The organism is Myroides indicus, from assembly GCF_004364575.1.
Classification (GTDB): Bacteria; Bacteroidota; Bacteroidia; order Flavobacteriales; family Flavobacteriaceae; genus Flavobacterium; species Flavobacterium indicum_A.
In genome coordinates this window covers 1-57,671 of record NZ_SOAG01000017.1, presented here as the reverse complement: position 1 = coordinate 57,671, position 57,671 = coordinate 1, and the positions used below count along the sequence as shown (strand labels likewise).

42 protein-coding genes and 1 tRNA gene (1 of these 43 running past the window's edge) are annotated in these 57,671 nt (G+C 36.1%); 30 read left to right on the top strand and 13 right to left on the bottom strand.

Annotated elements, in window-relative coordinates:
- A protein-coding gene (locus tag C8P70_RS08360) for a DUF4296 domain-containing protein (RefSeq protein ID WP_133712885.1) crosses the window boundary here: on the top strand, positions 1 to 401 show its 3' portion. The gene continues 178 nt to the left of window position 1, outside the view; 401 of the gene's 579 nt are visible here — the last part of the coding sequence; its start codon lies off the left edge, out of view; the stop codon is at positions 399 to 401.
- Here the strand turns inward: C8P70_RS08360 and C8P70_RS08355 are convergent.
- Positions 331 to 1,332 carry an NAD-dependent epimerase/dehydratase family protein gene (locus C8P70_RS08355; protein ID WP_133712884.1) on the bottom strand — a complete coding sequence of 334 codons (1,002 nt, stop codon included), beginning with the start codon at positions 1,330 to 1,332 and terminating at the stop codon, positions 331 to 333. The two genes, C8P70_RS08360 and C8P70_RS08355, sit on opposite strands and share 71 nt — an antisense overlap.
- A gap of 126 nt (positions 1,333 to 1,458) precedes the next feature.
- Here C8P70_RS08355 and tyrS point away from each other — a divergent pair, with 126 nt between their 5' ends.
- The 11 genes from tyrS to C8P70_RS08300 all read left to right on the top strand — a co-directional run bounded on the left by tyrS (position 1,459) and on the right by C8P70_RS08300 (position 26,072).
- Positions 1,459 to 2,751 (top strand): tyrosine--tRNA ligase, encoded by a 1,293-nt coding sequence (gene tyrS / locus C8P70_RS08350; protein WP_133712883.1) that lies wholly within the window; start codon positions 1,459 to 1,461, stop codon positions 2,749 to 2,751.
- Positions 2,752 to 3,224: 473 nt separating this feature from the next.
- Positions 3,225 to 5,006: a T9SS type A sorting domain-containing protein gene (locus C8P70_RS08345; protein ID WP_133712882.1), complete on the top strand. Its 1,782-nt coding sequence runs from the start codon at positions 3,225 to 3,227 to the stop codon at positions 5,004 to 5,006.
- Positions 5,007 to 5,018: 12 nt separating this feature from the next.
- Positions 5,019 to 15,710, top strand: coding sequence for an RHS repeat-associated core domain-containing protein (locus C8P70_RS08340; protein WP_133712881.1), 10,692 nt, complete (start codon positions 5,019 to 5,021; stop codon positions 15,708 to 15,710).
- 13 nt (positions 15,711 to 15,723) lie between these two features.
- On the top strand, positions 15,724 to 16,224 hold the full coding sequence (locus C8P70_RS08335; RefSeq protein WP_133712880.1) for a hypothetical protein: 501 nt from the start codon (positions 15,724 to 15,726) through the stop codon (positions 16,222 to 16,224).
- Between the two features lie 36 nt (positions 16,225 to 16,260).
- The gene (locus tag C8P70_RS08330) at positions 16,261 to 17,154 is read left to right on the top strand and encodes an RHS repeat domain-containing protein (RefSeq protein ID WP_133712879.1); all 894 of its coding nucleotides are present in this window, start codon (positions 16,261 to 16,263) and stop codon (positions 17,152 to 17,154) included.
- Between the two features lie 4 nt (positions 17,155 to 17,158).
- On the top strand, positions 17,159 to 17,755 hold the full coding sequence (locus C8P70_RS08325; RefSeq protein WP_133712878.1) for a hypothetical protein: 597 nt from the start codon (positions 17,159 to 17,161) through the stop codon (positions 17,753 to 17,755).
- Between the two features lie 112 nt (positions 17,756 to 17,867).
- Entirely contained in the window at positions 17,868 to 18,959 is a 1,092-nt protein-coding gene (locus C8P70_RS08320; protein WP_133712877.1) for an RHS repeat domain-containing protein, read from the top strand.
- Positions 18,960 to 19,643: 684 nt separating this feature from the next.
- On the top strand, positions 19,644 to 22,739 hold the full coding sequence (locus C8P70_RS08315) for a SusC/RagA family TonB-linked outer membrane protein (RefSeq protein ID WP_133712876.1): 3,096 nt from the start codon (positions 19,644 to 19,646) through the stop codon (positions 22,737 to 22,739).
- Positions 22,740 to 22,743: 4 nt separating this feature from the next.
- Positions 22,744 to 24,249 carry a RagB/SusD family nutrient uptake outer membrane protein gene (locus tag C8P70_RS08310; protein ID WP_133712875.1) on the top strand — a complete coding sequence of 502 codons (1,506 nt, stop codon included), beginning with the start codon at positions 22,744 to 22,746 and terminating at the stop codon, positions 24,247 to 24,249.
- 153 nt (positions 24,250 to 24,402) lie between these two features.
- A complete protein-coding gene (locus C8P70_RS08305) occupies positions 24,403 to 25,059 on the top strand; it encodes a helix-turn-helix transcriptional regulator (protein WP_133712874.1) in 657 nt (218 codons plus the stop codon).
- Between the two features lie 104 nt (positions 25,060 to 25,163).
- Positions 25,164 to 26,072 (top strand): patatin-like phospholipase family protein, encoded by a 909-nt coding sequence (locus tag C8P70_RS08300; protein ID WP_133712873.1) that lies wholly within the window; start codon positions 25,164 to 25,166, stop codon positions 26,070 to 26,072.
- Positions 26,073 to 26,107: 35 nt separating this feature from the next.
- Here the strand turns inward: C8P70_RS08300 and C8P70_RS14245 are convergent, their stop codons facing one another.
- The 3 genes from C8P70_RS14245 to C8P70_RS08285 all read right to left on the bottom strand — a co-directional run bounded on the left by C8P70_RS14245 (position 26,108) and on the right by C8P70_RS08285 (position 29,478).
- On the bottom strand, positions 26,108 to 28,108 hold the full coding sequence (locus tag C8P70_RS14245) for a tetratricopeptide repeat-containing sensor histidine kinase (RefSeq protein ID WP_133712872.1): 2,001 nt from the start codon (positions 28,106 to 28,108) through the stop codon (positions 26,108 to 26,110).
- A 76-nt stretch (positions 28,109 to 28,184) separates the two neighbouring features.
- Complete coding sequence (locus tag C8P70_RS08290) at positions 28,185 to 28,403, bottom strand: hypothetical protein (protein WP_133712871.1); 219 nt, start codon at positions 28,401 to 28,403, stop codon at positions 28,185 to 28,187.
- A gap of 367 nt (positions 28,404 to 28,770) precedes the next feature.
- Positions 28,771 to 29,478: a LytR/AlgR family response regulator transcription factor gene (locus C8P70_RS08285; RefSeq protein ID WP_133712870.1), complete on the bottom strand. Its 708-nt coding sequence runs from the start codon at positions 29,476 to 29,478 to the stop codon at positions 28,771 to 28,773.
- Positions 29,479 to 29,640: 162 nt separating this feature from the next.
- On the opposite strand from C8P70_RS08285, the gene C8P70_RS08280 reads away from it, so the two are divergent.
- A complete protein-coding gene (locus C8P70_RS08280; protein WP_133712869.1) occupies positions 29,641 to 30,270 on the top strand; it encodes a response regulator in 630 nt (209 codons plus the stop codon).
- Between the two features lie 150 nt (positions 30,271 to 30,420).
- Positions 30,421 to 30,591: a lmo0937 family membrane protein gene (locus tag C8P70_RS08275; RefSeq protein WP_133712868.1), complete on the top strand. Its 171-nt coding sequence runs from the start codon at positions 30,421 to 30,423 to the stop codon at positions 30,589 to 30,591.
- Between the two features lie 117 nt (positions 30,592 to 30,708).
- On the opposite strand, the gene yihA is transcribed toward C8P70_RS08275, so the two are convergent.
- Together yihA and C8P70_RS08265 are read right to left on the bottom strand one after the other, a co-directional pair.
- Positions 30,709 to 31,329 (bottom strand): ribosome biogenesis GTP-binding protein YihA/YsxC, encoded by a 621-nt coding sequence (gene yihA, locus C8P70_RS08270; RefSeq protein ID WP_133712867.1) that lies wholly within the window; start codon positions 31,327 to 31,329, stop codon positions 30,709 to 30,711.
- Between the two features lie 4 nt (positions 31,330 to 31,333).
- Positions 31,334 to 32,098, bottom strand: a complete 765-nt coding sequence (locus tag C8P70_RS08265; protein WP_133712866.1) for an alpha/beta fold hydrolase — start codon at positions 32,096 to 32,098, stop codon at positions 31,334 to 31,336.
- A gap of 349 nt (positions 32,099 to 32,447) precedes the next feature.
- Here C8P70_RS08265 and mraZ point away from each other — a divergent pair, with 349 nt between their 5' ends.
- The 15 genes from mraZ to C8P70_RS08190 all read left to right on the top strand — a co-directional run bounded on the left by mraZ (position 32,448) and on the right by C8P70_RS08190 (position 48,792).
- Positions 32,448 to 32,906, top strand: a complete 459-nt coding sequence (gene mraZ / locus C8P70_RS08260; protein WP_166666201.1) for a division/cell wall cluster transcriptional repressor MraZ — start codon at positions 32,448 to 32,450, stop codon at positions 32,904 to 32,906.
- A complete protein-coding gene (gene rsmH / locus C8P70_RS08255) occupies positions 32,899 to 33,810 on the top strand; it encodes a 16S rRNA (cytosine(1402)-N(4))-methyltransferase RsmH (protein ID WP_133712865.1) in 912 nt (303 codons plus the stop codon). The genes mraZ and rsmH overlap by 8 nt, the downstream gene beginning before the upstream one ends.
- Positions 33,807 to 34,166 (top strand): FtsL-like putative cell division protein, encoded by a 360-nt coding sequence (locus C8P70_RS08250; protein WP_133712864.1) that lies wholly within the window; start codon positions 33,807 to 33,809, stop codon positions 34,164 to 34,166. Before rsmH ends, C8P70_RS08250 begins: the two co-directional genes overlap by 4 nt.
- A complete protein-coding gene (locus C8P70_RS08245; protein WP_133712863.1) occupies positions 34,157 to 36,163 on the top strand; it encodes a penicillin-binding protein in 2,007 nt (668 codons plus the stop codon). The genes C8P70_RS08250 and C8P70_RS08245 overlap by 10 nt, the downstream gene beginning before the upstream one ends.
- Positions 36,160 to 37,614, top strand: a complete 1,455-nt coding sequence (locus C8P70_RS08240) for a UDP-N-acetylmuramoyl-L-alanyl-D-glutamate--2,6-diaminopimelate ligase (protein ID WP_133712862.1) — start codon at positions 36,160 to 36,162, stop codon at positions 37,612 to 37,614. Before C8P70_RS08245 ends, C8P70_RS08240 begins: the two co-directional genes overlap by 4 nt.
- A gap of 18 nt (positions 37,615 to 37,632) precedes the next feature.
- Positions 37,633 to 38,841, top strand: a complete 1,209-nt coding sequence (gene mraY, locus C8P70_RS08235) for a phospho-N-acetylmuramoyl-pentapeptide-transferase (protein WP_133712861.1) — start codon at positions 37,633 to 37,635, stop codon at positions 38,839 to 38,841.
- Between the two features lie 4 nt (positions 38,842 to 38,845).
- Positions 38,846 to 40,177, top strand: coding sequence for a UDP-N-acetylmuramoyl-L-alanine--D-glutamate ligase (gene murD, locus C8P70_RS08230; protein WP_133712860.1), 1,332 nt, complete (start codon positions 38,846 to 38,848; stop codon positions 40,175 to 40,177).
- A gap of 10 nt (positions 40,178 to 40,187) precedes the next feature.
- Complete coding sequence (locus tag C8P70_RS08225) at positions 40,188 to 41,435, top strand: FtsW/RodA/SpoVE family cell cycle protein (RefSeq protein ID WP_133712859.1); 1,248 nt, start codon at positions 40,188 to 40,190, stop codon at positions 41,433 to 41,435.
- Positions 41,436 to 41,452: 17 nt separating this feature from the next.
- Positions 41,453 to 42,541 (top strand): undecaprenyldiphospho-muramoylpentapeptide beta-N-acetylglucosaminyltransferase, encoded by a 1,089-nt coding sequence (gene murG, locus C8P70_RS08220; protein WP_133712858.1) that lies wholly within the window; start codon positions 41,453 to 41,455, stop codon positions 42,539 to 42,541.
- 3 nt (positions 42,542 to 42,544) lie between these two features.
- Positions 42,545 to 43,894, top strand: coding sequence for a UDP-N-acetylmuramate--L-alanine ligase (gene murC, locus C8P70_RS08215; protein ID WP_133712857.1), 1,350 nt, complete (start codon positions 42,545 to 42,547; stop codon positions 43,892 to 43,894).
- Between the two features lie 9 nt (positions 43,895 to 43,903).
- Positions 43,904 to 44,641, top strand: a complete 738-nt coding sequence (locus C8P70_RS08210; protein ID WP_133712856.1) for a cell division protein FtsQ/DivIB — start codon at positions 43,904 to 43,906, stop codon at positions 44,639 to 44,641.
- A 9-nt stretch (positions 44,642 to 44,650) separates the two neighbouring features.
- A complete protein-coding gene (gene ftsA / locus C8P70_RS08205; protein WP_133712855.1) occupies positions 44,651 to 46,087 on the top strand; it encodes a cell division protein FtsA in 1,437 nt (478 codons plus the stop codon).
- Between the two features lie 23 nt (positions 46,088 to 46,110).
- Positions 46,111 to 48,153 (top strand): cell division protein FtsZ, encoded by a 2,043-nt coding sequence (gene ftsZ / locus C8P70_RS08200; protein WP_133712854.1) that lies wholly within the window; start codon positions 46,111 to 46,113, stop codon positions 48,151 to 48,153.
- Between the two features lie 83 nt (positions 48,154 to 48,236).
- Positions 48,237 to 48,689 (top strand): GatB/YqeY domain-containing protein, encoded by a 453-nt coding sequence (locus tag C8P70_RS08195; RefSeq protein ID WP_133712853.1) that lies wholly within the window; start codon positions 48,237 to 48,239, stop codon positions 48,687 to 48,689.
- 29 nt (positions 48,690 to 48,718) lie between these two features.
- Positions 48,719 to 48,792, top strand: a tRNA-Arg gene (locus C8P70_RS08190).
- A gap of 116 nt (positions 48,793 to 48,908) precedes the next feature.
- Here C8P70_RS08190 and hisIE read toward each other — a convergent pair.
- Genes hisIE through hisG form a run of 7 tightly spaced genes read right to left on the bottom strand, consistent with a single transcriptional unit; the run spans position 48,909 to position 55,250 of the window.
- Entirely contained in the window at positions 48,909 to 49,514 is a 606-nt protein-coding gene (gene hisIE / locus C8P70_RS08185) for a bifunctional phosphoribosyl-AMP cyclohydrolase/phosphoribosyl-ATP diphosphatase HisIE (protein WP_133712852.1), read from the bottom strand.
- Positions 49,495 to 50,253 carry an imidazole glycerol phosphate synthase subunit HisF gene (gene hisF / locus C8P70_RS08180; RefSeq protein WP_133712851.1) on the bottom strand — a complete coding sequence of 253 codons (759 nt, stop codon included), beginning with the start codon at positions 50,251 to 50,253 and terminating at the stop codon, positions 49,495 to 49,497. The genes hisIE and hisF overlap by 20 nt, the downstream gene beginning before the upstream one ends.
- Entirely contained in the window at positions 50,247 to 50,960 is a 714-nt protein-coding gene (gene hisA, locus C8P70_RS08175) for a 1-(5-phosphoribosyl)-5-[(5-phosphoribosylamino)methylideneamino]imidazole-4-carboxamide isomerase (RefSeq protein ID WP_133712850.1), read from the bottom strand. The genes hisF and hisA overlap by 7 nt, the downstream gene beginning before the upstream one ends.
- Before the next feature lie 19 nt (positions 50,961 to 50,979).
- Entirely contained in the window at positions 50,980 to 52,071 is a 1,092-nt protein-coding gene (gene hisB / locus C8P70_RS08170; RefSeq protein WP_133712849.1) for a bifunctional histidinol-phosphatase/imidazoleglycerol-phosphate dehydratase HisB, read from the bottom strand.
- The gene (hisC, locus tag C8P70_RS08165; RefSeq protein WP_133712848.1) at positions 52,064 to 53,101 is read right to left on the bottom strand and encodes a histidinol-phosphate transaminase; all 1,038 of its coding nucleotides are present in this window, start codon (positions 53,099 to 53,101) and stop codon (positions 52,064 to 52,066) included. The genes hisB and hisC overlap by 8 nt, the downstream gene beginning before the upstream one ends.
- On the bottom strand, positions 53,091 to 54,383 hold the full coding sequence (gene hisD, locus C8P70_RS08160; RefSeq protein ID WP_133712847.1) for a histidinol dehydrogenase: 1,293 nt from the start codon (positions 54,381 to 54,383) through the stop codon (positions 53,091 to 53,093). Before hisD ends, hisC begins: the two co-directional genes overlap by 11 nt.
- 9 nt (positions 54,384 to 54,392) lie before the next feature.
- Positions 54,393 to 55,250 (bottom strand): ATP phosphoribosyltransferase, encoded by an 858-nt coding sequence (hisG, locus tag C8P70_RS08155; protein WP_133712846.1) that lies wholly within the window; start codon positions 55,248 to 55,250, stop codon positions 54,393 to 54,395.
- Positions 55,251 to 55,686: 436 nt separating this feature from the next.
- On the opposite strand from hisG, the gene C8P70_RS08150 reads away from it, so the two are divergent.
- Positions 55,687 to 57,492, top strand: a complete 1,806-nt coding sequence (locus C8P70_RS08150) for a hypothetical protein (RefSeq protein ID WP_133712845.1) — start codon at positions 55,687 to 55,689, stop codon at positions 57,490 to 57,492.
- Positions 57,493 to 57,671 lie beyond the last annotated feature (179 nt).

Sequence of the window (57,671 nt, the reverse complement as noted above, 5' to 3'; positions counted from 1 at the left end):
TGAACGGCATATTGAGCAAATACGGTGTAGACAGCTTAACTTTTGCGGAAAACAACCGATATTACGTCGAGTTGAAAAAGGGTGTGTATTACGATATGCAAAAGAGAATTATCCAGCGGCTTGAAACAGTAAAAACAGAAATCGATTCTTTAGTTGGTAAGGACGAAGAAAAAGATCTTAAACTGGAGAAAGTGGAAATTACTGATTCGGTTTTAGAAGCTGTACCTATAAAAGAATCGGAAAAAGTTATGGAAAAAGAAACAAAGAAAAAGAAGCCTGACCTGAAAGACGGACAGAGAAATCAATTATTGAGACAAAGGGTGTTAAAACTCAAAGAAGCAAAAGAGAAGAAAGAACTTTTGGAAGAAAAACCTGATGAGACTCAAATTCAAAGCCAATAGTTTCTTTAATCTTGGCGTTGCTGTAAATATAATTAGAATGAGAAGCTTTTGCCATAGCGCGCGTAAAGCTTCTTTTTTTTCCGGTGCAAGCGGAAATAGCACAGTCTAGACGCCAGGCTAAAGAACAGCTGAAAGGAGAAGCATAAATATGCGGTTGCCGCTTGTTTAGTAGTTGAGCGCAAAAGTTCATTATCCGGAGATAAGGCAGGTTTTCTGAAACTAAGGTAAACCGTTCGTTTTCAATATTGCTATCCATTAATAAAACCATGGCTTTTACAACATCGGAAGCAGAAACCACACCTGTTGTTCCATTGGTATAAAAAGGAAAGTTTTTTAGAGCTTTTGCAAAGAATTCTCCACTACCTTCAAAGCCAAAACCTTTTCCGAAAATAACCCCCGGATTAACCACAACTACCTTTAAACCTTCTTGTGTTCCCCGCCATACCTCCATTTCGCCCCCGTATTTAGAAATAGCATAATCACTGTGGAAAAGCTCGGGGTCCCAATCCGATTTTTCGCTAATTATTCTATCGTGAGACAGCGTTTCACCCAAAGCAGCAACAGAGCTTACATAGCAAAATTTTTTGATGCCAAAATCAATGGAGAGATTGATCATATTAGCTGTTCCCTCAATATTTACTTTGCGAAGAGCAGAAGTATCTTTAGCATCAAAAGAAATAACCGCAGCACAGTGATAAACACAGTCAATACCTTCAAAAGCATTTTCTAAAGCAGGAATGTCGGTAATGTCAGCTTTGATCCATTCAATCTTATAAAAAATGTCGGCGTATCCGCAAAGGTCAAACAAATGCTTTGTCCTTTGGATTCTTTTTTTGTTGCGATAAATTGCTCTTACAGGTCTTTCTGATTTAGTGAGATGCAGCAATAAATGCGCTCCCACCATGCCTGTTCCACCGGTAATCAATATCATATCTCATACAAAAATAGACGATATTTTTATATAGTGTCTTTTTGAAGGTGAATAAAAGCGATATGAAAGGCAAAAAATATTCCAAAAGCGGGGCAATTGAACTATCTTTGCCGAAAATACGATTAAATGAAAAATTTTATTGAGGAAGTGACTTGGAGAGGAATGCTCCACGACGTTATGCCAGGCACTGAAGAACATTTGTTGGAGCAGATGCGTGCGGCGTATGTGGGAATAGATCCAACAGCCGATTCATTGCATATTGGACATTTAGTAAGTGTAATGCTGTTAAAACATTTTCAGCTGGCAGGACATAAGCCCTTTGCATTGATCGGAGGGGCAACGGGAATGGTAGGCGATCCGTCAGGAAAATCTAACGAACGGAATTTGCTGGATGAAGAAACGCTTCGCCACAATCAAAATGCTATTAAAACACAATTGGAGCGTTTTCTGGACTTTAATTCAGGAGCGGAAAATGCGGCTGTATTAGTCAATAACTACGATTGGATGAAGGAATTTTCTTTTTTGGACTTTATCAGAAATGTAGGAAAACACATTACTGTTAATTATATGATGGCAAAAGATTCTGTCAAAAAGAGACTGAACGGAGAATTTCAGGAGGGAATGTCGTTTACAGAATTTTCATATCAGTTATTGCAGGGGTATGACTTTTTGCACTTGTATAAAGATAAAAGCGTATCACTTCAAATGGGGGGGTCGGATCAATGGGGAAACATTACAACGGGAACAGAGCTTATTCGCAGAACGCTGGGAGAAAAAGCTTATGCGTTGACTTGCCCTTTGATAACCAAAGCAGACGGAACAAAATTCGGAAAAAGTGAAGGGGGCAATATCTGGCTTTCTGCCGACTATACCTCGCCTTATAAATTTTACCAGTATTGGGTAAACGTTTCGGATGTCGATGCCGAAAAATACATCAAAATATTTACTTTTATCTCTCGTGAAGAAATAGAAGCACTAATCGCAGAACACAGTCAAGCGCCACATTTGCGCGTATTGCAAAAGCGTTTGGCAGCTGAGGTAACCACAATGGTGCACAGCAAAGAAGATTTGGACAACGCCATTAAAGCTTCAGGGATTTTGTTTGGAAACTCTACTTCAGCAGATTTGAAGCAATTGGACGCAAAAACATTTTTAGAGGTATTTGACGGTGTTCCTCGAGCTGAGATAAGCAAAGTTGATGTTGAAACCGGACTAAATATTGTGGATGCATTGGCAGGAAAATCGGGTTTTTTACCATCCAACGGAGAGGCAAGACGTTCGTTACAGGCAAATTCAATTTCTGTTAACCGTGAAAAGGTTGCAGAAGAGTATGTTATAACCCAAGCCGATTTGATAAACAATCAGTTTGTATTACTTCAAAAAGGGAAAAAGAATTATTTTGTTCTGAGCGTAAAATAAGAATTACAGAAATGACATCAAAAAAGAGAAGCCCCTGCTTCTCTTTTTTTGTTCAATGAATAGTAATTAAAAAATAGAAATAAACAATCTGTTTTTATTTCTTATGCTGTTGTGGTCAATTAAATTTTTTATTGTAGACTGTCTATTCTGTATGTTTCTTTAACAATCAGGGTAGTGTAGCTGCCTTTATTGTTAAATGTTGATATGCAGTGTGTTATTCTTATTTTTTTTGAGTTAAGTTTGATACAAAAATTTACATAAAAAATACACTTCGCCTATAGTTTTATTTTAAATAACTTCTCATTACCGAGGTTTTTTATCAGTTCAAATCCCTGTTTTATTCGATTATCTAAAAAACAGAGAAGCCTTGAAAAGTAAACAAAAACTAATCTGTTAAATAAAATAATCTTTAGCGCAGTTTAATTCATTTTTTGTGAGTTTATCTCAAAACTGTTTGTTGTAAAAATAAGATTATGGTACAAAAAATCTTCTTCGCCTCGCTGTCTTTACTAACGTTTTTTTGTTCTGTTCCTGTAAGGGGGCAAAAAAACTTTAAAGATTCGCACAAAGTAATTTGGATTAAGAATATCGGCACTACTGCCGATCAGGATAAGGGATTAAATTTTCACAGACCCATACAGTTTAGCGGAGATTTTGTAACGTTAAACAAAAAATACACCTCTTCGGTTTACAGCTACGTTTACTATGTTTTAAAAAGCGATAAAGCCGAGGAAAAAATCTTTTCCTTGTATTACAGCGGAGAACTGCACAGTTTTTATACCGATAAAATCAGTTCCACATTAGAACGACCTTTGGATTTAAATCTATTGTCTCAGGGAGCGATGGTAAATTTCAACTTTTACAATAAAAACTATAAAAAAGACAAAAAAGAGGGAATTCTTTACCTGGAAAACAGCTATGACAAATCCCTTACAGAACTGTATGAAGTTCTGGTGTGCAGCAGTTGTGCAGATCAGGAGCTTAGAAATAAGATCGAAACCTATTTAGCCATCAAGTACGGCATCACGCTGGAGCAAAAGCAAAAATATACAGGCAGCGATGACAGAAAAGTCTGGGATGCAAAACACAACAGAGATTTTAATAACCGCATTATCGGAATAGCCCGGGACGATTACTTTGGATTAGAACAAACGGCTGGTTTTAGCAATACAGAAGATTTTTTTATTGTCAAAAGAACAGAGACAGAAGAAAAAATAAAAGACAAAACCTATGTGTTGGTCGGAGATAACGCAGGCGATAAAACTTTTGACAAAAATACGGGAAAATACAAACGCAGATGGCTGGTACAGAATCACGGAGACAGTGATGAGCGCATAGATGTAGATATTTTGATTCAGCCCGATGGCGAGTCAAGATATTTTTTGCATACAAGTGACGGAGCAGAAATAGAAAACCATCTTGCAGATACTTTAAAACTCAGTTTTTCCGACATAGCTATCGGCAAAGGACAGTTTCAGTATTTGACTTTAGAAAAGAGAAAAGAATTCAACTTCAGCATTGAGGAAAACACCCGGGGCATCAATAAAAATCACATATTGGGAGTAAATGAGGCAGGAACGGCGCCGTTTTATATCACGGCTACTGATTTGGAGACCCGAGAGCAGTATTTTTTTGTAAGTGAAAACACAGAATTTGAACTCGAAGACCTGCCCAGTGCACGCTATGCTTTTTCCGTAAAAGACGCCGAAGAAAAAGAAGCAGAACTCAAAGAAATCTATCTGGATTTTTCTCAGAACAAACTCATCAGTCTGGCGTCAAACTGGTATTTGCAGGGCAATAAGATGATGGAGATTAAGCCCTCATTGCAAGGCGGTAAAAAAGACTTGGAGTACCGGTGGTATTTTGGCGACAAACTAGTTTCCAAAACCTCGACTCTATTTGTGAATTATGCCGGAGATTTCAGCCTTGAGGTTTTTGACAGAAAAGGCAGAAAAGAACAGTTTAAATTCAGCGTCAGTACGGAACACGACAAGCAAATAGACAGCGAATCACAGTGGATCGTCAGTCCCAATCCGGTTAATGCCGGCGACGAATTTACGGTGACTTACCATTTCGAATCACCTAAAAAAGTAGATTTCTACATTTACACGCTGGAGGGCAAGTTTGTGCTCCGGGATCAATTGGGCATCATAGAAGGAGGAAGTTACTCCTACACCCTTCACGGAAAAACCACTTACCTGCTCATTCCGATAATCAATACCAAAGTTTCCACCGAAAAATTAATTGTAAAATAAACCTTGCTGATAATGAAGATTTTTAAGAAATACGGAAAGGAATTTTCTACTGTTATATTGCTGTCCTTTTTACAGGGATTTGTTTTTGAATTTTTTATAGCTTATGCTCAGCCGGCGGCGTATAATCCGGTATTTGCGGATTATGTTTATTACGGCAATGCATCGGCAGAGTACGACCAGCCGCTGGAACAGAGTACGGGCTTTGAAGAATATACCGCAGAGGCAGAAGAAGTTCTGTCTGCTGAACCTGTGGTTAAGGAAGAAGCAAAAGCAGTTCCTCAGTCAGTTGGGGAAAAAGATCAGTCCATTGAAAATCTCCGTTCAGAAACGGAAGAATCAAGCCGGGCTGAATCTACGGTGCTGTATCCGGCAGATTTGGCTTTTGGAATTATAGGAAGCAGTGAAAACCTCAATTTTGACAATCCGGAAGACAACTTGTTCAAGATTGCCATAGCAGAAGCAATAGACTATCACGCTTCTTATGTGCTGTCTTACGAAGTATACGGCATGTCTACAGCTTCCGGCGTGGCAAAAAGCATTAATACCGCCACCAGTACAGGCGGTTTTTTTACCGCTAAAAAACAAGAATGGTCCCGAATTTCGGAATTTGTCTCTCCGCACAACCTAAAAGAGGGGATTAACACCGTTCTTTTTACCGGAGATTTAAAAACCGCCTCGGGGTATCTGGTAAGAAATGTCCAGTTGGAAAAGAGACAAGAAGAACAGCAAGAGCCGTTTAAGCTTAACGATGTCGTTAAAAATTCCCAAAGCGGCGAAATATACGTTTCGGGCGTAGTATCGCTTAGCGATCCAGCGGTAAGTTTATATGTTTCGGGCGAAGAAGCAGCATTTCAAAACTACAATTTTGAACATTTGGTATCTGTTTCCGCAGAATCAGAAGGAGATTTAACCCTGGAACTCAAAAAAGGAGAAAAGCTCCTTGCCAGCCGCCGTATTTCTGCACAAGAAATACACGAAGCAGAAAACATAAAATCTTTTGACTATGCCTTTACGCGTTTTGAGTCGGAAGTTCATACCGGAGAAGAAAAATATTTCCAGCTTGAAAATGTAACTCTGACCTTTCCGGCAGAAAGTTATTCGCGCGACTTTACGCTATCGGTACAAGAACTGCGAACCAGCGATTACGCCCCTACCGGAATGGCATTGCGCAACGTCACGCAAAACAATTCAGCATACCGCTTTTTGCCCGACGGCATTCGGTTTGACAAAGAAGTAGAGCTAAAATTAAAATACGACGAAACAGCTATTCCCACAGGATACAGCGCCAAAGACATTCAGGTTTTTTATTTTGACACCGAGATCAAACAGTGGACCAGGGTAAAAGTAACCGAAATTCTGGAAGAAACTCAGGAAGTAGTCGCGGTGACCAATCACTTTACCGATTACCTTGCCGGAGTAATACAGGAACCGGAAAGCCCGGAAACCAACGCTTTTGCACCTACTACCATTACCGGAATTCAGGCAGCCAACCCGACAGAGAATATTCCGATGGTCAGCGTCCCTCAAATCAACGACAAAGGAGATGCGGTTTTAACCTTTCCGCTGATGCTTCCGCCGGCTCGTCAGGGTATGGTGCCGGATTTGTCCGTCAATTACAACAGCAGTGCCGATGAGGGAGATTTTGGTTTAGGCTGGAGCCTGTCTGTACCGACTATTTCGGTAGATACGCGCTGGGGAGTACCTACATACGATTCGGCAAAGGAAACAGAATCCTACCTGTTTAACGGCGAAGAACTGTTACTGGTAAAACCCGACAAAACAATGTATGTACCCCACAAAGACATTTTAATAAACCGGGTGTCCAATGCGGTATTTCAAAAAGCACAGCACGATCCTTCTGTAGAGATTACACGTATAGGTAATTCTCCTAATGATTATTATTGGATAGTTAAGGATAGTAAAACCGGATGGAACCATCTTTATAGAGAAGTAGGTAAAGGAGAGTGGCTTTTAAGGGAGGTAAGTGATATGTACGGCAATAGTATGAGATACAATTATAGTGCACCAAAAGAATTAGGCGAAATCATATATAACAAAAATAATAATCTTAACAATAACGGTTTCGGAGATTTAAGTGTAAAAATAATACGGAGAAATTGGATAGATACATCCAATAAGAGCAGAATGGATGTTAAAACCAATAATCGTTTTGGAATTGAAAAAATAAGCCAGCGATTAATAGATAAAATTATAGTTCATTCTGCTGAAATAGAATTGGATGCAGGTAGGTGTGTGTTTATGGAATATGACTTTGTATATAAAGAGGGAAAATTTGGCAGAAGTCTCTTACATAAGATTATACATTCAAATTATAATAATAATGATACACCTTGTGGTTATAATACCAATACTGATTTAACGCCGATTGTTCAGGAATATTCTTTTGATTATCATGACGATATTGGCAGCGGTGGATTGTTTGAAAGCAGCGGAAAGACAATTAATACCTATAAGGACTATGAAACTGAATATGATAGCTTTAAAGTATATATTTCTGCTTTGGGAGGCAGTGAAGGAAAATCGAGTCATTTTGGAGGCGGAGCCTCCGGGGGCATTGTTACTCCCATATTTCCGGCATCGTGGTTGCCATTTAGTAGAGCTGCTACTATAGGCGGGAATCTGGGAGGAGGTTCGTCTAATTCGGAAACTAAAGTATTGATGGCAGATATTGACGGTGACGGCTTGCCGGACAAAATCTTTAAAGGGGGTAAAAAGTTTTTTTACCGGAAGAATCTCGGAGGCAAGTTTTCAGAAGAAGTCAAATCTATCAAAAATTTACCGAATTTGAGTTATACCAAAGGCAATAGCTCGGACGACTCCTATACGATAAATATTTTGGCAGGTAGTGTCACAAAATCCACTTCTGAAAGCCGGTCAACTGTTTCTACTTATACAGCGGATGTCAATGCCGACGGACTATTGGATGTAGTGGATAATGAACGGGTATATTTTGGCTATATTGATCCGCAGACTAAACAGCCGGCGTTTAATCTGGATAGTTCAGTTACGCCAGCGATTGTACTGAAAGAAGACGACGTAGCTCCGGTTTTAAATCCGATGCCGGAAATGGGGCTGACCAATGGTCCGATGGATTTGGTGATGGTTTGGCGAGCGCCAAAAAACGGAACGGTTACTGCAACGGGAATTATTACCAAACAACACATCGCCTTGCAAAGCGGAGTTAAGTTTTCGATTGAAAAACTACACGAATCCAACATGGGTGAAGCTAGTTTTATCTTGGGACCTAACTTGATGCTTTCCGGTAGCGAATCACACAATAATACCATAAATGTGGTAAAAGGAGATTTGTTGTTTTTTAGAGTGCACACCAATCAGATTCCGTTGGAAGAATTGGGGGTAACCTGGAATCCGAAAGTGAGCTATACGGGACCGAATTTAGATCCGGTATTAACCTCTTCCCGTCATACTTCTTCTTATCAAGAAAGTTTTATTGTGGGGGCGAATTATGAAGAAACGTTTAAAAAGAATGGACAGTACAGATTGGAATGGGCGCCTTTTAGCCTTTATGATGTGGATCGGGTAACCATTAAAGTGTCTTACTATAAAAAGGATACTAATAATGGGGGGAATATCCCTGCGAGTGGCAGCAGTATGGTACTTTATGAAAAAACAAGTGATATTCAGACTACTACCGCTTTTCCTTCGCCTAACCTGTTAATCAACATGAATTCGATTATGTCCAATCCTACCAGTTTTCACTATATAAAAGTAGAAGTATTGAGCGATTCGGAGATAGATTGGAAAGATATTGACACTAAATTTAAGCCCAAACTGACCTCATTGGATACAAATAATGAAGATCTCTATCTGATACCTTATTATTCTAATTACAGCCGGGTGTACATTAGTAATCCTCCTTTAACTTTTATAAGTTCAGGAGCAAACTATACGGTTACGATTAATAATAATTTTACGTTGCCGGGATGTACAGAGGAAATCTGTAAAGACCGCTATGTTTATTTAGTTGCCAAATGGCCTAACGGGGATATAATTGGTTTAGTGAATAGTAGTGGTTCTCCGACAGGATATTGTAAATATCGTTATAAAATTGATAAATACGGTAAGGTTATACAAAAACAACGCCTTAATGCTTCTTATGTATATGAAAATATAGGCAACACGGATAATATTAATTTAACAGGAAGAGCTGTAGGTGAAAAATTCTTTTTTGAATATTATTCGCCGGAGTATAATTTAGCAGAGCGACTGGATGCATTCCAGAATAACGGCACTAATAATCTGATCCGCATTCAGGGGACGACGCCTTATGCAAATTATGTGACGGGAGCCGACAGCAATGGTAAAGTAAAAGCGAGTATTTATTCTTCTGAAAATACTGCTGCCTGGGGTAATATGTTCCGCAATTGGGGGCAGTTTGCTTATAAAGGAGCAGAAATTGGTGAAATGTATCAACCTATTATGGGGAAACATATTCATGTCTATAATCCTAATTTGACAACTAACACAGGAAGATCTGTTGATGATATGGTAACAGATACCGGTATGACTCTGGATGATGTAGATAATAATTTTGATGATTTAAAAGAGCTGGGAGGGAATGTATCCGTTTACTTTGGAATGCTGATGCCTGAAAAAAAGCGCAATCGCTGGCAAAGTCACGAACATTTGTATGTGTCAGATTCGAAAATAAGTCCGTATATCCGGTTTTTGACCGACGATATTCCCGATTTAAAACCGCCTACGGTTCCGGTAAACAATTTTGGAGCCTATGGTATTAATAAATACACCTATTTTAAAAATAATACCACCAATAAGTCTTTGGGTTTTTTGATGGTCAATGTCGGCAATACCAAAACCAGTGGTTCAAGCGAACTTTTGAACGAGTTTATGGATATTAACGGAGACGGTTTTCCGGACATCATCGGTAAACAGATTCAGCTGACGGCTAAACGCGGCGGGTTGTCTTCTAAAATAGTGAATGTAGATTTTAATACGCAGACGGCTATTTCGGGCTCAGGGAGCCTGGTAGGAGGATCCAGTGCGGGGATTAAAGGTAGTCCATTATTGTCTGAAAATAGTAAGCTTAATATAATAGTAGGAGATCAGGGAAGTGGTTCGCTCAGTAGCAGTTCTTTTAATACAACCAATGCCACCCAGCGGTTTTATGTGGATATTAATGGTGATGGTCTGGTAGATATTGCTCAGGACGACGGTAAAGTGTTTTTAAATTATGGAGGTACTTTTACCGAAAGTACTACCTGGAGTTCTTTGCCGGTACAGGAAAGCAGTACGCGTACAGGTAATGGTGGCGGTGGTTTTGGGTTTTCCGGGATTTCCAATATGGATTTATCTTTTGGAGTGAGTATATCGTCGAGTACTTCAAAAGACAAAGTGACGTATATGGACTTAAACGGTGACGGGTTGCCGGAAAAGATTGTAAATGGAACAACTTACTATCTTAATCTAGGAACGAAGTTTGACACGGTTGGAAATAATTTACCGGGCGCACAGACACAAAAATCAACAGAAGCAGGCTTGAATGGTAATGGTACAGTTTGTGTTTATTTTCCAACTATATTTTTGGTTGGTCCCAAACTTTGTGTTTCTTTTGGTGGAGGTACAGGGCGAAATATTTCCAGTGAAGAATCCCGTTATATGGATTTTGACGGCGATGGCTATCCGGATTATGTCACTTCTACAAAAAATGAAAGTATGACGGTGTATCACTCCCGTATTAAAAGAACTAACCTTTTGAAAAAGGTAATTCAATCTACAGGAGCAGAGATTGAACTGGATTATGCCGTAACAAATCCGGTAGACAAATCCGTTATAGGCTCTACGTATAAAATGCCGTATAAAAAATGGGTATTGACCAAAGTGTCTGTTTTTGATGGATTTACAGGTGACGGAGAAGATATTACCCGCTATGCTTATGAGTATTTTAACGGATACAAAGACCGGAAAGAGCGCAACTTTATGGGCTTTGGAATGACCAAAGCGCATTTGCTGGATAAAGACGGCTGGGCATATCGAACTGACGTTACCGAATACCTGCTGAATGATATGACGGAAAATGAGTTGTATCGTCCGGGTACGAGTTCGGACTTAAAACAGTATATCTATAAAAAAGGATTGCCTAAAAAGACGTATACGCTGGACAGAACCCAGCGGTTAATGAATGAAACGCAATATACCTATAAGTTTTACGACAGCGGTAAGGTTACCGGAGACATTAATACTACCGCAACTTCTGCGGCGGAAGTATCTGTATATACCGAAAAAATGTCGGTGTTGCCGTTGGTCACTAAGGTAAAAAACAAGGTTGTTAACTTTGACGAAGATTCCACCAACAGCTCATTTGCATTTGATACAGAACAACGGTTTAACTTGTACGACAAAAAAGGAAATGTTAAAAAATATGTGGATGTGGACCGAGGACTGACGGTTGATATTCAATACAGTTTATTACAAAAAACACTGCCAATTAGCCATCGGATAAGCACAACTTCCGGTAATCAAACGCTGCGGTTAACGGAATCTACAGTGGTAAATGGCGTACAGATAACGGAAGTGCGAAAATATTTTACCGATACACAATACGTCAAGTGGAATTATGAATACGATTTTTTAGGCAATTTGACTAAAAAAATATTTCCGGAACAAAATGGACAACGCTTTTTTTATGAATACCACTATGAAGATCATAGCAGACACAGTTATTGGGATGTAGATTTTAGAAAAGTTTTTCCTTCTTTTATAAGAGATAGTTTTGGTAACGAAATGTATGTTTATTACAATATTTTTGGTTTGCCTATGGAAGTAAAAGATATTTATGGAGTAGAAATGCGCTATAAATACGATTATATGAACCGATTGATTGAGTTTAAAGGACCCTATGAAACGGACTGGACTATAAAAAATGAATACCTTGGTAACAGACGGGCGGTAACCAGCCATAATTTAGGACAAGGTGTACTTTATACCGGCATGATTAACGATGGTTTGGGAAGAACGGTGCAAACGAAGAAGTTGCTTAAACAAAGTCAGGGTAACAATCCTGCCTGTGGAACGGGACCTTTTAAAAACATGAATTTTGTGGTTTCCGGGGATGTGATTTATGACGAATTTGGACGAGTAATTGAAAATTATCTGTCTGAAGAGGAGGAAGTTAATTGTCTTCCGGCAGGAGCGTCAACTACACCTTCAATATTGAGTTTGGTGTTGACTACTTATTACAATAGCAACCGTATGGCAGAGAAAAAAACAAGCCGATTATACGACAATAAAGACCGTATAACGGAAGAGTTGGTTTATGGTATCAACGCCCGAACCAAGACCAAATATGCTTTTGGACCAGATAAATACGGTGCAACTGCTTTTACGCATGAAATAACTTTGCCAGAGGGCAATAAAACGGTTACTTATACCAATAAGTTGGGATTGACTACTTCTCAAAAACAAATTGATAATTCTACAGCGCTTTGGACAAATTTTGAATACGACAACCTGGGACAAATCAAAAAAGTAGAAAATGCTTTAGGGTTACAAACGACTTACAGTTATGATCGACTGGGGCGTGTTTTACAAAAAATTCTGCCAGCAGCGGGTATTACCAAATTTAAATACGACGATTTAGGAAATGTAATTGAAAAAGAAGATGCCAACGGAACTAAAGTAATGTATGCATACAATTTTAATCGTTTAACAAAGATCATAAATCCAACTATAACCACCGATTTTACGTATGAACAGGGCGGACGGTTAAAAAAGATGGAAGACTTGTCGGGCTATCACGAGTTTGTGTACGGAAAGTTGGGCGAAGTGGTAGAAGATACTAAAATGATACGAGATATTGCCGGCGGTGAGCACTTTTTTAAAAGTAAATATAAATACGATTCGTGGGGCAGGCTTTTAGAGATGGTATACCCGGATCAAGAAAAGGTGTTTTATAACTATAACAGTATAGGTCAGTTGATTGAAATTCAAAATGAAAATGGAGAGTATTATTTAAAAAATGTTAAATACAACTATTTTGACCAGCCGTACTATATCAAATATGGCAATGGTGTAGAAATGACTCAGGAATTTGATTTAACTGAACGACTAAGAGCCGCTCAATTGTCGGCACCGGATATGGGCAATCCGAATCAACTGAATGTTTTTTCCAGAAATGTGTACGGGTATGATAAAAACAACAATGTAACCAGTATGTACAACAACTTTAGCCAGCACAATAATGTAGTTGTAGGTGGCACGTACATTAAAACGTATAGCTACGATAAGTTTAACCGATTGCAAACAGCACAAGGAAATTGGGATGGCTTGCTGGAAACGCATGATTTTATGTTAAATATGGAATACCGGGAGGATCATTCCATTCAGGCAAAGCATCAAACCCATATGTTTACCGATAAAAATACTGGACAACTTGAACATACTGAAAATTCGTCTGACCGGGAATATGGCTATGATGCTACAACCTCCCGAATGCAGAGTATAAGCGGTTATCACCATGGGGAAGGAGCTTTTGAAAAGCTTTATTATTACGATAATAACGGGAATATGACCCGTGTAGAATATCCTAATCCTTTGCCGTTTGATGCCTTTTTTGTTAGAGGTATTGATTGGGATGCCAATAACAACATTACGCAGATCAATGATAACCAGAGTGAGGTAATCAATACCTATCTGTACGACGGGAAAGGCGAGCGAGTGGTTAAAAGGCAGCAAGGCAGCAGTTCTATGTCTATAAATGGGGGTGGTCCGGTAAACGGGATGTACGGTACAGAAGAAGTGCTTTATCCGAGCGGTAATCTGACCTATAATGAAAATATGTATACCAAACACTATTATATAAATGGCAAGCGATTGGCTTCCAGAATTGAAGATTCGAGTTATCCCGGACACTTTATGGATAAATATTTTAACCAAAATGAAGTATCACCCCATGAAACCGGGGGTATGATGCGTATGCAGGTGTCAATGAATAATTCAAATAGCAGTACTCAAAACATTGGTGGCATAGAACCGTTTCCAACTATCTCGCCACAAATATGCGAAAATCAGATCAATATATTGCTCAATGTACTGTATAACACTCCTGAAAAAATAGATTGCAAAAATGCCATTTTAGCTATTTTAGAAAATCATAAAGTGTATGGAGGAAGATGTAAGGAGTTTGCTCCGGCAAATCCACCAGGGTCAGCAGGTTGTTTGGAATGGGAACTTTATGTAACGGGATATAATTATTGCGACGCTTTGGAAGAAATCAACGCATTGGGTTGTATAGAGCGTACACCGGACGGAATGATTATAGACCCGTCAACGGGGTATGTGTACGACCCTCTAACGGGCTTGCCGCATGATCCAATAACGGGCTTGCCGATAGATTTGGGGTTAATCGGGAATTATAATCCTGTGGAGTTGGAGTGTTACAACAAATTCCTTAATTTTATTGATTATTATAAAAACAGGACAGATAAGCCAGCAGAATATTTTGAGCTGATTCAATATTTGATTTGTCTGGATGATGGAAACTGTTGGGAATGTATCAAACTACCTCATACAGAGGGTACGGAAGTAGCGTGTTTTGTAAAATTTTGTGAGTTGAATATTCCGGATATTGAAGAAGAGGAAGAAGAAGTAGAAACTCCCACATTTCCGGTTATTGTATTAGACCCGGGTGTGAATGATACGTGGGATGATGAAGAACCGGCACGATCCGATATTGTAGCTGATCCGATGGCACAGGAGCAACCGGTTTGGTGGTATCACAGCGACCATCTGGGCAGTACATCGTACATTACCGATATATTGGGCAAACCGTGCCAGTACATAGAATACCTGCCGTTTGGAGAGGTTATGGTACAACAAAGCACCAACAATATTTTTGAAAACGTGTATAAGTTTAATGCCAAAGAGCTGGATGAAAGTACGGGATATTACTACTATGGAGCGCGATATTACGATCCTGCTATTAGTATCTTTTTAAGTGTGGATCCGTTGGCGGAGCAGTTCCCGAATTATAATCCATATACTTACACAATGAATAACCCAGTGAACTTAACGGATCCTACTGGAATGGCTCCGGAGGGAGCAGGGGATCCTGATAAACAACCACAACAATCCCAAAAACTTTTAAATATCAAAATTTATGGTCAAGATAAGAGTTTGTATTATGAAGGAAAGCCATTTAGTTTTGGGAAAGGAGGGTTTAGATTCTATAGTGAAAAAGGAAGTCAGGGAGATTTATCATTATTGAAAGGGAATTCAGGAGAAGGAGAGCTTATAAATGCAGATTTAATATATGCATTTGCAAATTATACAAAAGGCTATGGAGTTGGTAATACATATAAAACGGTCAAACAAGGAGCTGAGTTTGTAGGAAATATATTTGAAGCTTTTGATAAAGGACAAAATATAGTTGAAGATATTAATAGAAATATTGATGCATCTAGAACAAATAAGACCACCTCTCCTAATGAAAATACTAGTGGAGATATGAGATCTAGTACGGTATCAAGTACAGGACAAATGAAGTTTACATTAAAAGGATACCGAAATAAGGATATGTTTAATAAATCCAATGAAGCAGTAACCAGATGGAAAAAAGACACTATTATAGATATAAAAGATTTTAAACAATTAGATGCTAAAAATAAATCAGATTCGCTGTATAACGCACAAAAAGGGAGTAGATAAAAATAATATGAGTATGAATAAAAAATTGTTATATATTTTGAGTGTTATGCTTTGTATATCATGTAAGCATAAAAAAGAAGATACTTACAATTTGGATAATCAAATTGTTTATGATCAAGATATATCTGTCATTAATTTTCCGGATACAGTTTATAAGAATTTAAAAATAGAAGGAATAATTGATTATAATTTTAATGAATACAATTCATTAAAAAATCATATTGGAAGAGGAAGTATATCAAGATATATTCATTTTTATCCATATGTATCGAAGGATAAAATTGTTAATGAAGATGATTTCATTATTAAAGATACTTTTTATACTCAAGATATAAATAAAATACTTTTTGACGTAAGATTTGATAATGTAGGGGTTTTTTACTTAAATGGTATTATTAAGGATATGATAATTTTTGATACTATATCTAATATGGAAAACTCGGATTCGAAACTACCTGCTCAATTTAGTTATGTTTTAATCAATAAAAAAGTAGTAGTCATTGATAAAGAATAGCACACAAAAAACTTAGAAAAGCAAACTCCAACCGTTATGGTTGGGGGTTTAAAAGCACAGCAAAGCACCAACAACATCTTTGAAAATGTGTATAAATTTAACGGCAAAGAGCTGGATGAGAGTACGGGATATTATTATTATGGAGCGCGATATTACGATCCTGCTATCAGTATATTTTTAAGTGTGGATCCGCTAGCGGAACAGTTCCCTGCTTGGAATCCGTATAACTATACAATGCAAAATCCAATTAACTTAACAGACCCAACAGGTATGGCGCCTGAAGGAACTGAATATATAAGACCTTATTATCATATATATAAAATGAGAGGCGGAGATATTACTACAAATCAGTTGCCAGATAAATTCCAAAAATCAATTAATGATGTTATGGCGACAAAAGTAGGAAATAGTTTCTTCTCTAATTTTATGAGAAAAGGTGAATCTTTTGGAGGAAAAACTGCTGATTCAAATGGGAAATATTCCAATATAGAACTGCAAGTTTGGGGTATAGAAGATAAAGAAACAAATGGGAATTATTGGGCAACAGCAGGAGCAGAAGGGTTTTTTAGAACAAAAGTAGATGATAATGGGGATTTGGTTTTTTCTATTATTATGGATCCTAAATATGGAGAAGAGTCAGTTGGTGAAAGCCTTTTGAATGAGATCACAGCCCATGGACAACATGTTGAGGCGATAATTAATTATTATAATGAGAATGGAGCAGATAAAACTAAGCAATATTTGAAAAATACAAAAACAGGTAATTCAGATCATAAAGCATTAAGAGATAATGATATGGGGAATAAGGGATATGAGCAGTATTCTAAAGGAAAAACCGAAATGATTAAGAATAATAAAAATTATAATGAAACATTTAAAAATGCACAGAAAAAGTATAATACTAATTCAACTAATTATCGCGATTTGTAGTTTTTTGAGTTGTAATAGAAAAAAAATAGAGAGTCTTAATTTAATTTACAATCAGACGGATAATGTTTTAAGTGCCGAAAAACTGAATGTTGATATTGTTTATGATAAGAAAAACATAGAAATAAAGCTAAGAAGCGTCCAAAATGATAGTTTATATATAAGATCTATAGATTTAATAGGTAAAAGTGATGGGTATTATATAGAGTTTAATGATTTGATATATGATGAGTTTAAAGTGTTAGATAATAAACCTTTTTTAACATTGGAGGAAAAATTTGATTATAAAATTGGTGTTTCTGCATTAGATAATGTTAAATACGATAGTTATAATTATAAGATTGATGATGATTTGTATGTAAAGGTTGTAACAATGTATCCAATACCTTCCTTTTTTTTCAAACTAATTTATAATAGTGATTATGAAATATTAGCATTAGAATATCATGGAGGATACCAAAAATATTATTTAGAATCAGAAGAATACAGTGAAGAAAAGCCTAAATATACTCAAATTCAAAACAAATATATTTCCTCACAGTTTGTTACTTCTATTAGAGAAGACAGTATTAAATTCAGTCAGAAGTATGATAAATGGTGGTAAATAATCCGATAGCGCGGATTTGCAATCCGTGTGTTAGTTGTATTGTTGGGAATGTATCAAACTACCTCATACAGAGGGTACGGAAGCAGCGTGTTTTGTAAAATTTTGTGAGTTGAACATTCCGGATATTGAAGAAGAGGAAGAAGAAGTAGAAACCCCTACGTTTCCGGTTATTGTATTAGATCCGGGTGTGGATGATACGTGGAATGACAATCCGCCGACACGATCTGATATTGTAGCTGATCCGATGGCACAGGAGCAACCAGTTTGGTGGTATCACAGCGACCATCTGGGCAGTACCTCTTACATTACCGATATATTGGGCAAACCGTGCCAGTACATAGAATACCTGCCGTTTGGGGAGGTAATGGTACAGCAAAGCACTAATAATATATTTGAAAACGTTTATAAATTTAATGGTAAAGAGTTGGATGAGAGTACGGGTTACTATTATTATGGAGCGCGGTATTACGATCCTGGTATAAGTATATTTTTAAGTGTAGATCCGTTGGCGGAGCAGTTCCCGAATTGGAATCCATATACTTACACAATGAATAACCCTGTGAACCTAACTGACCCAACAGGGATGGCTCCGGAGGGGAGAGATGATTGGATTGAATTGAAAAGTAAAGAAGGTAATCGTCAGTTTATCTATGATAGTGATATTACAACTAAAGAACAGGCACAGAAAAAAGGCTATAAAAATGTCCAAAATGTAAGTGTAGAAATGACTGTTAATAGCGGTGATGATAGTTATAAATTATCGGATAAAGCTACTGTTACAGATTTATCTACAGGGAATGATGTAAAACCTGGTTTTCATACAAGTGACGGAACTTATATAGGTGAAAATAATATGTCAAAAGCTACTGCTAGAGGATTACAAAAAGGAGGAGATGCTATGGTATATGGAGGGATTGTAACAACCTTTTCAGGAGGAGGAGCTCTTGGAGGTTCTATGGCAACGGTGGGTTCTATTCTATCAGGAGCTGGGACAGTGTTAGAATTAATAAATGATGGGATTGATAATAAGTTTTCAATAGAAAAGTTAGTAACAAAGGGGATGTTTTTTATTATAGGAAATAAGGTAGGTAAGATAGGTAAAAACCAATCAGAGAATATGATTAATACAGGAGTAATGAATGTTTTTGGAAAAACGATTGATGACGCAAGAGATAATCAAAAAGGTCCTTATAAAAAGTAACTATGAAGAATATAATCATTTTATCAGTAATTTCGACTTTCAGTTGGTTTTATTATTTTTATGAACGAAAAAAAGACTCTAAAAAGAACCTTGATTGGGTAACAAAATTTTGGTATCTTGGTTTAGATGTTAAAGTGCTTATTTTTGCTATAGGATCTTCATTTTTAACTCTTTATTTTTTAATCGAATATATAAAAGAGATGTAACCCAAACCAAAGAATATGTACTGAATTGTCATTAACATATACCAACGGAACCCCAACTTGTTATGGTTGGGTTTTTTTATATTACAAGCTATATACTTTTGGCTATCCAATTCTCCGGTTTGATACTTTTATGAAAGAATTTAAAAATACCATACATATGGTATTTTATGTTTATAGGTATCGTTATATTTTTGCTGTGAGATAATATGATAAGACAGGTCAACGTTTTTTATCCACATTAACAGAAGAACATTAATAAATATCATAAATGATGACAGCAATTGATTTTACCCGGAGTTTATCGCACGGCGTTATTGCCAAAACCAATGTCTATCTTTCTTCTATAATGTACATGTGCGGCTGTTGTTAGCTGCTTATTCCTTTCTCAATAGGGGATGATTAATCCTCGTCAACATTAAATTTCTAAAATTATTAATATGACCAAACGTAATTGTTTAGGTCACAGATACTAATGCATATGCAAAAAATAGTTACTTTTTTGTTTGTGTTGTCGGGTTTTGTAAATCTGTACGCACAAGAAGTTGTGGTATCCGGTATTGTTTCGGATAATCACGGAGCCCTGCCGGGAGTAAGTATAACTGTTCAAAACGGACAGTCAGGAGTGATGTCGGATTTTGACGGATCTTATTCCATTGCAGTTGAAAGCGGTCAAACACTTGAATTTTCTTTTATCGGTTATCAAACGCAGCAGTTTATGGTAAACCAGCAGACCGAAATAAACGTAACATTACAACCAGAAGTTTCTGAGCTGGACGAGGTAATCATCAATGTGCCTTATGGTACAGCAAGCAAAAAGAGCTATACCGGATCGGTTGGACTCATTCAGGCAAAGACCATTGAAAATGCTCAGGTAAGCAATGTTTCCCGAGTGTTGGAAGGAAGCGTGGCAGGAGTTCAGTCCTTCGCTGCCAGTGGTCAGCCGGGCTCAGAAGCTACCATACGTATAAGAGGAGTAGGTTCTGTAAATGCATCCAGCTCGCCGTTGTACGTTGTGGACGGAGTTCCTTATGAAGGAGGTTTATCTGCCATTGCAGCTTCAGATATAGAGTCTATCTCTGTTTTAAAAGATGCTACGGCGGCAACTTTGTATGGATCCAGAGCGGCAAATGGTGTAATTATGATTACAACAAAGCAAGGAAAGAGAGAATCGGAACCGCAGATTGAAATTTCGGCAAAACAAGGTTTTTCAAGCAGAGCCCGTCGTGATTACGATCAGGTAAATACCAATCAATATATGGAATTGTATTGGGAAGCGCTGAGGAACGGACAGATGGATGCTGCTGGGATGAGCTTGTCCGAAGCCAATCAGTATGCCTCTGCCAATCTGATTCCTTTTCTGGGAATTAACCCGTACGGATTAAATAATCCGGAACCGGTGGGTACAGACGGAAAACTGAAACCGGGGTTACAGCCTTTGTGGAATGACGACTGGGTAGATGCTTTATCTCAAAATGCACAATACACCGATATTAACCTGCGCGTTAACGGAGGAGGAGCAAAAACGAGATATTACGTTTCGGGAGGTTATCTCAACAACCAGGGGGCAATACTAGGTTCGGGATTTAAGCGCTTTAATGTAAGATCAAATATTGTGATAGATGCAAAAGACTGGTTGGAACTGGGGTTAAACTTATCCGGTTCGCATGCAATACAGGATTATCCCAAACAGGACGATAGCGCAATCAATAACGTTATAGGTTTTGCCCGCGGATTGCCTTCTTTTTATCCGGTGTATCAGCGCGATCTCAATACAGGAGACTACCTGACAGATCCGCAAACGGGAGCCAGAATGTACGATTTTGGCGCGTATAGAGCCTCGTCTTATGCGCGTTATAACCTGGTAGCTACAATGCCTTTGGACAAAAATGAGATAAAAAGTGATATTGCTACTATCCGAACCTATGCACAGGTAAAATTTTTGGAAAATTTGAAATGGAAAACTTCCTTAAACGTGGATTACAATAGTAAATACACCCACAATGTCGCCAATCCCGAAACCGGTCCTTCGGCAGATTACGGAGGAAGCGTGTATATGCGAAATGACAGAACAGTAAGTTTGACGTACAACAATGTGTTGAATTATAATTGGGATATTGATGACAAAAATGCCATTGCGTTGATGGGAGGACAAGAATACTATCACTATCAAACTAATTATTTTGAAGGATTGCGCCAGCAGCTGATTATGCAGGGATATGACTCGCCGGCTGCCGCTTCGCGTTTGGTAGATTTTACCGGAAAACCGGACGAATACAAAATGTTGAGCTTTTTTGGAAATGCTCAGTATTCATATGACAAAAAATATTATTTGTCAGCATCTTACCGTCGAGATGGATCTTCGCGGTTTTCAGATGAAAAAAGATGGAGTGATTTTTGGTCTTTTGGCGCATCGTGGAGAGCTATTGACGAGGATTTTATACAGACGTACAGAGATAAGTGGCTGTCTGATTTATTGCTGAGAGCAAGTTACGGAGCGCAGGGCAACGATAATGTAGGATATTATGCTTATCAGGGGTTATATGACATTTATAACAATCTTGGAGAATCTGGATTAGTTGCTTCCAGACTGGCAACGCCGACTTTGAGTTGGGAAACTAATTTTAATCTCAATATAGGATTGGATTTTGGATTGTTTGATAATAGATTGACCGGAACAGTGGAGTATTTTGAACGACGATCAAAAGACCTGCTTTTTGATAAGGCATTATCTCCCTCACTCGGGTTTAGTTCTGTTCAAATGAATATAGGCGGGTTAAAAAACTACGGGTGGGAGTTTTCTGTAGAAGGCTACCCGATTAAAAATGAAGACTGGATTTTACATTTGGGTGCCAACCTGACAACGTATAAAAATAAAATTACCTCTTTACCGACGGAGGAAATGTGGAGCGGCGATAAAAAATGGGTTAAAGGAGGTTCTCTATACGATTTTTACCTGATAGAATGGGCTGGTGTGAATCCCGATAACGGAAACCCGCAATGGTATGGTTTTGACGATAACGGCAATCAATTTATTACAGAAGATTACAGTGTGCTGGGTTCAAAAGATAAAGTTAAAAGCGGTACGTCTTTACCGGATATTACAGGAGGTTTTCAAACGGAACTGGGATATAAAAACTGGCTGTTATCGGCAAACTTTTCCTATGCGCTGGGCGGAAAAATATACAATAGAGACAAATTAAGCCTGATGGGGCAATCCGGCGGAGGAAATACGTGGAGTAAGGACATGCTAAGCAGGTGGACTCCCGAAAATACAGATACAGATGTAGCGCGGTTAACTACTTCTCCAAAAAGTTCTTGGACTAATTCGTCCAGCCGTTTTTTGGTAGACAGATCCTTTCTAAAGCTGAAAAATATTACGCTGGCTTATAACTTGCCTCAACAGTGGATGGAGAAGATCAACATAAGTTCAGCTTCAGTATATTTTCAGGCAGAAAATCTGTTTACATGGACAAAAGAGCAGGGACTTGATCCGGAACAGACTTTTGACGGAACAACTTATTACCGATATCCGTCTATGAAAACCATTTCGTTGGGTGTTAATTTAAAATTATAAAAACATGAAAAATAATTTATATAAAATGCTGATTGGATTTGTATTAACAGCGGTTTTGTTGAGTTCCTGCAGTTTGGATACCAACCCTGCAGATGCTGTGGAAGAAGAGGAGGTTTTTAAAACAACTTCCGGAAATGAAAAAGTATTAAATGGAACTTGGGGCTATTTGATGGAAACGTTTTATACATACGCCAACCCCGGATTTGGAGCTATTTTAAGAACTAATGATGCTATGGGGTCAGATGTAGTGCTTAATACCCGGTATGGATTTAGCTCGCATTACGGATTTACAGCGTTGTATGGTAAAGGCGGAACCAATACGCACAGTTGGAATCTTACCTACAAAACGATTAATAATACCAACAATATTATTGATAAGATACACGAGGCAATAGGAAACGATACAGACAAAAAACGAATTAAAGCACAGGCGTTGGCATTAAGAGGGTTTATGTATTTGCACTTGGCTTCGGGATATGCTTTTGCGGTTGACAAAGATCCGAACGCACCAACAGCCCCTATTTATTTAAAACCGACTACTAAAGATTCGCAACCGGTATCTAAAGCTACAGTAAGCGAGCTGTATAAACAGTCTGTAGCAGATTTGGAAGAAGCGTTGATTCTCATACCTGATAATTACAGAAGAGACCAAAAATACAAAATAGACAAACAAGTTATTTTGGGAATACTGTCACGGGCAGCTTTGTACAGCAGAGAGTGGGAAAAGGCTAAAAAATATTCAGATGAATTGCTGGAAACAAATGACTATCTGATGACAGAAGAAGAATATAAAGCGGGTTTTAATGATATTAATAATAGAGAATGGATTTGGGGACATCCGCAGACACCGGATCAGAGTGACGCCTCTTATCAGTTTAATTTTTTAGATGTTACTTCGCCCGAAAGCTATTATTTCAGTTTTAACGCTGATCCGTATTTTAAAGATTTGTTTGATGACGGAGATTATAGAAAATCTATGATTTCTTGGGCTCCGGATCCGGGCAGAGCAGTAGAGAATGGAAATTTGGCATGGACGAGGTATGCAAAGTTTAAATTTAAAGCAGGGCAAATAGCAGATATTGTATTGATGCGGACATCGGAAATATATTTGATTAATGCAGAGGCAAAAGCCCGTTTGGGAGACGGAGATGCAATTAATAAACTGAATGCCTTAAAGCAGGCGAGACATGCTGAAGCTGCAAGCGGTCTTGCCGGACAGGAGCTAATCAATGAAATATGGATTGAGCGAAGAAAAGAATTGTTTGGCGAAGGATTCAGTCTGATTGATTTAATCCGAAACCAGCAATCGGTAGTGAGAAGGGCATACCCTCAGGATAAAATGGTGGATTATGAATATGAAGATGAAAACGGAGTCATACAAACTAAAAAGCTACTGCCGCAAGGACATCGCGTTTTAAACTTTCCCGACCAAAGCGAATTTACAGCCAACAGTCCATATTACTTGTATAGAATACCGGATGTGGAAGAAAGGGAAAACGGAAATTTATAATAAGTGAATTCGAGAATGATTTATAAGGTCAAGTTTTAGATTGAGTTAGTTTAGTTAAGTGAAAAAAGGGCTGTTTTATAAACAAACAGCTCTTTTTTATTAGATCATAAATAGCAGAAATTATAAATAGTATCTTTGCAAAAATGTTTTGTTATGCTTTCAATAGCAATCGTAGATTCTCAAGAAATAACTCGTTATGCCGTTCAAGCTTTATTTAAGGAGGCATATGATGACAATATTGTATTTATTGAGATACAAAAATTACAGGAACTGAAGCATTTTTTAAACGAATCTAAAAGCGGGATTGTTGTTTTTGATCCTCACGCTTTTGGATTTGATGCCTATACCGAGCAGATTATTGTGCTTTTGGAACAAAAAAATTCTGTTTTTTGGTTGTTGTTTTTTAGCGAATTAAATGAATACTGGTTAAAGTATTTATTACACAATAAATCCCTTCCTCATAGTGTGGCACTCAAAGAAGATGAATTGGCTGATATTCAAAAAGCAATTCGGGCTGTGTTGCAGGGAAAAAAATATCTTACCTCTTTTATAAAGGAAAAACTGGACGATCACAATCATTCTATCTATAAAGTAGAGCAGGTACTGACTCAGGCAGAGCGGGAGATTTTGAAAGAAATAGCTTCTGGAAAAATAACCAGAGAGATAGCCGCAGAACGCAGTGTAAGCGTGCATACAATTATTACACACCGCAAAAATATATTTAAAAAGTTGGAAGTAAACAGCATTCACGAGGCTACCCGATATGCTATACGCGCCGGAATCATTACTGTAAATGATTACTATATCTGAGGTAAAAGTTTACCAGGCAATGTTAATCAGGATAAAAAAAATAAAGTATATTTGAAAGGAGTGCTTTTTTGCACATTTAACTAGTACAATATACAGCCAAAATAATGAGAGCAATGGTTATTTCCGGTGGCGGAAGCAAAGGAGCTTTTGCAGGCGGTGTTGCCCAATATCTGATAGACGAAATGGGTTATGATTACGATATTTTAATAGGAACTTCGACAGGAAGCTTATTGATTTCGCATTTAGCATTAAATAAGATTGATAAGATAAGAAATGTATTTACTTCTGTTGATGAAAGAAGCATCTTTAATAACTACCCTTTTACAATTAAAAATGATAAAGTTTTAGGCAAGCAGATTGGTATTAATCATTTTAATGTTCTAAAAAGTTTTTTAAAAAGAAAAAAAACATTTGGGGAGAGCTTTAACTTGCGAAAGCTGATTTCGGATACACTGACAGAAAAAGAATTTGAACAGCTAAAGTATGCCGGAAAAGAACTTGCTGTAACAGTCTCTAATTTATCTTTAAATCAGGTAGAATATAAATCAATCAAAGATTTTGAATATAAGGATTTTTGCGATTGGATTTGGATTTCGTCTAACTATGTTCCTTTTATGAGTTTAGTCGAAAAAAATAAGTATGAATATGCAGATGGTGGTTTTGGGTGCATGGTTCCGATTGAAGAAGCGATAAGCCGGGGTGCTAAAATAATCGATGTTATTGTTTTGGAAACGGAAGTGAGAGGGGTAAATATAACAGCAACAAAAAATGTTTTTTCTTTGATAACTAATCTTTATCTGTTTATGATGGAACGAAATGTGAAACAGAATATAAGAATAGGAAAACTAATGGCCGCCAATAAAGAGGTTATGTTGAACTTTTATTATACTCCGACCGAACTTACTACAAACTCTTTGATTTTTGACACTGAAAAAACAACGCAATGGTGGAAATTAGGATTTGAATATGCTCGTCTCAGAAATAAAAATTGCAATGATTTTAGAATTAACTGATTTGACCTTAAAATAATGGTTTTTAAGAATAAATATTACTTCTTATTGTTATATTGTATCTCTAAAGTTATTGTTGTCATCTGATTAGCATCAGATAATTTAATTTCTCCGTTTAACTGTTTAAGCCTGTGATTTATATTTCGGAAACCCATTCCTTTTTTTGCTTTTTCTTTATCTATACCGATGCCGTTGTCATGAACTCTGATTGTTATTCTATCTTCTTTCATCAGAAAAATAACAATACATTTTGCAGCGTGAGAATGCTTATTGACATTTTGCAGTAGTTCTTGCAGGATAAGATAAATTTGTGTTTTTTGTTGAATTGTAAAAAAACTCCAGTCTATTCCATTGTCAATACTGCATTCGAAAGTAGTTTTAAAAGTGTTTTTTTGGGAGTGTACCAAACTCTTTATAATTTCTGAAAAATCTTGCTTTTGATCAAACAAGTTTTTGTGTATGTCGTGTGCAAGAGTTCTTATTTGAGTTTCTGTTTGTTTCAGTTGTTGTACCAGTTTGGCTTTTTGTTCCGGCTGAGAAGTTGCGAGTTCATCCAAGTTGATCCGAGTTGTAAAAACTCTGTTTACTATGGCGTCGTGCAGGTCTTTGGCTATGCGTTTGCGCTCTTTCTCTCGTGTATTTTCGGCTATAGATTGTTGCTTTAGCAATAAATCCTGAATTTGCTGAACAGCATGCTGTTCTTTTTGGAGGTATAGGAGTTTTTTGTTTTTTAACCGCAATTTAAAAACAATGAATACAATTAGTAGTAAAACGGACACTAAAGAAATAATTGCCCATAAATAGGTGTTTCTCTGAATTAGAATATCATTTCTCTTTTCTATTTCATTGGTTTCATAGGCAATGCGGGCAAACTTATTTCTGGTCTGACGTTCAAGGTTGCGTAAACTATCTTGGGTTTGTATATAAACCGCAGTATACTTATCTCTGTTTTCTTGGTCATATTCAGATAAAAATTTAAGGCTTTCCATAAGTTCATAACCGCTTTTTTCATCTACAGCCAATAGATAAGCATCTTGCATTATTTGTAATGCTTGCGCTGTATCTTTAAGTAATAATTTAAATTCAGCTATATTGATTTTACTGGCAATGATTCCTTGTTTGTGATTTATATCCTGTCGTATTTGTAAAGATAAATTGAGGAGAGAATCTATTAAAACGTTATTATCCCGTTGTAAAATAAGATTATTAGCATAATTGTTTAAAAGCATTGCTTTTAATTTAGGAGAGTCGTCAACAGCCGGGTCTGTCAAGGCCATTTCAAAATATTTTTGAGCTTCTTGAGGTTTGCCGATTTCGTTATAATATGTCCCTAAATTGTTATAGTAGGATAACCAGGAACGTTGTAATCGCTGTTTGTCATATCCTTCGTTTTCTAATTGTTTTAGTAAGCGGGGTATTTTAGCGTAGTATTTTAAAGCTGTTTCGTATTCTTTTAAACCTTCTAAAGCTAAAATCATCTGTACATTAGATTCATATTGTAGCCGAGTATTATTGTGTTGAGATAAAAGATGAAGAGCTTGAGCAGCTACTGATTCACTTTCTGTATAAAGTCCTATATCATATAACACTCCTGCTTTATAGGAAAGCATTTTTATCCAATTGACGCTGTCCTTTTGTGAAGCGTATAATTGCTCGGCCTTAAGGTAATAGTAATAAGCACTATCCGAGACTTGTTTGTTGTCGTAATAATCTCCTAAATACCATAATGCTTGTGCCTGATGTAAAATATCTTTTTGGGTGAGTGCTAATGTATATACTTGCTGCGTAGTACTAAAAAATTTATTATTTATTCCCTGTTTTTCATAATGTGCAGCAATTTGCATTAGATTTTCTCTGGTTAAAGAATCGTTAACCAGAGCTTGATTTAAAATATATAAACTATCTAAAAAGGCTTCTTTATTTGTGCTTTTCTCATAATCTATATAATTATTTAGATTAGCATTCGATTTTTTCTTTACTTGTGTGCAAGAATAAAGAAATAGGAAAATGAAGTATGAGAAAAGAACTCTAATATTCATGAAAAGACAATATTGCTTCTAACAAATATAAAAAAATAAAGCGATTCTTTTTGAATCGCTTTAAGTAGTGATTTTTTTAACCTTTGCTTTTATCTTTATCCTTATCTTTATCTCCTCGATCGGACTTTAAATCGTGATTATTACTCTGATTTAAAGCTTGTTTTATCTGCATCTCTTGTATCAGCTTTATTTCTTGTCGATTTCCTGCATCTTGTTTAAGACTGTCATCAGTATCACAAGACATTACAATAGCGGATAGGCATATTCCTCCTATCAAATAATAGATTTTTTTCATTTTTAAAGTGTTTATAAGTTAATAAATGATTGACCGTTGTTATAAAAATTCAACAGTTGTTGTCTTGAGAAAAATTGAGAAGTAATTTCTCTTTGTTTAGCAAAAACGACTTCTCCGTTTTTACTAAATAATTTCCTTTATAGAAGCTTCTTTTAGATTGGAAATACAGGACAAAGGAATATGAAAAAAACTATATAAATAAATAATAAGACGTTCATATAGTGAACATTAATATTCTGTGAGTAACCTCCGGCATTTTCAGGGTGTAGAGGGGGTTTTATAACATGGCAATATAAATATGGAGAAGACTTAGTGTAATAGAAAAAATGTTGTATTGAGAACGATAACAGGATATACTAATAGTGATTTATGACATGAGGTTGTCGTTTAAAACCTGTTCTAAACTTTCTCGGTAAGTGTCACTGAAAGGAATTTGTTCATTGAAATCCAAATAGCATTTATTTTTGCTGAAATGAATCCGAGAAATGCAATGTATATTAACGATATAGCTTTTGTGGATACGAACAAAGTTATAGGGTAAACTATGCTCAAAATATTTTAAAGTTTTATAAGCAGTAATGACTTTGTTGTTGTACAGTTTAAAGTCGGTTGTGTTATTATCCGCTTTTAAGTAAACAATATCTTTGTACTTTATCAGGTGATAATCGCTATAGGATTTGATACAGATGGTTTGGGGAACCGTGTCAGAAAATCTTTTTTCAAATTTAAATAGGCTCATTCCAAGGGAATGGGTATCTGTATCCATCAGATAGTCTGATATTCCGTTTTGTATGGCCTCCAGAGCAAAATCTTGAGTATTGGAAATAAGAATAAAGTAAGGAACAAAGCTTAAGTAGGATAGCGCTTCACTAATAAGCTTTAAAGAGATGTCAGTTTCCTTATCATTTTTGAAGATAAATACAAGTTGTGGTTTTAACTGTACAATTTTAGCAATAATATCTGTACTATAAGAAAACGTTCCTATCCAATTGTAATTGGAAAATAGACTCAACTTTTGAACTATATCGGGCAATTGATCTTGTTGGTTTCCAATAATGATAAAAGAAAACTGCACCTCTTTTTTTATTGTGCAACTTAACAGCTTTTTGAATAGTTGCCTTGTACTTGAACTACCTAAAATGTTAATTTTTGTAAAGCTTCAAAAAATATTTTCAATATCCTGTCTGAAATAGTGGGTTTTTATATTCGTATATTTACAGCTAATAAATTATATTTTATGAATATTTTACTTGCTGACGACCATTTGATGACTTTGGAGGGGTATATTTCTATATTGAATAATCCGGAGTATCAATATTCTAAGTTATTGACTTGCGAACAAATCTATCATTGGATTATACAAGGAAATACCCCTGATGTAGCAGTTCTTGATCATGATATGCTGTCATATAAAGAACTGGAACTAAACTCTGGTGCAGACTGTGCTTTGCTAATTCGTCAATATGCACCGGACTGCAAAATTATTTTGATTACAGCTCATGAAGAGGCTGTAATTTTATATAATATGTATAAAAAGACCCATCCGGATGCGCTTATCGTAAAATCTGATTTTGCAGGAGAAATTTTTAGAGTTCTCGTTGGTAAAGACATCTCCGAATCATCTTATTTAAGTCCTAAGGCTAAAGCAGCAGTAAAAAGTATAATGAATAGATTAACTCTTTTAGACCCTACTAACAGAGAAATATTGATGTATTTGTCGCATGGATTTAAGATTTTTCAAATACAGGATTTTATTACATTATCTACTAGTGGCATTCAAAAAAGAATTAGTAAAATGTTGCAGGAGTTTGATGTCTCGGACTATCAGGAATTGATTGTATTAGTTAAGAAAGAAGGGCTTTTGTAAATCCAAGAAATATAGTATTATTTTCGTTGCAATATGCCTGCTTTTTTAGTTTATAGGTAAAAAAAACAGATATTTTTTCTTCTTAATGATAGTTTTTTTGTACTTTTAATACATAAGTATAAAAAAGTTGAACATTAAATCTTAAACATTATGAGAAGTATTTTATGGCTAGTAGCAGTAATTTGTATTGTAATTTGGCTTTTAGGTTTACTTGGAATTGGCGGAGGAATGGGATTAGGAAATCTTATTCATATTTTGTTGGTTATTGCGATTATTATTATCCTGTACAACATTATATCCGGTAAAAAGCCATTGAACTAAAAGAAAGAGAAACGTATGTTGCCTTAAAAGTGGTGATTGAATTAAAAAATGTTTAATGCCGGAGGAAAATTTCTTCGGTTTTTTTTGAATATATCTTAAGAGATAACCTGTTAACAATTAAATAAATCCTTGATTTTTAAAAATATCTTGATTAATGGTATTGATATATTCTAAAACTTCTTCTCTGCCCGTTTTGTGCTCGGATGAGGTAATAAAATAAGGAGGCATTTCGCTCCAATCAGAAGTTAGCAGCTTTTTTTTATAATCAGCAATAAGCTGTAACGCTTTTGTTTTTCCTACCTTGTCAGCTTTTGTGAAAATAATTCCAAAGGGAATTTCAGACTCCCCTAAGTATTGCATAAATTCCAAATCTATTTTCTGAGCCTCATGGCGGATATCTATCAACACAAATGCGCTAACCAGTTGTTGTCTTTTTTCAAAATATTCAGTGATGAATTTTTGAAAAATGCTTTTCGATTTTTTAGACACCTTTGCATATCCATATCCCGGCAAATCCACTAAAAACCAATTAGAGTTAATTTTAAAGTGATTAATTAACTGTGTTTTTCCTGGTCTGGATGATGTTTTTGCCAGATTCTTCTGATTTGTAAGCATATTGATCAATGAAGATTTACCTACATTAGATCTGCCGATAAAAGCATATTCAGGCAAAGGTTCATTTGGACATTTATTAACATCAGAGTTGCTGATTATAAATTCGGCACTGTTAATTTTCATAGTTTTATATATTTCTCTCCTGTAGCCATTGGTGTAAAAGCTCATTAAATTCCTCGGGATGTTCCATCATAGCTGCATGTCCGCATTTGTCTATCCAGTATAAATCTGAGTCAGGCAGTAATTCGTGAAATTCTATAGCAACTTCCGGTGGAGTGACCTTGTCGTTCTTACCCCAAATCAAACAAGTTGGAGTTTGAATTTTGGGCAAATCTTTAGACATATTGTGCCGAATAGCACTCTTGGCAATCGTCAGTGTTTTGATAAGCTTCATCCTGTCATTTACCGTAGCAAAAACATCGTCTACTATTTCTTTTGTAGCAACTTCAGGGTCATAAAAAACATCTTCTGCTTTCTTTTTAATATACTCGTAATCACCCCTTTTTGGATAACTGTCTCCCATTGCACTTTCGTAGAGCCCAGAACTTCCGGTAAGAACCATGGCTTTTAAATATTGCGGATATAATTTTGCAAAATACAAAGCAATATGTCCGCCAAGAGAGTTTCCTAATAAAATAACTTCGCTATAACCAATACGGACAATAAAGTCCTTTACAAATTTAGCAAAAGCTTTAACATTGGTTTTTAAAATGCTATTTGTGTATAAAGGTAACTCGGGAATAATTACTTTGTAACCTTTTTTTGGGAAAAAATCGGCTACACCATCAAAATTGCTTAATCCTCCCATCAATCCGTGCAAAATAACAATTGGCGTCCCTTCGCCAATTTCTACATATCGGAATTTGCCATCTTCTTTTAAAGTTCGCTCCATTAGCTCTTAATGCGATTTTTAAATTCCTACAAATATACAGTTTTATGATGGACAAAGGTTGTAATAATATAATAAAATTAAGAAGTAAGGGAGAGATTCATCTGTAAAGATGAAAAAGGAATCGAATTGCCGATGAAAAATCACGGTAAATACAAGGGAGATTAAAAATGGTTTTAAGAAAATATTTAATGAAATAAAATACTTATTAACAATTATAAATCAAATGATTAGTGTGTTGGACGATATAAAAACGTTAAAGTGAAAAAACTTATCAACAAAGTGGGTGGAAGTGGGTAAAAGTGGTAAAAAAATAACTACATTTGCTAAAATAATATTCACTAAACATCAATTGACGCCAATTATAGGTACATACGAATGTAAGATCGACGCTAAAGGAAGGGTGTTGGTTCCTGCTTCTTTAAAGAAGCAGATGCCTGCTATTTCTGATGGTTTTGTGCTGAAGAGATCTGTTTTTGAACCTTGTTTGGAGCTTTGGCCCATGACTGAATGGAATAAAATGATGGCGAAGATAAATAAATTGAATCCTTTTGATAAAAAAGTAGATGCTTTTATCAGAAGATTTATGGCGGGAGTAAAAATAGTAGATATTGATGATGCAGGGCGTTTGCTCATCTCAAAAGATTTAATGGGATTTGCTCAGATGACTAAAGAAATTGTGTTTTCTTCCAAAGTGAATATTGTTGAAGTGTGGGATAAAGCAAGGTATGAAGCGACGCTCGAATCTGATGATTTTGATTTTGGCGAATTGGCACAGGAAGTAATGAGTAATATAAGTTTTGATGAATAGCGAGGAGTATCAATATCATAAACCTGTTTTGCTGACAGAAAGTGTTGATGGTTTAAATATTAAGCCTGACGGAGTTTATGTGGACGTTACTTTCGGCGGCGGCGGACATTCGAGAGAGATTTTGAAAAGATTGGGAGAAAAAGGAAAGTTATTCGCATTTGATCAGGATGAAGATGCTTTGCAAAATAAGATAGATGATCCGCGTTTTATACTTATTAATCAAAATTTTAGATTCTTAAAAAGATATTTGAGGTTCTATAACGTAAGGGAAGTTGACGGTGTTTTAGGTGATTTGGGCGTTTCATCTCATCAGTTTAATGTGGCTGAAAGGGGTTTTTCTACTCGTTTTGACGGAGAGTTGGATATGAGAATGAATAAAGGAGGGGAGATTTCAGCATATGATGTGGTGAATAATTATGATGAGAAAGATCTGAGGAGGTTGTTTGATGCTTATGGAGAGCTTAAAAATGCAGGAGCAATTGCTTATACGATTGTGAAAGCCAGAAAAGAAGTTTCTATAAAAAGCACAGAGCAGCTAAAAGAAGTTCTGGCTAAATTTTTACCAGCGCATAAAAGTGCTAAAATATTGGCGCAGATTTATCAGGCAATTCGCATAGAAGTCAATCAGGAAATGGAAGTATTGAAAGAAATGCTGGAACAAAGTGTGGAGGTGTTAAAACAAGGAGGGAGATTAAGTGTTATTTCCTATCATTCGCTGGAAGACCGACTAGTGAAGCGCTTTATGAAAAATGGAATGTTTGAAGGCGAACCAGAGCGCGATATCTTTGGACGCTTTGAAGTCCCTTTAAAGCAGTTGGGGAAATTAATTGTTCCTGGCGAAAAGGAAGTAATGGAGAACAACAGAGCGCGATCGGCAAAATTGAGAGTAGCAGAGAAAAAATGAAAAAGACAATAGCGAGCCCGATAGATATTATAAAAGCAAAGATTCTGGTCAACGAGAACTCTGCAAAAACTTGGGCGTTCATTATATATGTTATTGTGTTGGGATTGATTTTAATAGGGAATACGCAAGCTTATGAGTCAAAAGTATTTAAAATAGGAAGACTGACTCATGAAGTGAAAATGTTGAGAGCAGAATTTGTGGATACAAGGTCAGAGCTGATGGAATTGAAGATGGAATCCACTATTACAAGAAAACTGGAAGAAGAGGGTATAGGACCGTCGGAGGTTCCACCCAAAAAAATAAAGATAGCTGTACAAAAAGAAAGTAAGCATTTTTGGAGTAAACTATGGCATTAGGGAATAAAAATATTTATGTAAATATTTACCTGATTTCAGCATTAGTGTTGTTATTGGCAGGAGGGATAGTTTATAGATTAGTGCTTATTCAGGGAGTAGAAGGTGCAGAGTTGAGACAAAAAGCTCAGAATGACAAAAGAGTAAGGGAAGAAGTAGTTGCAGCAAACAGAGGGAATATATATTCGGCAGACGGAAGCCTATTAGCAACTTCGGTGCCGGTTTTTGAAATACGTTTTGATGGGGTGGCTCCGAGCAAGGAAGATTTTGAAAAAAATGTTCGCCCTTTGTCAGACTCTTTAGCTGGAATGTTTGATAAGTCAGCTTCATATTATGAATCATTGCTGCGCAGAGGAAGGGCTACTAACAGCAGGTATATTTTAATTGCAAAAGGATTGAGTTATACACAGTATGTAAGAGTAAAGAGCTTCCCTCTTTTTCAGCGTGGACCGTATAAAGGAGGTTTTATAGCTCTTCAAAAGACAGTCAGACAACATCCTATCGGAAGAATTGCACAGCGTACCATAGGATATGAACGAAAGTATGAAGACAGCACAGTGGGACGGGTAGGGATAGAAGGTGCTTTTACAGAATATCTAAGCGGTGTGGATGGGAAGAGAAAAATGCAGGGCTTGGGTAAAGACCAGTGGAAGCCCATTAATGATGAAAATGAGATAGAACCGATAGATGGAAAAGATATTGTCTCTACTATAGACGTTTATATTCAGGATATTGCTCATCACGCTTTGCTGCAGCAGTTAGAGAAATATAGCGCTGATCACGGGTGCGTGATTGTAATGGAAACAAAAACCGGTGCTATACGAGCGATTTCTAATCTGGGAAAAGAGGAAAGAGGTAACGGATACTATGAGACAATTAATTATGCTGTAGGAGAAAAACACGAGCCCGGCTCTACTTTTAAGGTAGCTTCTTTGCTTGCACTATTGGAAAAGGGAAAGTCTGATACGGCTAAAATTTACGATACGCAAGGAGGGATAGTAAAATTTTATAATGCCAGAGTACGCGATTCTAAACACGGAGGATACGGTAAAATATCTTTAGCAAGAGGAATAGAATTGTCTTCTAATACAGTTATCACTCAGGCAGTAAGCGAAGGGTTTAAAAATAATCCAAAAGAATTTACAGACTATATCGGCACGCTGGGGATGGATAGACCATTAGGATTGCCGATAAAGGGAGAGGCGATGCCTTATATACCTAAACCCGGACAAAAAGGATGGAGCGGTTTAGCTTTGCCGTGGATGGCTTTTGGATATGGAATTTCTGTAACGCCAATGCAGATATTGACTTTGTACAATGCAGTGGCTAATGGAGGAGAAATGGTAAAACCATATTTTGTCTCAGAAGTGAAAGAGTTTAATACTACCGTAAAAAAAATAGAAAAAGAAGTAATAAATCCTCAGATAGCTTCGCCGGAAGTAATCAGAGAGGTTCAGGCGGTTTTGGAAAATACAGTAAAAAAAGGCACAGGAAGAAAACTGTATTCGCCTAATTTTTCGATGGCAGGCAAAACAGGTACCGCTCAGGTCAATTACGGAAAAGGCAAGGGTAGCGATATGTATTACTCATCTTCCTTTGCAGGCTATTTTCCGGCAGATAACCCCAAATATTCATGTATTGTTGTAATTCATAAACCAGACAGAACAAAAAGTTATTACGGAGCAGATGTGTCCGGACCGGTATTTAAGCGTATTGCTCAAAAAATATATACTGAAGTACCCACAACAGTGGAAATGCAAATGGCAAATACCGTTCCGGCAGAAGTTGAAAAGAATTACGAGGACTACTTTGTAAAAGTAAATGACGGTAGTGGAATAATGCCGGATGTGAGGGGAATGTATGTGATGGATGCTTTGCCGCTTTTGGAAAACTTAGGATTAGACGTCAAGGTAAAAGGAATAGGAAAAGTCAAGAAGCAGTCGATTACGGCAGGACAAAAAATAGAAAGAAATCAAAAAATAGTTTTAGAACTATCGTGAGAATATTAAAAGACATATTGTACAGAGTAGAAATAAAATCTGTAGTAGGAGGTACCAGTCTTACTGTGGATACAATCGCTTTTGATTCTAGAAAAGTGACAAAAAACTCTTTGTTTGTCGCAATAAAAGGGGTAGATGCAGACGGACACAATTATATTGAAAACGCTGTTAATAGCGGTGCTGCAGTTGTAGTTTGTGAGAAAATGCCGGAAGCTATAAACAATGAAGTAACTTACGTTTGTGTAGAAGATACCAATAAAGCACTGGCAATTATGGCGAGTAACTTTTATGATAATCCCTCGTCCAAACTCAAGCTGGTTGGTGTAACCGGAACAAACGGAAAAACGACGATTGCGACATTGCTTTACAATTTGTTTTCAAATTTGGGATATAAAGTCGGATTGCTTTCCACTGTAAAAATAGTAGTCGGAAAAATCGTTTATGAAACTTCTCATACCACACCGGATTCATTGGCTATTAATTACTATTTGAGTGAAATGGTAGAAACAGGATGTGACTACTGTTTTATGGAAGTCAGTTCACATGGAATTGTTCAGCAAAGAACCTATGGATTAGATTTTGACGGAGGAGTTTTTACCAATCTGACGCATGATCATTTGGATTATCACAAAACGTTTGCAGAATACAGAGACGCTAAAAAAATGTTTTTTGATCAGCTGTCCGCTAAAGCCTTTGCTTTGGTAAATATTGACGATAAAAACGGCAATATCATGCTTCAAAATACAAGAGCTAAGAAACGATCTTATGCATTGAAAAATATGGCAGACTATAAAGGGCAAGTATTGGAAAGTCAGTTTTCCGGAATGCTTTTGAAAGTCAATCAACAAGAAGTCTGGACACAGCTCATAGGAGCTTTCAATGCTTATAATTTATTGACCGTTTACGGAGTAGCTGTTGAGTTGGGAGTAACCTCGGATGAAGCTTTACTCCAATTGAGTAAACTGCAAAGCGTAACGGGGCGCTTTCAGTATATTGTGTCTTCTAAAAACGTAACGGCAATTGTGGATTATGCCCATACTCCGGATGCTTTAAAAAATGTTTTAGAAACGATTAACGGTATACGTTCATTTAATGAAAAGCTGATTACAGTAGTGGGATGTGGCGGAAACAGAGATAAAACCAAAAGACCTGAAATGGCTCGTATTGCCTCAGAAATGAGCAGTAAAGTAGTGTTTACTTCAGATAATCCGCGATTTGAAGATCCGTACGAGATCTTGAAAGAAATGGAAAAAGGAGTTGAACTCCAGAATGCGATGAAAACTATTGTGGTGGAAGACAGAAAGCAGGCAATTAAACTTGCGTGTCAACAAGCAGAGCCCGGTGATATTATTTTAATTGCGGGTAAAGGACATGAAACATATCAGGAAATCAAAGGAGTGCGAAGTCATTTTAATGATATGGAAATAGTAACGGAGTTTTTAGAACAATAAAATAGGCAGAAAGAAAAGATGTTGTATTATTTATTTCAGTATTTGGAGAATTTTTTTAAGATACCCGGGGCGGGTGTACTTCAGTACATCACATTCCGGTCGGGTATGGCAGTGATTTTTTCGCTGTTGATTTCTATCATATACGGAAAAAAAATTATCAACTATTTAAGGAAAATGCAGGTTGGAGAAACGGTGAGAGAGTTGGGGTTAGAAGGACAAAAAGAAAAAGCGGGAACTCCTACTATGGGAGGCGTAATTATTATCATTGCCACTTTAATTCCGGTATTGCTGTTTGCTAAATTGGATAATATTTATGTGCTCCTCCTGATTCTGACAACTGTTTGGATGGGAATAATCGGCTTTTTGGACGATTATATAAAGGTGTTTAAAAAAGATAAAGAAGGCTTAAAAGGAAGATTTAAAGTCATAGGGCAGGTAGGATTAGGGCTGGTTGTGGGTGCAGTTCTGTATTTTAGTCCTGATGTAACGGTCAGAGAGGTTCCTGCAAACCAGATATTAAACGAAATACCTGTAGGTGTAGATGTGAAATCTACCGCTACCACCATACCGTTTTTTAAAAATAATGAATTTGATTACGGAGTTTTAATCAATTGGGTAGGAGAGGGAGCAGCAGATTACGCATGGCTGGTATTTATACCTATTGTGATTTTTATCATAACGGCAGTGTCAAACGGAGCTAATCTGACAGATGGTATTGATGGTTTAGCGGCAGGCACTTCGGCTATATCTACTTTTGTGCTAGGTATTTTTGCTTTCGTTTCTGGGAACGTTATTTTTTCAAATTACCTCAATATCATGTATATCCCCAATGCAGGAGAAATGACTGTTTTTATAGCAGCATTTATGGGAGCACTTATTGGGTTTTTATGGTATAATACCTATCCTGCGCAGGTGTTTATGGGAGATACGGGCAGTTTGACTATAGGTGGAATTATAGCAGTAATGGCAATAGCAGTAAGAAAAGAACTGTTGATACCTATTTTGTGCGGAATTTTCTTAATTGAAAACTTATCTGTTGTGCTTCAGGTGGGATATTTTAAATATACCAAGAAAAAATACGGCGAAGGCAAACGCATTTTTCTGATGTCGCCTTTGCACCATCACTTTCAGAAAAAAGGATATCACGAAAGTAAGATCGTCACTCGTTTTTGGATTATAGCTATTTTGTTTGGTGTGTTCTGTTTAGTGTCTTTAAAATTGAGATAAAAAGATGAAAGTAGTTGTGTTAGGAGCGGGAGAAAGCGGAGTAGGAACAGCACTGCTGGCAAAGCGGAAAGGATTTAAAGTTTTTGTCTCTGATTTTGGAGAGATAAAAGAAAAATATAAAAACGTTCTTAGAGATTATAAAATTGATTGGGAAGAAAAGCAACATACCGAAGCTAAGATTTTAGCTGGCGATTTAGTTGTAAAAAGCCCGGGAATTCCGGATAAAGTTCCTATCGTGAAGAAGATAAGAGAAAAAGGAATTAGGATGATCTCCGAAATAGAGTTTGCCTATTCTTTTAATAAGGAGTTGTCTGTTGCAATTACAGGTAGTAATGGAAAAACTACTACGACTATGCTTGTCTATCACTTGTTGAAGCAAGGAGGATTGAATGTGGGTTTGGCAGGGAATATAGGGGATAGTTATGCAAAACAAGTGGCAGAAGATCCTGAAAAGTGCTACGTGTTGGAATTGAGTAGTTTTCAATTGGACGGAATTGAAAATTACAGACCACATATAGCAATAATAACGAATATAAGTCCCGATCATCTGGATCGATATGATTATAAATATGAAAATTATATAGAAGCCAAATTCAGGATTACAAAAAATCAGACAGAAGAAGACTATCTGATTTATGATGATGATGATGATGAAATCAGAAAATGGCTGAGTAAAAATAAAATTAGAGCACAAAAAGTTCCTTTTTCATTAACTCATAAAGTAGAACAGGGAGCATATATAGAAGACCAAAATATTATTGTAAAAATGAACAACGAAACAACTGTATTACCTATTAACGAAATTGCAATAGAGGGAAAACATAATGTAAAAAACGCAATGGCAGCAACTACAGTAGCACAATTAAAGCGCATAAGAAAACAGACAATTCGCGAAAGTTTGTCTGGTTTTCAAGGAGCAGAGCACCGACTTGAAAAAGTGTTAAAAATCGGTAATGTGCAGTACATTAATGATTCTAAAGCAACCAATGTTAATGCTACTTTTTTTGCGTTAGAAAGTATGAAAACACCTACAGTTTGGATTGTTGGAGGAGTGGATAAGGGCAATGATTATAATGAATTGATGCCTTTGGTCAGAGAAAAAGTAAAAGGTATTATCTGCCTGGGCATAGATAATCGAAAGATAATTGATGCTTACGCAAACGTAGTAGATGTTTTAGTCGAGACCCAAAGTATGGAAGAGGCTGTGAAAATAGCTCAACGTTTAACAGAAAGCGGAGATACTGTATTGCTTTCTCCTGCTTGTGCAAGTTATGATTTATTTGAAAATTATGAAGAAAGAGGAAAACAGTTTAAGAGAGCTGTGCAAAATCTTTAAAATATTATAGATGAAAAAATTGCTAACCCTTTTATACGGAGATAAAACAATTTGGGCCTTAGTTGTTCTACTGGCTCTCTTTTCGTTTTTGCCTGTATATAGTGCTAGTACAAACTTAGTTTATACGGTAGGCACAGGGAAGCATACGAGTTATTATTTGGCAAAACATCTGGTGCATTTAGGTATTGGCTTTTGTATTTTGTGGATAGTTCACAAGTGGGAATACCGATATTTTAGACAAATTGCAATTATAGGAATTCCCGTTATGGCAGTAGTGCTGTTCATTACTCTTTTAAAAGGAAACACAATTGGAGGAGCGAATGCAAGCCGATGGATGAATTTACCTGTCGTTGGACAGTTCCAGCCTTCATCTACAGCTGCTATTTTGCTGTTGATGTACGTAGCTCAATACTTAACAGGAATAAAAGATAAAGCGGTGTCATTTTGGCCTTCTTTTTGGGAGCTTTGGACTCCTGTTTTGGTTATTGTAGGACTTATTTTACCGGCGAACTTTTCAACTGCGGCACTTATCTTTTGTATGGTTTGCGTATTGGTGTTTGTAGGGAAATATCCGTTTAAATATTTGGCGACAATAGTTGCAGCCGGAGTTATGTTTATGGGCGTTTTTGTATTAGCCGCTAAAGCTTTTCCGGGCGTATTCCCTAATCGGGTGGATACGTGGATAAGCCGTATCGACAGATTTGCAGGACCAGATGATGGAACAAAAGATTTATACCAGGTAGAAAATGCTAAAATTGCCATTGCTAAAGGCGGAATTTTTGGAGTAGGTCCTGGTAAAAGCGTTCAGAAAAATTTTCTTCCGCAATCTTCATCAGATTTTATTTATGCCATTATTGTAGAAGAATTGGGAATTGTAGGAGGATTAACTGTGCTCGGTATTTACTTGCTGTTATTTTTCAGATTTCTGATTGCTGCTCACAAAGCTCCTACGCTTTTTGGGAAATTGTTGGTGACAGGGTTGGGGTTTTACCTCATTTTTCAAGCGTTAATCAACATGGGCGTGGCAGTCTCTCTTCTCCCTACTACCGGACAAGCATTGCCTTTAGTTAGTAGTGGAGGAACGGCTATTTGGATGACTTGTTTTGCGATAGGAGTTATTTTAAGTGTGACAAAAAAAGAATCGGAAATTCAGCAAGAAGAATTAGATAAGCAGGAAAGATTAGATAGAGAACAAGAAGAATTAGCTCGATTGTATCTTGAAAGGCAACAAAAGGAAATGGAAAACGAAGTTTTGTAAAGTGTAAGAAGATTAAAATGCATAAAAAACCAAAATTCATAATAAGTGGTGGCGGTACGGGTGGTCATATCTATCCTGCGCTGGCAATTGCCGATGAATTAAAAGTGCGTTTTTCAGAGGCGGAAATTTTGTTTGTAGGAGCAAAAGACAAGATGGAAATGCAAAAAGTTCCTCAAGCAGGTTATGAAATAGAAGGGTTGTGGATTTCAGGAATACAGCGGAAGCTGACTTTAGATAATTTATTATTTCCCTTTAAGTTAGTAAGTAGTTTGTGGAAGTCTAAAAAAATTATTAAGCGATTTCGCCCGGATGTAGTTATAGGTACAGGAGGATTTGCCAGTGGAGCAGTAGTAAAGGCTGCTGCCGATAAAGGAATTCCGACACTTATTCAAGAGCAGAATTCATTTCCGGGGATAACGAATAAGTTATTGGGAAAACAAGCTCGGAAAATATGTGTGGCTTATGAAGGATTGGAGCGTTTTTTTTCGGCGGATAAAATAATGAATACCGGAAACCCGGTACGTCAGGATCTGCTTGATGTTTCATTGAAAAAAAATGAGGCTGAGCAATATTTTGGAAAAGCAGAAAATAAACAGGTTTTACTGATTTTAGGAGGAAGTTTAGGAGCCCGAAAAATAAATCAGCTGATAGAAAGCCAATTGGATAATTTTAAAAATCAAAACATTCAGGTTATCTGGCAATGCGGTAAGTTTTATTACGAAGAGTATAAAAAATACAAATCAGAAAATGTACAGGTAATGCCGTTTATAGATCGGATGGATTACGCTTATGCGTTAGCTGATGTTATTTTGTCAAGAGCAGGTGCGTCTTCTGTTTCGGAATTGGCATTAGTAGGCAAACCGGTTATTTTTATCCCGTCTCCTAATGTAGCAGAAGATCACCAGACTAAAAATGCAGTAAGTATAGTAAATAAAGGAGGAGCGGTGATGATAAAGGAAAGTGAACTGGCAGAGTTTGAAAATATTTTTAACCGCTTGATGACTGATAAAAATCAGCAGGAGAATTTGGGAAGAGCTTTTAAAAAATTAGCAAAACCCAATGCTACAAAAGATATAGTAGATCAGATAGTAGCATTAATGCATTAAATTATGGAATTGAATAAGATAAAGAGCGTGTATTTTATAGGAATCGGAGGCATTGGAATGAGTGCTTTAGCTCGGTATTTTAAATTCATGGGAAAAAATGTTTCCGGGTATGACCGCATGCGGACTCAGCTGACAGATGAATTGCTAGATGCTGGGATCATTATCCATTTTGAAGATGATATTTCTCAGATAGCCCCCGAATACAAAGATGTTAATTCCACTTTAGTTGTAGTGACTCCTGCCGTTCCAAAATCACATTCAGAGTGGAATTATTTTATAAAAAATAATTTTGAGATAAAAAAACGTTCTGAAGTTTTGGGGATTATTACAAAAGATACTTATTGCTTTGCCGTGGCTGGAACACACGGGAAAACGACGACAACCAGTATTTTGGGACATTTGCTTTTTGAAGCGGGTGTTGATGTTACTGCGTTTGTAGGTGGAGTAGTAGAAAATTATCAAACTAATTTAATAGGCAACGGAAAAACCGTAACGGTTGTAGAAGCGGATGAATTTGATCGTTCTTTTTTAAGATTGTATCCGGATACGCTTTGTGTAACATCAACGGAAGCAGATCATTTAGATATTTTCGGGACAGAGGCAGAAATTAAAAAAGCTTTTGGTGAATTTGCCAATAAAGTTCAGGACAAAAATAAAGTGTTTACAGCAGAAGCAGTAGCGTTGAAAGGGGTTAAGGTTGGTTTTAGTAAGGATTGTGTCTATCGTATTGATAATGTAAAAATAGAAGAAGGATGGTATGTATTTGATATTTATACACCAATTGAAATCATACCTGACGTGTATTTAGGCTTGCCCGGACATCACAATTTATCTAACGCTTTAATTGCTTTTGCCATGGCTTATGAGTACGGAGTTGATAAAGATAAATTAAAAGCAGCGTTAAAGAGTTTTAAAGGAGTGCGTAGAAGATTTTCTTATAAGTTGCGGACAGAAAAGCTAATTTATATAGATGATTATGCGCATCATCCAACAGAATTAAAAGCGGTGAGTCAGGCGGTACATGAAATGTATCCGGAAAAAAAGATATTAGCAATCTTTCAGCCTCATTTATATTCGCGTACTCAGGATTTTATGGAAGAATTTGCCGAAGCTTTATCTACGTTTGACAATGTTGTATTGATGGATATTTATCCGGCAAGAGAACTGCCGATAGAAGGAGTTACTTCTGCAAAACTTTTAGAAAAAGTAAAAGCAGATAAAAAAGAGCTACTGAACAAGGAAGATCTTTTAAAAATATTAAAATCGACAGATGCAGAAGTTGTAATGACCATCGGTGCTGGAGATATAGGAGAAATGGTAGGAGAAATTACAAAAGTTTTAGAAGAAAAATAAATCGATATAATGAAAAAATTGCTAAAAAAAATAAACTGGAACAATGTTCGCCTGCTTTTGATAGCAGGACTAGCCTTGTTTTTGTATGCTTTTAGCAATCACAAAAATGAGAAGAGGGCGATTAGTCAAATTGACGTTTTATTCAAAGGAAAAGAAGAACATTTTGTTACTGAAACGGATGTTAAAAACTTAGTTAATAAAAACTTTCTAAACACTCCTTTTATTGGTAAAACAATGTTAGATTTGAATAAGTTGGAGGGAAATGTACTTGAAAATGAGCTGATAAAAAGAGCAGAAGTCTATTTGACGGTCGACGGAAAATTAAAAGTAGATGTATGGCAAAAACAGGCTTTGGGAAGAATCATACAGGAGAACAGTACATTTTATTTAGATGAAGAAGGACAAAAAATACCTGTATCGATTAATTTCTCCGAAAGAGTTCCGGTTATTCAGGGCAAAGTGGATAAATATAATCAGGAACAGTTAAAGCAAATGCTTGAAATTATAAGAGAAGATGAGTTTTTAAAAAAAGACATAACAGGTATCTCCATAGATGAAGGCGGTTCAGTTTTGATAAAAAGTCGCATTAACAATTACGATATTGTATTTGGCAGACTGGAAGAAATCGATAGGAAGCTTAAAAATTATAAAGCGTTTGTAGAATATACAATGCATGATCAAATAGACGTAAATAGTTATAAAACAATAAATCTGAAGTTTACCCAGCAAGTGGTATGCACCAAATAGAAGATGAGTATGGAACAAGAAAACATAGCTGTTGGATTAGATATCGGAACGACTAAAATTGTTGCGATGATTGGAAAGAAAAACGAGTATGGCAAACTCGAAATTTTAGGTTTGGGAAAAGCAAAAAGTTTAGGTGTTAAAAGAGGGGTTGTCAATAACATTACGCAAACCATTCAGTCTATTCAGCATGCGGTTGCCGATGCAGAAGCAGAATCGGGTTACAAAATTAAAAATGTAGTTGTGGGTATTGCCGGACAGCACATCAGAAGTATTCAACACAGCGATTATATAAGCCGTGAAAATCCCGATGAAGTAATAGGAGATAAAGATATTGAGCAGTTAATCAGTCAGGTTCAAAAACTGAATATGCTTCCGGGAGAAGAAATTATTCATGTGTTGCCTCAGGAGTTCAAGATTGACGGAGAACCCGGAATAAAAGAACCTATAGGGATGTATGGAAGTCGCTTGGAAGCAGCTTTTCACGTAGTAGTTGGACAGGCTGCACTGATTAAAAATGCGGGAAGATGTATTAAGGATGCAGGTTTAGAACTTTCCGGAATTACTTTAGAACCGCTGGCATCAGCAGAAGCCGTACTAAGTCAGGAAGAGAAAGAAGCAGGTGTTGCATTGATTGATATTGGAGGAGGAACAACTGATCTGGCGATTTTTAAAGATGGAATAATTCGTCATACTGCCGTAGTGCCGTTTGGAGGAAATGTAATTACAGAAGATATAAAAGAGGGATGTTCGATCATAGAACGTCAGGCAGAAATTTTAAAAGTGAAATTCGGATCTGCTTGGCCCGGTGAAAATAAAGATAATGAAATCGTATCTATTCCCGGACTGAGAGGAAAAGAGCCGAAGGAAATTTCCTTAAAAAACCTGTCTAAGATTATCCATGCAAGAGTAGAAGAAATCGTTCAGTTGGTGTTTTCTGAAATCAAGAGCTACGGATATGAAAACCCGCAGAAAAAGCTGATTGCCGGAATTGTTTTAACCGGAGGTGGATCAGAATTGAAGCATATTAAACAATTAGTGGAGTATATAACAGGAATCGACACACGTATCGGTTATCCTAATGAACATCTGGCAGGAGATTCGAATCCCGAAATATCAAGTCCTTTGTTTGCAACTGCGGTTGGATTAGTTATGGAAAGCGAAAAGCACCGGGTAAAAGGCGCAGTTTCCATGAAAAAAATATTCCATGCTGTGAATGAGAAAACTCATTATGAAGAAGAAATAGAAAAAACACATTATAGTGTTTCGCAATCAAAGATTGAAAGAGAGCCTGTTGAAGATAAAGAGGTAGAAAAATATCGCAAAGAAACATCTTCAACACAACCGGAAACAAGTTCAAAAACATCTACAACAGCAGATCGTTTTGAGAGTAGTTTCTTGGGGAATTTTTTTAGAAAGATTAAAGAATTTATTGAAAAGCAAGAGTAGAGTAAGAGTAAAAGCGTAAGTATATGGAGAATACAGATTTTGGAGGAATAAAGTTTGATTTACCTAAAAATCAGTCAAACGTTATCAAAGTAATCGGAGTTGGAGGCGGAGGGAGTAACGCCATCAACCACATGTTTAAGCAAGGAATCAAAGGAGTAGACTTTATTGTTTGTAATACAGATTCACAAGCGTTGGAAAACAGCCCTGTACCCAATAAAATTCAGTTAGGAGTTAATCTGACAGAAGGATTGGGAGCTGGTGCTAATCCGGAAGTAGGACAGCAATCTGCCTTGGAGAGTATTGAAGAAATAGAGAAAATGCTGGATTCAAATACCAAAATGGTATTTATTACAGCAGGTATGGGAGGCGGAACCGGAACGGGAGCGGCTCCTGTAATTGCACAATTGTCAAAAGAAAGGGATATTCTTACTGTAGGTATTGTTACAATTCCTTTTCAGTTTGAAGGTAAAGTTCGTCAGGAACAAGCTTTCAAAGGAGTAGACCGTTTGCGCAAACAAGTGGATTCTTTAATTGTGATCAACAATAATAAATTGCGGGAAGTTTACGGCAATTTAGGTTTTAAAGCCGGTTTCTCCAAAGCCGATGAAGTATTGTCAACTGCTGCGCGTGGTATAGCAGAAGTAATTACGCATCACTATACTCAGAATATCGACTTAAAAGATGCTAAAACTGTTTTGTCTGACAGCGGTACGGCAATTATGGGTTCAGGTACAGCTTCGGGAGAAAGCAGAGCAAAAGATGCAATTGTTGATGCATTGGACTCTCCTTTGTTAAACGACAATAAAATTACAGGAGCTAAGAATGTGCTATTGCTGATTGTTTCCGGAACAAATGAAATTACGATTGACGAAATAGGAGAAATCAATGACCATATTCAAACAGAAGCCGGACATAATGCTAATATTATTATGGGAGTTGGAGAAGATGAAACGTTGGGAGAAGCGGTTTCAGTAACTATTATTGCCACCGGATTTAATTTTGAGCAACAAAAAAGTATTGTTAATTCTGCCGAGCCCAGAGTAATTATCCACGCTTTGGAAGAAGAACAAAAAGTGGTTAGAGACCTGTCTCAGAAAGCTCCCGTACAGCCTTTGGGAGGAGCTAGCCCAGATATGCCGCTTACGGTAAAACCAGCTTCCGATTTAGAAGATTTAAATACAATTAAAGAAGATGAAAAGGGAAAGGAAGAAAACAAGACGATTCATAATTTAAATGATGATTTTTCGGGAAACGGAGGGGGAAATGACGGTGGAGGACAACCTGTGGTAAAAGTAGAATCCAGTGAAGTTTCGGAAACAGAGGTAAAGAAAATTTCCGATTTAGATGTTTTTTTTGAAATTGTAACACCCAAAGAAAATACACCCGAGAATAGTGCAGATACAAAAAGTATTGATACTAAGATAAAGGACATCAGAGATATAAATGTAATTGATCCGGAATTTGTAATTGTTTCTGCTGCAAAAACACAGGCAAGCCACATTCAACAGCCTGTTATCCATCATTATTTTGAAGAAGAAGCCTCGGAATTAAACCCGATAGAGGAATCAGATTATGCAAATGAAGCTGCCAGAGATGCAAAAAGAGAAGAAGTTATTCGCTTTTCTTTAGAAGATTATATGGACAAAGAAAATGAGTTAAAATCAGCTAAGCCAATTGTAAATAAGCATCAGGAAGATATTGCAGAAGAATTTAAATTTTCTGTTCGGCAAGAAGAGAAAGCAATTCAACAGCAAACCCAAACAGTAGAATCACAAAATGATTATGATGAGGTGAACCCTGTAGAAATGAGTATTGAAGAATTTACGCTGAGAAACAGAGCAGAGGAAAGAAGAAGAAAGATGAAAGATTTTAACTATAAATTCAATAATACCGTTAACGATCAATTAGAAGAATTGAGCAAGGAGCCTGCTTACAAACGGATGGGAGTAGAGTTGAATGAGATGGAAGATTCAGGCAATAAGTCCAGATATTCATTAGGATTAGATAGTAATAATGATACTAAATTGCGCTCTAACAATTCTTTTTTGCATGATAATGTAGATTAGTAAAAAATTAAATAGATGAACTGACCCGAAAAGTTTTCAGTATTTTTCGGGTTTTGTTTATATTTGCACCAAATAAAAGTAAAATGAGTTTACAGGCAAAGATTATGGAAGCTATCAAAAGTGCAATGAAAGCAAAAGATACAATTGCTTTGGAAGCACTTAGAGCGGTGAAATCAGAATTGTTATTGATTCAAACTCAGGCTGGTTCTCAGGAAGAACTCAAAGAAGAAGAGGAGGTTAAGGTTTTGCAGAAATTGGTAAAACAGCGTAAAGATAGTGCTGCCATTTTTACAGAACAAGGACGTGCGGATTTAGCAGAACCGGAATTGGCGCAAGCTAAAGTTATCGAAACTTTTTTGCCAGAACAGCTATCAGAAGAAGAAGTAGCTAAAATTGTAAATGAGATTGTTGTATCAAACAGCTTAAGCGGAATGGCAGCTATGGGGCAGACAATGGCTATTGCATCTAAAGAACTGGCGGGGAAAGCTGACGGAAAAACAATTTCTACAATTGTAAAATCAATATTGATCAAATAAAATATAGAATACTTTTAATAAAAGTATTTGCCCGCGTAGTTCAACTGGATAGAATATCAGATTTCGGCTCTGAGGGTTAGGGGTTCGAATCCTCTCGCGGGCACAAATAGCATTATTTAAAATAGTGAATACAATCAGTATTATAAATACTACGTACTTTCTAAAAAAAATAAGCAGTAATTTTAATATGAAATAACTATTTGTTCTCCAATTTAAAAATTACAAACTCTGTGAGTTTCTTTGCTTTAGGGTTTGCTCTATTTCCGTAAGAGAAATTCCCTTGGCTTTCAGTAATATTATAAAGTGGTATAGTAAGTCGGCAGCTTCATTTTTAAATAAATCGAGACGGTTATCTTTGGACTCAATAATTAACTCTATAGCTTCTTCTCCGACTTTCTGAGCAATTTTGTTTATGCCTTTTTCGAATAAATCAAAGGTATAAGAGCTGGAATTTTGGCTGTCTATGCGATTGTCAATAATCCTTTCGAGAGTGTATAGGAAAGAATTAGGTATGAACGTTTTGAAACAAGAGGTTGTGCCGAGGTGACAAGTAGGGCCGTTTGTTTTCGCTAATATCAATAAACAATCAGAATCGCAGTCAGGAGTGATATCTACAACCTTTAAATAGTTTCCTGAAACCTCTCCTTTAGTCCATAAGCATTTTCTTGTTCTGCTATAAAACGTGACCTTTTGTTCTAACATGGTTTTATCAAGTGCTGTTTTATTCATATAGCCTAACATTAGAACTTCTAGGGATTTATAATCTTGAATGATGACAGGAATAAGTCCGTTGTTTTTCTTAAAGTTAATTTGCTCTGTTCGCATTTGTAATATGTTTTAATGTATGTTTTAGTTTTTTAATAGAGACTTGTTGATAGTGAAATATACTTGCGGCTAATGCAGCCGAGGTTCTTGTATTAGCAAAAAGTTCTATAAAGTGAGTAATACTTCCCGCTCCTCCCGAAGCTATAACGGGAATTGAGATCTGTTCGGTAACAGCTATAAACAAGTCTATGGGATAACCTTTGCGTGCACCATCATGATCTATGGAGGTTAACAGGATTTCTCCTGCACCTCTTTGAGCAACTTCTTTAATCCATGTTAGAACTTTAATCTGAGTGCGAACTTTTCCCCCTTGGGTATAGACCCACCAACTGTCATGTTCAAATCGGGTATCGATAGCAACTATAACTTTAGAAGAACCTAAGTTCTGGACTAATTCATTTATGAGAAACGGAGTTTTCACAGCAGCAGAATTGATGCTTATTTTTGAAGCACCAAGATTAATTAATTCTTGGGCTTCTTGGAGACTATTAATACATCCTCCGACTATCAAAGGAAGGTCAACTTCGATACTAATTTCATGTATCAAATTTTTAAAGTTTTGTTTGTTTTTCGGATCTGCCGTGATATTAAGAATAGCTAATTCATCAGCTCCTTCATCCTGATATCGTTTAGCTAAGGCTAAAGGAGTTCCCGCTAAAAGCAGATTTTCGAAGTGAGTTCCTTTGACAACTTTATTGTTTTGGATGTCTAAGCAGGGAATGATTTTTTGGGTTACCATAATTCTTTTAATTCTTTTAAAGTGATGTTGTTTTCGTAAATTGCCTTTCCAATGATTGCACCTTCACAACCCATGTTTCGTAGTCTTTTGAGGTCTTTCACACTTCGAATCCCTCCACTAGCAATTAACTGTATAGTGTTTTGAGCGAGTATTTCTTTGTATAAACTGAATGAAGGTCCTTGTAGCATACCATCTTTAGAAATATCTGTTACTATTGAATATAATAGTCCATGTTTTTGATATTCATTAAGGTATTCTAATACATCTTTATTGGTTTCCGTAAGCCAGCCATGAGTCATAATTCTTCTGTTTTTACAATCTGCACCTAAGATTACTCTATCTCTACCATACTTATCAAGCCATGAGATGAAGCGTTGTGGATCCGTTAGGGCAATACTGCCTACCGTGACTTGTTGAGCACCGGACTCGAAGGCAATAACAAGATCCTCTTCTGTTCTGATGCCACCTCCGAAATCGATAATTAGGTGCGTTTTGTTTTTTATTTCTTCGATAAGATGTGCGATTTGTATTTTGTTTGATTTTGCGCCTAGTAAGTCGACAAGATGTAGATGTGTGATTCCATTGTCTTCAAATCTTTTAGCCATTTCTAAAGGCGTGGAAGTGTAAGTTTTTCGGGTGTCGTAATTTCCTTGATTGAGCCTTACACATTCTCCATTAATAATATCCATTGCTGCTATAATTCTCATGTTAGTATTTAATATAATATTAGATGACACCTTTAGTACTAGGTATGTCGTAAGTGTCTGTTAGTGTTATCGATTTGCGGATTGCTTTTGCAAAGGCTTTAAAAATAGACTCAATTTTATGGTGTTCATTTTCTCCTTGACATTGAATGTTCAGATTGCATTGTGCAGCATCGCTGAAAGATTTAAAAAAATGATAGAACATTTCTGTAGGGACATCTCCTATCTTCTCTCGTTTAAATGCCACGTCCCAGACAATCCAAGGCCGACCCCCAAAATCTATCACTACTTGTGCCAAGCAGTCATCCATAGGGAGTGTATATCCATATCTCTCTATGCCTTTCTTAGACCCTAAAGCTATTTTAAAAGCATTGCCTAAGACTAATGCGGTGTCTTCAATTGTATGATGCTCATCAATGTGTAGATCTCCAATAACATGTATGCTAAGTCCAAGCCTACCGTGCCTATTAAGCTGTTCCAGCATGTGATCAAAAAAGTGTAATCCTGTTTGGATGGCACAAAGTTGATCAGAATCTAAGTTTACTTCTACTTTGATTTCAGTTTCATTTGTTTTTCTTAATGATTTACCAACTCTAGGACGTCTTTTCAAAAAGTTATAAATCTCGTTCCAGTTTGAAGTAACAAGGTCTGCTTCATTGTGAGCGTCTTCTCGAATTAGTATAGAACCTGATCCTAAATTCTTAGCGAGTTGAATATCTGTAACGCGATCACCAATTACAAAAGAGTTTCCAAGGTCATAATTACCATGCATAAATTTTGTGAGCATAGCGACTCCTGGTTTTCTTGTAGGTTTTTGTTCTTCTTGAAATGATTTGTCTATGTAAATTTCATTGAAAATAACACCTTGCGATTTAAGAATATCAAGCATTAGGCTTTGTACCGGCCAGAAAGTTTCTTCAGGAAAAGATTTTGTTCCTAACCCGTCTTGGTTAGTAACAAGAACAAGCTCATAATCTAACTCCTTTGTAATTTTAGACAAGCTTGTAATAACATCCTGTAAAAATTCCAATTTGTCAAAGCTGTCAATTTGAAAATCTGAAGGTTCTTTAATGATAGTACCATCTCTATCTATAAAAAGTACTTTTTTATTCATTGTCTAGTTGTTTTAGAGTTTGTATCAGTGTGTTGTTCTCCTTTTTATTTCCGACGGTAATTCTTAGGGTGTTGGGTATTTGAGAAGATCTGTTTCTAACTACAATTTGTTTTGAAATGAGAGAATCGTAAATGCGTTGTGCATTTTTGAATTCAACCAAGATGAAATTGGTTTGTGTCGGGTAAACTTTTGTTACAATCGACAACTTTTCTGTCTCAGAGACAACTCTTATAGTTTCTTGTTTAATTAGTTTGATATTGGTCTGGAATTCGCATTGGTCTTTTAGAATTTCTGTGGCTTCTCTTTGATTCACTTCGCTAATATTGTAGGGTGATTTTATTTTATTAAAAAAATATAGAATGTCAGGAGACATAAATGCTAAACCTATTCTTAATCCCGCCATCCCCCAAGCTTTTGAGAGCGTTTGGATTATGATGAGATTAGGATATCGTTTTAATTTTGGTAGCCAGGAATATTCTGGACAAAAATCGATGTAGGCTTCATCAATAACTACTATGCTATTAAATGTGTTCAAAATTTTTTCAATAGATGTGGGGGCGATAATTGTTCCTGTAGGATTATTAGGATTACAGATAAAAATGAGTTTTATTTCTTTGTCTTGACATAGGATATCAATGCTTTTATTATCAATTTGAAAATCTTCGTTTAATTTTTGGTATATGATGTCTACGCCGTTAATGGCTGCATAAACACTATACATTCCGTATGTGGGGTTGAATATTAAGACTTTGTCTTGTCTAGGATTGCAGAATATGCGATAGACCATATCAATGGGTTCGTCACTTCCGTTACCTATAAAAATAGATTCAATCCCAATATTTTTAATTTTCGAAATTTTAATCTTTAACTTATTTTGGAATGGATCGGGATAACGATTATACAAGCCATAGGGACTTTCATTAGCGTCCAAAAAGCACGCTTTATTGTATGTGTACTCCTCTCTTGCACTTTGATAAGGAGATAGGTTTAGGATATCTGATCGAACAAGGTTTACTATTTTATTTTTCATTATTAATCGTATTTAGTCGAATGGTAACTGCGTTTTTATGGGCTATTAATTTCTCCGCTTCTGCGAGTATTTCTATAGTAGGACCTAAGTTTTGTATACCTTCTATGGTTATAGTCTGGAAAGTTATTTTTTTCATAAAACTATCTAGTGAAACTCCGCTGTAAGATTTAGCATGAGCATTGGTGGGTAAGGTATGATTCGTTCCACTTGCATAATCTCCTGCACTTTCGCATGCGTATTGCCCAAGAAACACAGATCCTGCATTGGTAATCATGTCCACATATTTCTCGTAAGATTCTAAAGCTATAATTAAGTGTTCTGGAGCGTATTGGTTACTAAAAGCAAAGCACTCTTCTATTGATTTAAAAAGGATAAATAATGTGCTTTCCAATGCTTTTGTAATAATATCGCGTCTAGGGAGTGTAAGTAGTTGCTTGGAAATATTGTGTTTGACACAGTTTATAATATTGATGTTGTCGGTGACAAAAACTACTTGACTGTCTATGCCATGCTCCGCTTGAGATAATAGGTCGGCGGCTATAAATTCTGGATTTGCTTCCTCATCTGCAATTATAAGCACTTCGCTTGCACCCGCCGGCATATCAATTGCTGTACCTTCACTAGAGACAATTTCTTTAGCTTTGGTAACGAATTGATTGCCGGGTCCGAAAATCTTATTGACTTTTTGAATGGTTTTTGTACCATATGCGAGTGAAGCTATAGCTTGAGCTCCTCCAACTTTATAAATTTCATCAATACCCAATAGTGACGCAACGTAAAGAATGGCAGGGTCAATATCTCCTTTTTTATTTGGAGGCGTACATATTGCAATGCTTTTGCAACCTGCAATTTTTGCAGGAATACCTAGCATTAAAAGCGTTGAAAATAAAGGAGCTAATCCTCCTGGAATGTAAAGACCAACACGTTCTATTGGAATACTTTTTCTCCAGCAAAAGACTCCTTTTGTGGTTTCGATTCTTTGTGGTACTTCTCTTTGAGAGAGGTGAAATTTTTCAATATTATTAAAAGCAGTTTGTATAGCTGTTTTGAGTTTCTGACTTATCTTATTTTTTGCAGCTAAAAATTCTTTGCGGCTAACTTGTAGATTGGACAGTTTACATTTATCTAATGTTTCTGTAAGTTCTAATAAGGCAACATCACCTTCATTTAGTACATCTTGGAGAATACTGCTTACAGTTTTATTTACCTCAGATTCGGTTAGGGAGGGTCTTTTACTTAAAACGCTCCATTGTGATACTTCTGGAAATTTTATGGTTTTCATAACATGTATTTAAAAAATCATTTTTTCTATCGGAGCCACGAGAATGCCTTCTGCTCCAGCTTGTTTAAGTTCATCAATAATTTTCCAAAATTGATCTTCTTGAATAACGGAATGCAGACTACTCCAATTTTTATTGGCAAGAGGTAGTAGAGTTGGGCTTTTCATCCCAGGAAGTATTTTAATGATATCTTTAATCTTATCGTTTGGAGCATTAAGTAAAATATACTTGTTTTCTTTTGCTTTTAGAACTGCTTTTATTCTAAATGTGAGTTCATCCAGAGTCTTTTTTTTCTTGATCGAAAGTCTGGGATTAGCTATGAGTACAGCTTGGCTATCTATTATTTTTTCTACTTCTTTTAAACCATTAGCCATTAATGTTGAACCGCTACTGACAATATCACATATAGCGTCAGCCAAACCAATACTAGGGGCTATTTCTACACTGCCTGAAATAAACTCAATAGAAGCTGTAATACCTCGTTTGTATAAAAAGTTTTCTAATATATTTGGATATGAAGTAGCTATCTTTTTGTTTTGAAAAAAGCTTAAGCCTTTATATTCAAAATGTCTGGGGATTGCAAGACTCAATCTACATGAAGCAAAACCTAGATACTCTATAAGATCGACCTCCTGTTTAGCCTCTCTATATACATTCTCTCCAATAATCCCTATATCAGCAAGATTTGCAGCTACATATTTACTTATATCGTCATCACGAAGAAAAAGTAGTTCGATAGGGAAATTGGAGCTTTCAGATTTTAAAATATCTCCTCCATTTGGATATCTGATATTACACTCTTGTAAGAGTAGAAGAGTTTTTTCACTTAAGCGACCCTTCTTTTGAATTGCAATTTTTAACTTACTCATAGTTGCTGTCTTAAAGTTTGAGTAAGTCAAGGATCGAGATATAAAATAATAAGTATTAAGTAAAAATCCCGCTTGAATTACTCAAACGGGATTAGATAATATTACGATTTCATTTTATACCATATCAATATCTGTTCGTTTGAGTACGAATAATATGATAATGATGATGTAAAAAAAGTATAAACATTTTGATTTCTGAAAAATGATACGCCAAAAATAAAACAAGATATTTTAATAAACAAAAAAATAGTATAATATTTTGTTATCAAAAAAAAGTATGCTTTATTTGGTTTTGAATTTTAATGAAAAATAAATGACTGTTAGTTAAAATTTAGAGCTATTTTTAGATTTCTATTCTCTGATATCAAACTATTAAAAAGTAGGTGCTAGTTTATTTTTGTACTCTACTTCCATTAAAATCTAAATTTAATTATTAATGATAAAATATAAAAAAATTATTTATTTGATAGTTCTTATCTCCTTTGCTTATATAGGATTTAAGAGTTTTAGAATAGATAAAGACCTAGATAATAAACAATACGGAAGGTTTAGTGATACGTTTGATTCGCTTATAAAATATGATAAGAGTGCGGCTGAAAAAAAAGTGGATAGCTTCTATAGTTTGGCGCTAACAGAGATAAAAGACACAGAACAGCTGGGGTATGCTTACTATTTTAGATCTATATTAGAGATTGTCCAGGGAAAATATGACAGTTTGGCTTTCTTTCTACTAAAAGGTGAGAATTATGCTGTACAAACAGGAAGTGAAGAACTCCAAGCTAACTACAATAAACTTTGGGGACATTATTATCTTAAAATACTTGATTTTCCAAAAAGTATTGATAATTATTTTAAAGCTTTAACTTATTATGAAGCTAATAATAAGAATATGGCTATGGCAGAGATCTATAGTGGAATCTCGGGTGTATACTTTTATACATCCGAAATGGAACAGGCAGAATTTTACAGTAAGAAATCTCTTGAAATATATGAGAAAATAAATTTTCCTCAAGGTGTGGCTTCTTCTTATAGTGGATTAGCAATGATATATATGTTTAATGATCAATTAAAATTGTCTAAAGAATATTTGAGTAAAAGTACTGAAATCCGTATTCAGTTTAAAGACACGTTAGAAGTTATAGACAACACTTTAAGACTAGCGACAATTGAATTAGTACAAGGGGATTTATATGAGACATTAAAGAATTTAGATTATGCCTATTCTTTGTCAATTAAGAATAACAATACTTCTAAACTTTCAGATATATTATTTTCATATGGACAAGTCGCAGAGTGTACAGGAGATTATGTTGAAGCAGAAGCATATTATAATAAGTCAGACTCTTTGATTAAAAGTAAAAGTATAGGGGTAAGAATAAGACTTGGATGTTTAGACGCTTTAGCAAAAATTGCGGAAAAACAAAAAGATTATGAAAAGAGCAATAGGTATTTAAAAAGCTATTATTCTTTAAAAGATTCGGTTATTGGAGGAGATGTAAAACAAAAAATAGAGACATCACGATGGAATAGCGTATTAGAAAAACAAAATTATCAACAAGAAGCAGAAAGACAAAAGTATAGAAATCAAAGAATTATATTTTTTTTAATAGTAGCTTTATTGACGTGTATAGGACTTTTTATGTGGTTTTTATATAGAAATAAAGATAAGTCTTTTAAAATAAGTCAATTAGAAAAAGAAAAGCTTGAAGAAAAAAGAAAACTCGAACAAGAATATCAAAAATTACAATTGCGGACGTATGAATCGGAGTTAAAAACTGAAAACAAACTTCGCAAGGAAGAGCTTCAACGATACCAATTAGAATCGGAATTAAAAAATAGAGAATTAATAGCCTTAAAACTACAGCTATTATCAAATAATGAATCACTGGGAACACTTCAAAATTTGTTGAAAGATAATGGAATGAGTTTGGAAGGAAAGATATTGGCTATAGAACGTTTTTTAATTGTTAATCTTGATCAAGAAAAGGGATGGGAACAGTTTCAAAATATTTTTCATAAAATTCATCCTACTTTTTTTTCAAATTTGCAAAAACTAGTTCCTGAACTTACTAAAACAGAAGTGCGAATATGTGCCTACATAAAAATAAATATGAATAATAACGAAATAGCATCTCTTTTAGGGATAAGTGTTTCGAGTGTACTGACAAACAGGTACAGAATTCGCAAAAAAATTAATTTGGAGCGTGCGGAGCGTTTAGAAGATTGGATTCAGTCCTTATAATACTAAAAAAATTGGCTAGGAAGTAGTAAAATTAGTTTTTAAGCAGTTTTTTGAGGATTTGTATAAAATGTTAAAAGTTAAATTCAATGTGTTAAATAGTTAATTTGTTGATTATTAGTGTGTTTGTTGATTTGTGCTTTATTTTTTGTCTAGTTTTATTCTATTGTTAAAATTTGGAT

What these genes read in the sequence shown, in the direction of transcription:
- C8P70_RS08355 (WP_133712884.1), bottom strand. Translation starts at nt 1,332, where the DNA reads ATGATATTGATTACCGGTGGAACAGGCATGGTGGGAGCGCATTTATTG.
- tyrS (WP_133712883.1), top strand. Translation starts at nt 1,459, where the DNA reads ATGAAAAATTTTATTGAGGAAGTGACTTGGAGAGGAATGCTCCACGAC.
- C8P70_RS08345 (WP_133712882.1), top strand. Translation starts at nt 3,225, where the DNA reads ATGGTACAAAAAATCTTCTTCGCCTCGCTGTCTTTACTAACGTTTTTT.
- C8P70_RS08340 (WP_133712881.1), top strand. Translation starts at nt 5,019, where the DNA reads ATGAAGATTTTTAAGAAATACGGAAAGGAATTTTCTACTGTTATATTG.
- C8P70_RS08335 (WP_133712880.1), top strand. Translation starts at nt 15,724, where the DNA reads ATGAATAAAAAATTGTTATATATTTTGAGTGTTATGCTTTGTATATCA.
- C8P70_RS08330 (WP_133712879.1), top strand. Translation starts at nt 16,261, where the DNA reads ATGGTTGGGGGTTTAAAAGCACAGCAAAGCACCAACAACATCTTTGAA.
- C8P70_RS08315 (WP_133712876.1), top strand. Translation starts at nt 19,644, where the DNA reads ATGCAAAAAATAGTTACTTTTTTGTTTGTGTTGTCGGGTTTTGTAAAT.
- C8P70_RS08310 (WP_133712875.1), top strand. Translation starts at nt 22,744, where the DNA reads ATGAAAAATAATTTATATAAAATGCTGATTGGATTTGTATTAACAGCG.
- C8P70_RS08305 (WP_133712874.1), top strand. Translation starts at nt 24,403, where the DNA reads ATGCTTTCAATAGCAATCGTAGATTCTCAAGAAATAACTCGTTATGCC.
- C8P70_RS08300 (WP_133712873.1), top strand. Translation starts at nt 25,164, where the DNA reads ATGAGAGCAATGGTTATTTCCGGTGGCGGAAGCAAAGGAGCTTTTGCA.
- C8P70_RS14245 (WP_133712872.1), bottom strand. Translation starts at nt 28,108, where the DNA reads ATGAATATTAGAGTTCTTTTCTCATACTTCATTTTCCTATTTCTTTAT.
- C8P70_RS08290 (WP_133712871.1), bottom strand. Translation starts at nt 28,403, where the DNA reads ATGAAAAAAATCTATTATTTGATAGGAGGAATATGCCTATCCGCTATT.
- C8P70_RS08280 (WP_133712869.1), top strand. Translation starts at nt 29,641, where the DNA reads ATGAATATTTTACTTGCTGACGACCATTTGATGACTTTGGAGGGGTAT.
- C8P70_RS08275 (WP_133712868.1), top strand. Translation starts at nt 30,421, where the DNA reads ATGAGAAGTATTTTATGGCTAGTAGCAGTAATTTGTATTGTAATTTGG.
- yihA (WP_133712867.1), bottom strand. Translation starts at nt 31,329, where the DNA reads ATGAAAATTAACAGTGCCGAATTTATAATCAGCAACTCTGATGTTAAT.
- C8P70_RS08265 (WP_133712866.1), bottom strand. Translation starts at nt 32,098, where the DNA reads ATGGAGCGAACTTTAAAAGAAGATGGCAAATTCCGATATGTAGAAATT.
- rsmH (WP_133712865.1), top strand. Translation starts at nt 32,899, where the DNA reads ATGAATAGCGAGGAGTATCAATATCATAAACCTGTTTTGCTGACAGAA.
- C8P70_RS08250 (WP_133712864.1), top strand. Translation starts at nt 33,807, where the DNA reads ATGAAAAAGACAATAGCGAGCCCGATAGATATTATAAAAGCAAAGATT.
- C8P70_RS08245 (WP_133712863.1), top strand. Translation starts at nt 34,157, where the DNA reads ATGGCATTAGGGAATAAAAATATTTATGTAAATATTTACCTGATTTCA.
- mraY (WP_133712861.1), top strand. Translation starts at nt 37,633, where the DNA reads ATGTTGTATTATTTATTTCAGTATTTGGAGAATTTTTTTAAGATACCC.
- murD (WP_133712860.1), top strand. Translation starts at nt 38,846, where the DNA reads ATGAAAGTAGTTGTGTTAGGAGCGGGAGAAAGCGGAGTAGGAACAGCA.
- C8P70_RS08225 (WP_133712859.1), top strand. Translation starts at nt 40,188, where the DNA reads ATGAAAAAATTGCTAACCCTTTTATACGGAGATAAAACAATTTGGGCC.
- murG (WP_133712858.1), top strand. Translation starts at nt 41,453, where the DNA reads ATGCATAAAAAACCAAAATTCATAATAAGTGGTGGCGGTACGGGTGGT.
- murC (WP_133712857.1), top strand. Translation starts at nt 42,545, where the DNA reads ATGGAATTGAATAAGATAAAGAGCGTGTATTTTATAGGAATCGGAGGC.
- C8P70_RS08210 (WP_133712856.1), top strand. Translation starts at nt 43,904, where the DNA reads ATGAAAAAATTGCTAAAAAAAATAAACTGGAACAATGTTCGCCTGCTT.
- ftsA (WP_133712855.1), top strand. Translation starts at nt 44,651, where the DNA reads ATGGAACAAGAAAACATAGCTGTTGGATTAGATATCGGAACGACTAAA.
- ftsZ (WP_133712854.1), top strand. Translation starts at nt 46,111, where the DNA reads ATGGAGAATACAGATTTTGGAGGAATAAAGTTTGATTTACCTAAAAAT.
- C8P70_RS08195 (WP_133712853.1), top strand. Translation starts at nt 48,237, where the DNA reads ATGAGTTTACAGGCAAAGATTATGGAAGCTATCAAAAGTGCAATGAAA.
- hisIE (WP_133712852.1), bottom strand. Translation starts at nt 49,514, where the DNA reads ATGCGAACAGAGCAAATTAACTTTAAGAAAAACAACGGACTTATTCCT.
- hisF (WP_133712851.1), bottom strand. Translation starts at nt 50,253, where the DNA reads ATGGTAACCCAAAAAATCATTCCCTGCTTAGACATCCAAAACAATAAA.
- hisA (WP_133712850.1), bottom strand. Translation starts at nt 50,960, where the DNA reads ATGAGAATTATAGCAGCAATGGATATTATTAATGGAGAATGTGTAAGG.
- hisB (WP_133712849.1), bottom strand. Translation starts at nt 52,071, where the DNA reads ATGAATAAAAAAGTACTTTTTATAGATAGAGATGGTACTATCATTAAA.
- hisC (WP_133712848.1), bottom strand. Translation starts at nt 53,101, where the DNA reads ATGAAAAATAAAATAGTAAACCTTGTTCGATCAGATATCCTAAACCTA.
- hisD (WP_133712847.1), bottom strand. Translation starts at nt 54,383, where the DNA reads ATGAAAACCATAAAATTTCCAGAAGTATCACAATGGAGCGTTTTAAGT.
- hisG (WP_133712846.1), bottom strand. Translation starts at nt 55,250, where the DNA reads ATGAGTAAGTTAAAAATTGCAATTCAAAAGAAGGGTCGCTTAAGTGAA.
- C8P70_RS08150 (WP_133712845.1), top strand. Translation starts at nt 55,687, where the DNA reads ATGATAAAATATAAAAAAATTATTTATTTGATAGTTCTTATCTCCTTT.